General features: G+C 35.0%; 44 protein-coding genes (1 of these 44 running past the window's edge). 26 read left to right on the plus strand and 18 right to left on the minus strand.

Going from position 1 to position 57,671, the window contains the following annotated elements; all coding sequences use genetic code 11:
* Positions 1–500 precede the first annotated feature (500 nt).
* From HNP25_RS07695 to HNP25_RS07725, 7 genes are all read left to right on the plus strand, one after another.
* On the plus strand, positions 501–1,088 hold the full coding sequence (locus tag HNP25_RS07695; RefSeq protein ID WP_184132848.1) for an RNA polymerase sigma factor: 588 nt from the start codon (positions 501–503) through the stop codon (positions 1,086–1,088).
* Positions 1,089–1,234: 146 nt separating this feature from the next.
* Complete coding sequence (locus HNP25_RS07700) at positions 1,235–2,254, plus strand: FecR family protein (protein WP_184132851.1); 1,020 nt, start codon at positions 1,235–1,237, stop codon at positions 2,252–2,254.
* Between the two features lie 45 nt (positions 2,255–2,299).
* Positions 2,300–5,776, plus strand: coding sequence for a SusC/RagA family TonB-linked outer membrane protein (locus tag HNP25_RS07705; RefSeq protein WP_184132854.1), 3,477 nt, complete (start codon positions 2,300–2,302; stop codon positions 5,774–5,776).
* Positions 5,777–5,806: 30 nt separating this feature from the next.
* Positions 5,807–7,249 carry a RagB/SusD family nutrient uptake outer membrane protein gene (locus HNP25_RS07710; RefSeq protein WP_184132857.1) on the plus strand — a complete coding sequence of 481 codons (1,443 nt, stop codon included), beginning with the start codon at positions 5,807–5,809 and terminating at the stop codon, positions 7,247–7,249.
* A gap of 86 nt (positions 7,250–7,335) precedes the next feature.
* Complete coding sequence (locus HNP25_RS07715; protein ID WP_184132860.1) at positions 7,336–7,632, plus strand: hypothetical protein; 297 nt, start codon at positions 7,336–7,338, stop codon at positions 7,630–7,632.
* A 98-nt stretch (positions 7,633–7,730) separates the two neighbouring features.
* Entirely contained in the window at positions 7,731–8,150 is a 420-nt protein-coding gene (locus tag HNP25_RS07720; RefSeq protein ID WP_184132863.1) for a hypothetical protein, read from the plus strand.
* Between the two features lie 56 nt (positions 8,151–8,206).
* Positions 8,207–11,716 (plus strand): VCBS repeat-containing protein, encoded by a 3,510-nt coding sequence (locus tag HNP25_RS07725; protein WP_229202817.1) that lies wholly within the window; start codon positions 8,207–8,209, stop codon positions 11,714–11,716.
* Positions 11,717–12,258: 542 nt separating this feature from the next.
* On the opposite strand, the gene HNP25_RS07730 is transcribed toward HNP25_RS07725, so the two are convergent.
* From HNP25_RS07730 to HNP25_RS07740, 3 genes are all read right to left on the minus strand, one after another.
* Entirely contained in the window at positions 12,259–13,143 is an 885-nt protein-coding gene (locus HNP25_RS07730; protein WP_184132869.1) for a hypothetical protein, read from the minus strand.
* 8 nt (positions 13,144–13,151) lie between these two features.
* Positions 13,152–14,438: a DNA cytosine methyltransferase gene (locus HNP25_RS07735; protein ID WP_184132872.1), complete on the minus strand. Its 1,287-nt coding sequence runs from the start codon at positions 14,436–14,438 to the stop codon at positions 13,152–13,154.
* Positions 14,439–14,605: 167 nt separating this feature from the next.
* Positions 14,606–16,846, minus strand: a complete 2,241-nt coding sequence (locus tag HNP25_RS07740) for a glycoside hydrolase family 20 protein (protein ID WP_184132875.1) — start codon at positions 16,844–16,846, stop codon at positions 14,606–14,608.
* Between the two features lie 181 nt (positions 16,847–17,027).
* Here HNP25_RS07740 and HNP25_RS07745 point away from each other — a divergent pair, with 181 nt between their 5' ends.
* Positions 17,028–17,894, plus strand: a complete 867-nt coding sequence (locus HNP25_RS07745) for a DUF3822 family protein (RefSeq protein WP_184132879.1) — start codon at positions 17,028–17,030, stop codon at positions 17,892–17,894.
* A gap of 50 nt (positions 17,895–17,944) precedes the next feature.
* Positions 17,945–18,403, plus strand: a complete 459-nt coding sequence (coaD, locus tag HNP25_RS07750; protein WP_184132882.1) for a pantetheine-phosphate adenylyltransferase — start codon at positions 17,945–17,947, stop codon at positions 18,401–18,403.
* Here the strand turns inward: coaD and HNP25_RS07755 are convergent.
* The gene (locus tag HNP25_RS07755; protein ID WP_184132885.1) at positions 18,393–18,929 is read right to left on the minus strand and encodes a MarR family winged helix-turn-helix transcriptional regulator; all 537 of its coding nucleotides are present in this window, start codon (positions 18,927–18,929) and stop codon (positions 18,393–18,395) included. The genes coaD and HNP25_RS07755 overlap by 11 nt on opposite strands.
* A 276-nt stretch (positions 18,930–19,205) precedes the next feature.
* On the opposite strand from HNP25_RS07755, the gene HNP25_RS07760 reads away from it, so the two are divergent.
* The 3 genes from HNP25_RS07760 (at position 19,206) to HNP25_RS07770 (ending at position 23,397) form a co-directional block, all read left to right on the plus strand.
* Positions 19,206–20,243: an HlyD family secretion protein gene (locus HNP25_RS07760; protein WP_184132888.1), complete on the plus strand. Its 1,038-nt coding sequence runs from the start codon at positions 19,206–19,208 to the stop codon at positions 20,241–20,243.
* A gap of 154 nt (positions 20,244–20,397) precedes the next feature.
* The gene (locus HNP25_RS07765) at positions 20,398–21,981 is read left to right on the plus strand and encodes a DHA2 family efflux MFS transporter permease subunit (protein ID WP_184132891.1); all 1,584 of its coding nucleotides are present in this window, start codon (positions 20,398–20,400) and stop codon (positions 21,979–21,981) included.
* An 81-nt stretch (positions 21,982–22,062) separates the two neighbouring features.
* Complete coding sequence (locus tag HNP25_RS07770) at positions 22,063–23,397, plus strand: TolC family protein (protein WP_184132894.1); 1,335 nt, start codon at positions 22,063–22,065, stop codon at positions 23,395–23,397.
* Between the two features lie 71 nt (positions 23,398–23,468).
* Here HNP25_RS07770 and hmpA read toward each other — a convergent pair whose 3' ends face one another.
* From hmpA to ald, 3 genes are all read right to left on the minus strand, one after another.
* On the minus strand, positions 23,469–24,671 hold the full coding sequence (gene hmpA, locus HNP25_RS07775) for an NO-inducible flavohemoprotein (RefSeq protein WP_184132897.1): 1,203 nt from the start codon (positions 24,669–24,671) through the stop codon (positions 23,469–23,471).
* A gap of 109 nt (positions 24,672–24,780) precedes the next feature.
* Positions 24,781–25,230 (minus strand): RrF2 family transcriptional regulator, encoded by a 450-nt coding sequence (locus HNP25_RS07780; protein WP_184132900.1) that lies wholly within the window; start codon positions 25,228–25,230, stop codon positions 24,781–24,783.
* Between the two features lie 237 nt (positions 25,231–25,467).
* Positions 25,468–26,580, minus strand: a complete 1,113-nt coding sequence (gene ald / locus HNP25_RS07785; protein WP_184133255.1) for an alanine dehydrogenase — start codon at positions 26,578–26,580, stop codon at positions 25,468–25,470.
* A 228-nt stretch (positions 26,581–26,808) separates the two neighbouring features.
* Between ald and HNP25_RS07790 the strand changes: the two genes are divergently transcribed.
* Positions 26,809–27,282: an Lrp/AsnC family transcriptional regulator gene (locus HNP25_RS07790; protein ID WP_184132902.1), complete on the plus strand. Its 474-nt coding sequence runs from the start codon at positions 26,809–26,811 to the stop codon at positions 27,280–27,282.
* A 232-nt stretch (positions 27,283–27,514) separates the two neighbouring features.
* Here the strand turns inward: HNP25_RS07790 and HNP25_RS07795 are convergent, their stop codons facing one another.
* A complete protein-coding gene (locus tag HNP25_RS07795; protein ID WP_184132905.1) occupies positions 27,515–28,615 on the minus strand; it encodes an NAD(P)/FAD-dependent oxidoreductase in 1,101 nt (366 codons plus the stop codon).
* Positions 28,616–28,665: 50 nt separating this feature from the next.
* Here HNP25_RS07795 and HNP25_RS07800 point away from each other — a divergent pair, with 50 nt between their 5' ends.
* Together HNP25_RS07800 and HNP25_RS07805 are read left to right on the plus strand one after the other, a co-directional pair.
* Positions 28,666–29,004: a DUF952 domain-containing protein gene (locus HNP25_RS07800; RefSeq protein ID WP_184132907.1), complete on the plus strand. Its 339-nt coding sequence runs from the start codon at positions 28,666–28,668 to the stop codon at positions 29,002–29,004.
* A gap of 130 nt (positions 29,005–29,134) precedes the next feature.
* A complete protein-coding gene (locus HNP25_RS07805; RefSeq protein WP_184132909.1) occupies positions 29,135–31,579 on the plus strand; it encodes an endonuclease MutS2 in 2,445 nt (814 codons plus the stop codon).
* Positions 31,580–31,627: 48 nt separating this feature from the next.
* Here the strand turns inward: HNP25_RS07805 and HNP25_RS07810 are convergent, their stop codons facing one another.
* The 5 genes from HNP25_RS07810 to HNP25_RS07830 all read right to left on the minus strand — a co-directional run bounded on the left by HNP25_RS07810 (position 31,628) and on the right by HNP25_RS07830 (position 36,136).
* Positions 31,628–32,506 (minus strand): YicC/YloC family endoribonuclease, encoded by an 879-nt coding sequence (locus tag HNP25_RS07810; protein WP_184132911.1) that lies wholly within the window; start codon positions 32,504–32,506, stop codon positions 31,628–31,630.
* A gap of 147 nt (positions 32,507–32,653) precedes the next feature.
* Positions 32,654–33,379, minus strand: coding sequence for a 3-keto-disaccharide hydrolase (locus HNP25_RS07815; protein ID WP_184132913.1), 726 nt, complete (start codon positions 33,377–33,379; stop codon positions 32,654–32,656).
* Positions 33,380–33,460: 81 nt separating this feature from the next.
* On the minus strand, positions 33,461–34,744 hold the full coding sequence (locus HNP25_RS07820; RefSeq protein WP_184132914.1) for a metal-dependent hydrolase family protein: 1,284 nt from the start codon (positions 34,742–34,744) through the stop codon (positions 33,461–33,463).
* A gap of 105 nt (positions 34,745–34,849) precedes the next feature.
* Entirely contained in the window at positions 34,850–35,245 is a 396-nt protein-coding gene (locus HNP25_RS07825; RefSeq protein WP_184132916.1) for an OsmC family protein, read from the minus strand.
* Positions 35,246–36,136, minus strand: a complete 891-nt coding sequence (locus HNP25_RS07830) for a pirin family protein (protein ID WP_184132918.1) — start codon at positions 36,134–36,136, stop codon at positions 35,246–35,248. It lies immediately after the preceding gene.
* Between the two features lie 312 nt (positions 36,137–36,448).
* Here HNP25_RS07830 and HNP25_RS07835 point away from each other — a divergent pair, with 312 nt between their 5' ends.
* Positions 36,449–37,378 (plus strand): carbohydrate kinase family protein, encoded by a 930-nt coding sequence (locus HNP25_RS07835; protein ID WP_184132921.1) that lies wholly within the window; start codon positions 36,449–36,451, stop codon positions 37,376–37,378.
* A 432-nt stretch (positions 37,379–37,810) separates the two neighbouring features.
* On the opposite strand, the gene HNP25_RS07840 is transcribed toward HNP25_RS07835, so the two are convergent.
* The 3 genes from HNP25_RS07840 to HNP25_RS07850 all read right to left on the minus strand — a co-directional run bounded on the left by HNP25_RS07840 (position 37,811) and on the right by HNP25_RS07850 (position 39,621).
* Positions 37,811–38,554 carry a hypothetical protein gene (locus HNP25_RS07840; protein ID WP_184132924.1) on the minus strand — a complete coding sequence of 248 codons (744 nt, stop codon included), beginning with the start codon at positions 38,552–38,554 and terminating at the stop codon, positions 37,811–37,813.
* A 382-nt stretch (positions 38,555–38,936) separates the two neighbouring features.
* Positions 38,937–39,350, minus strand: a complete 414-nt coding sequence (locus tag HNP25_RS07845) for a putative toxin-antitoxin system toxin component, PIN family (protein WP_184132927.1) — start codon at positions 39,348–39,350, stop codon at positions 38,937–38,939.
* A gap of 1 nt (position 39,351) precedes the next feature.
* Positions 39,352–39,621: a hypothetical protein gene (locus HNP25_RS07850; RefSeq protein WP_184132930.1), complete on the minus strand. Its 270-nt coding sequence runs from the start codon at positions 39,619–39,621 to the stop codon at positions 39,352–39,354.
* 171 nt (positions 39,622–39,792) lie between these two features.
* Here HNP25_RS07850 and HNP25_RS07855 point away from each other — a divergent pair, with 171 nt between their 5' ends.
* The 10 genes from HNP25_RS07855 to HNP25_RS07900 all read left to right on the plus strand — a co-directional run bounded on the left by HNP25_RS07855 (position 39,793) and on the right by HNP25_RS07900 (position 55,159).
* Positions 39,793–43,287: an amidohydrolase family protein gene (locus HNP25_RS07855; protein WP_229202818.1), complete on the plus strand. Its 3,495-nt coding sequence runs from the start codon at positions 39,793–39,795 to the stop codon at positions 43,285–43,287.
* Between the two features lie 144 nt (positions 43,288–43,431).
* Positions 43,432–43,752: a hypothetical protein gene (locus HNP25_RS07860; protein ID WP_184132933.1), complete on the plus strand. Its 321-nt coding sequence runs from the start codon at positions 43,432–43,434 to the stop codon at positions 43,750–43,752.
* 102 nt (positions 43,753–43,854) lie between these two features.
* Positions 43,855–44,613, plus strand: coding sequence for a DUF4262 domain-containing protein (locus tag HNP25_RS07865; protein ID WP_184132936.1), 759 nt, complete (start codon positions 43,855–43,857; stop codon positions 44,611–44,613).
* A gap of 79 nt (positions 44,614–44,692) precedes the next feature.
* Positions 44,693–45,781, plus strand: coding sequence for a ligand-binding sensor domain-containing protein (locus HNP25_RS07870; protein ID WP_184132940.1), 1,089 nt, complete (start codon positions 44,693–44,695; stop codon positions 45,779–45,781).
* A 497-nt stretch (positions 45,782–46,278) separates the two neighbouring features.
* Positions 46,279–46,689, plus strand: coding sequence for a hypothetical protein (locus tag HNP25_RS07875; protein WP_184132942.1), 411 nt, complete (start codon positions 46,279–46,281; stop codon positions 46,687–46,689).
* Positions 46,689–47,399, plus strand: a complete 711-nt coding sequence (locus tag HNP25_RS07880) for a TIR domain-containing protein (protein ID WP_184132945.1) — start codon at positions 46,689–46,691, stop codon at positions 47,397–47,399. The genes HNP25_RS07875 and HNP25_RS07880 overlap by 1 nt, the downstream gene beginning before the upstream one ends.
* Before the next feature lie 4 nt (positions 47,400–47,403).
* Positions 47,404–51,132, plus strand: coding sequence for an nSTAND3 domain-containing NTPase (locus HNP25_RS07885; protein WP_184132948.1), 3,729 nt, complete (start codon positions 47,404–47,406; stop codon positions 51,130–51,132).
* A gap of 126 nt (positions 51,133–51,258) precedes the next feature.
* Positions 51,259–52,164 (plus strand): SMP-30/gluconolactonase/LRE family protein, encoded by a 906-nt coding sequence (locus HNP25_RS07890; RefSeq protein WP_184132951.1) that lies wholly within the window; start codon positions 51,259–51,261, stop codon positions 52,162–52,164.
* A 192-nt stretch (positions 52,165–52,356) separates the two neighbouring features.
* Positions 52,357–53,715: a 3-keto-disaccharide hydrolase gene (locus HNP25_RS07895; RefSeq protein ID WP_184132954.1), complete on the plus strand. Its 1,359-nt coding sequence runs from the start codon at positions 52,357–52,359 to the stop codon at positions 53,713–53,715.
* A gap of 109 nt (positions 53,716–53,824) precedes the next feature.
* On the plus strand, positions 53,825–55,159 hold the full coding sequence (locus HNP25_RS07900; RefSeq protein WP_184132957.1) for a Gfo/Idh/MocA family protein: 1,335 nt from the start codon (positions 53,825–53,827) through the stop codon (positions 55,157–55,159).
* A 341-nt stretch (positions 55,160–55,500) separates the two neighbouring features.
* Here HNP25_RS07900 and glmS read toward each other — a convergent pair whose 3' ends face one another.
* Positions 55,501–57,336 carry a glutamine--fructose-6-phosphate transaminase (isomerizing) gene (glmS, locus tag HNP25_RS07905; protein ID WP_184132960.1) on the minus strand — a complete coding sequence of 612 codons (1,836 nt, stop codon included), beginning with the start codon at positions 57,334–57,336 and terminating at the stop codon, positions 55,501–55,503.
* Between the two features lie 160 nt (positions 57,337–57,496).
* Positions 57,497–57,671: the final stretch of a DUF4270 family protein gene (locus HNP25_RS07910; RefSeq protein ID WP_184132962.1), read on the minus strand. The gene runs 1,391 nt beyond the window's last position; only the last 175 of its 1,566 coding nucleotides appear in the window; its start codon lies beyond the right edge, outside the window; its stop codon occupies positions 57,497–57,499.

Here is a 57,671-nt window from a genome sequence, read left to right on the forward strand (position 1 = left end):
CTAAAATCTTATGTAGTTGTATTTGCATATCTTATATGTTTTGAATACAAAAATATACATTAAAAGTCATCAGCCTAATTTAAGGATTGAGCCTATTTCTATACAATTGGCACTTCTGTTGATTAGATCTTGTGACAAATAATGCCCCTTTTTCAATTAAATCATCATAAGTTTTACGAGCTGAAATTGCTGCTAAAAATGTTTTGTCAGGCAAGGATAATTGGAAATACAATCAATAGATTTATCATTTTTGTACAATTTATTTTATTCGTTAATTAACATAGCATGAGTATTTTTTAATAAAAAAGACTTCTGCATTTATTAAATTTGTATTTGAAAATGAGAAGAGATAATTGCTTTTTTCATTTTGGAGTTTGAATATTTTTATTCAAACTAAGCTTCTACCAAGATATCTTCTTAGCTTTCCTAAACCATTTATTCCTTAAAAGGGTGTAAGTACTTTTTCTCTTTAAAATAACGAATTAATAAATAAACAGAGAATGACTAAGTTTGAAGAAGACGATGTAAAGCTGTGGATAAGGTTCAGGGAAGGCGATAATGATGCATTTACTGTCATTTATAATACTTATTTTAAACCCTTGTTTCACTACGGTTATCATATTGCTAAAGATGAAAATCTTGTAAAAGATTGTATTCATAATCTTTTTGTTGAGCTTTGGAATAGTCGCTCAAACTTATCAGATACTACTTCTATTAAATTTTATTTATTGCGTGTGATGAGAAGGAAAGTATATAGAGTACTTCAAAAGGAGGGAAATTATTCTGATTTTTTGCCTGATATGGAAACAATTGATATTGTTTTCTCGCCGGAACTTGAGCTAATTTCAAAACAAACTGAAGAAAGACAAAATAATGCTTTGCAAAATGCCATCAATCAATTATCGAATCGCCAAAAAGAAGCTATTACCTTATTGTATATAGAAGGACTATCCTATGCAGAAATTTCAGAAATTATGATGTTGAAAGTACGGAGTGTGTATAATTTAATACATACCGCTTTAGAAAGTCTTCGTAAGTATCTAAAACAGCCTGGAATATGGCTTTTTTTAAGTTTTTTAACCCACTGAATCATCTTCTCCAGATAAGCTTCATTACGAATAGTATAAATTTTTAAAAAAAAGTCAAATTTGATAGGTAAAAAGCTTTAGTAGTTTCCATTGCTCTTTTAGATATGGATAAGTTTTGAAATTATCCTGCTACAAAAATAAATGGAATGAGAGACTACAAGCATTTTTCAACAATTGATTTTATCGCCGATCAGGATTTTATTAATTGGGTAAAATATCCAACTCCAGAAAATATGACTTTCTGGGAAAGTTGGTTATCTGAAAATCCTGATAAAGCCACTATGGTAGCCATTGCTCGTGAGGTAGTAAATGGTTGGCAGCATCATACACCAAACCCAAGTCCAGAAGCAATTTCTGAAGTTTGGGGAAAAATCCAACATGATATTTCAGGCAATCAGCACCGTCCACTGATAAAATTGTTAAATATGCCATACATCCGCTATGCGGCAATATTAGTATGTGCCTTAATAGCTACGTCAGTTTATTTCTTGATTTATAGTCAATTTAACACCAGCCAATATAGTACACTCGAAGGCGAAACTCGTAAAGTAGCCTTACCAGATGGTTCGTTGGTGGTGCTAAATGCAAATTCTTCAATTGAGTTTTCTAAAGATTGGGAAAAAGACCAAGCTCGTGAAGTCTTCCTTAAAGGCGAAGCTTACTTTTCTATCATACACCAAAAAAACCATCAAAAATTTATTGTCAATACCCCAGAGCATCTTCAAGTTGAAGTATTGGGTACTGTATTTACGGTTTCTGAAAAAGTAAATGGTACAAGAGTAGTATTGAATTCTGGAAAAATTAAATTACATCTGAATGATAAGGCTCAAAGTTCATTGTTGATGCATCCCGGAGAATTAGTAGAAGTATCAAAGGATCTTAGCAATAAAGTTATGAAGCGAAAAGTGGTGGCAGAAGAATATAGTGAATGGAAAGATAGCGAGTTTTTATTCGATAATTCATCATTAGAAATTGTGGCTCGGACTATTGAAAATAACTTCAACTATAAAGTAAAGTTTGCAAATGATTCATTAAAAGAAAGAAGAATAACCCTAAGACTTCCTAAAAAGAATCTAGATTTATTATTGCTTGCCATTGGAGAGATGCACGATTTGAAAATTGAGAAACATAACAACAAAATTTTAATCAGTAACCGTCAACGTTAAAATATTATTATTTAATCTAATCATGAAATTTAATACTGAAAGCTAATGAAGAAACAATTACTTAAAGACAGGGCACTCCGCTCAAAATGGTTGTTGATTTTACTTTGTGTGGTAATATCACGAAATACTTCAGGTCAATTGCTGGCATCAAATCGTTTAGGCCAGACTCAACAAAGTAAGAAATCGACATTGTTGGTAAAAGAAGCCTTAAAAGACCTTGAAACAAAATACAAAGTAACCTTTGGCTATGCTTCTGATTTACTTGATAATGTTTATGTACCTTCTGAAAAATGGCTACAAAGCAAGGATGTAAAAATAGCTTTAAAGAATATTCTTTCTCCATTGAATCTAACTTATTTTCAAGCCTCAAAAAATGTTTATATTATTAAGGCTGTGAAAACTACTACTTCAAAAAATGAGGTATCTAATAGTTTAGATGATTCGAAAAGTGATGAATCTAAAACTGGAAATGCTGTAAACGAATCGCTAAGAGATTTTAAAGTAAATACAATTACATTTCCAGTAAAAGGAAAAATATTAGACGAAAAAGGAGAGACTGTTCCTGGCGTAAGTGTCTTATTAAAAGGCACTGGTATTGGTACAGCTACCAATGGAAACGGAGAGTTTACTTTAAATATCCCTGATGGTAATGGCACTTTAGTAATTACTCATATTGGTTATATCAAACAGGAAATAGCTGTAAGTAATCGTTCATTGATAGAAATCACTTTAGAAGTAGATACCAAATTATTAGGTGAAGTAGTGGTGGTTGGTTATGGAACACAAGAAAAGAAAGATGTAACTGGTGCGATTTCAGCTGTAAAAGGCTCTGATATTCAGAATCTTCCTTCGGGTGGAGCACAACAAGCTCTACAAGGAAGAATGGCTGGGGTAAATGTTGTTAGAAACGGTGGAGCACCCGGCAATGCAGGTTCAATTAAAATTAGAGGTTTGGGTACTGTGAATAATGCTGACCCTTTAATTGTTATTGACGGTGTTCCTGCTGGAAGTATGAATGATATCAATCCAAATGATATTGAATCAATGGATGTATTGAAAGATGCCTCTGCTTCAGCGATTTATGGGACTCGTGCTGCGAATGGCGTTATTTTAATTACAACCAAAAGAGGAAGATTCGACGAGAAAATGAAATTGACTGTGAATAGTTATTATGGAGTTTCTAATAGACTAAAAACTATTGCAGTATTGAATGCTGGAGATTACGCAAGTTTAAAACGAGAAGCTTATAAAAATGATAAAATAGATATACCTGCCATTTGGAATGATACCCAGTACCAAACACAAAAAACTAATTGGCAAAACGAAATACTTAATCAAGGAATCACAAAAAACCTTGATGTTTCATTAAGAGGCGGAGGAAAGTATTCATCATTTGTAATTTCTGGTGGACATTACGACGAACAAGGTATTATCGGAAAATCATATTACGAACGTTATTCATTCAGAATCAATTCTGACCATAAAATCAGCGATCGGTTAAAGATTGGGCAAAACTTACAATTCACTAACACACACGATAATGCTCCCAATACACTTTCTGCCCAGGATGGATTGCTATGGACTGCCATTAGGTTCCATCCTGGTTTACCAGTGAAAAATGCGGACGGTACTTATAGCAGTACAAAAGACAAAGGTGCTTTTGGGGACATCAACAATCCTATTTATACTATTGATATGCAAGATAAAGACAATGCTCGCAATCGTATTTTAGGAAGTGTGACAGGCGAATTTGAGATTTTATCAGGCTTAAAAATAAGAGCCAATTTAGCAATGGACGCTACTTTTACCGATTCAAGAAATTTTGAAGTGAAAATAGAAGACCAGTTTAGAGCAACACAGTGGAATCAGCTTACTTTGAAGAATGATAAGTATTGGGCTTTCTTACAAGAGTATTTCTTGTCTTATGACAAACGCTTTAAAGAGCATTCTATTGGTTTAGTGGGTGGTTATACATCTCAAACTTTTAATGATTTGTATTCTGCCAATGCAGGAAGAGATTTTGCCAGTGAAGACCCAGAATTACGCTATTTACGTTACGCAAGTACAATTGTTTCTCTGGGTGATGCTAATGGTGGTCGTAGTTATGATGCACTTCAATCGTATTTTGTACGTGCCAATTATTCATTCAAAGATAGATATTTATTAACAGCTACTTTTCGTTCAGATGGCTCTTCAAAATTTGCTCCTGATAAAAGATGGGGCTACTTCCCTGCTTTCTCTTTAGGTTGGAGAGTTTCGGATGAACCTTTCTTTAAAAATGTTACTTCTGTAATTAACAACTTAAAAGTAACTGGTGGTTGGGGGCAATTGGGTAATCAAAATGTAAACTCTTTACAATATTTGGCTTTGATTAACTCTACTTATCGTTATTCTTTTGGAGACCAAAATACTTCTGCTTCAGCACAAGGAAGATTGCCGAACCCAAATATCGGTTGGGAAACGGCTGAAATGACCAACTTTGGTTTGGATATGGGGCTTTTACAGAACCGTTTTTTAGCAACTATCAATTATTTTATTAAAGATACCAAAAACATGCTTTTGGCTCCGCCAGCCGTAGGCACTTTGGGTCGTGCATCTATCCCTGATCAAAATGTTGGACAATTGCGTAATCAAGGTTTAGAATTAGAACTGACTTATCAGCAAAAATTTGGTGATTTATCGCTGTCTTTAAGTGGTAATGCCACATTCATTCAAAACAAGATTACGCAGTTGCTAACGCCTGGTAGTTTCTTGGGTGGGCAAACCTATGGTAGAACTGACCAAGAAATTACACGCACTTATGAAGGAAACGCTTATGGAACTTTCTATGGTTGGAAAACTAATGGACTTTATCAAAACCAAGGAGAAATTGATGCTGATGCAGGTATTGCTAAAGATTCTCGTAAAGCTCAAGGACAAATTGTTCCAGGGGATGTTCGCTTTGTAGATTTGAATGGTGATGGAGTAATTGATAATAAAGACAGAACCATTATCGGTAATCCACAGCCAAAAGTTACTTATGGCTTTAATACTAATTTAGGCTATAAAGGCTTTGATCTTACCCTTTTCTTCTTGGGCGTTGGTGGTGTTGATATTTACAATGCCGACAGAATGCAAGGTTTGGATGCAAGCTATTCATTTAATATGTATGCAGAAAATTTAGGTAGATGGAATGGGTCTGGTACAAGTAATATTATCCCAAGAGTAAGTGCAACAAACCCTAACAAAAACTATCGTACATCTGATTTATTTGTAGAAAAAGGTGATTTCTTGAGATTGAAAAATATTACTTTGGGTTATACTGTTCCTAAAAATATTACAGATAAATTTAAACTATCAACAACAAGAGTTTATATCACTGGACAAAACGTTTTTACCATCACCAAATATTCGGGTTTAAATCCAGAGGTTGGTTTTGCTGAAGGGAATCGCACTGCTGGACAATATCCACAGCAGAATGTTGATTATGCTCAATATCCATTAGCTCGTACATTCACTGTTGGAGCTACTATTTCCTTCTAAATTTTTGTTCACTAATAATCAATTGAACTCATGAAAAAATATTATATATTAACCACATTGGTTTTCTTATTGACTTTCAGTAGCTGTCAAGATAATCTCTTAGAATCCACTCCTTACGGACAAACTGCCTCTGATAAGTTTTGGAGAAACTCAGATGATGTCATCGCCGCAACCAACGCCATTTATTCACCTTTATTAGATGAAGATGGCTTCGCTCATACTGAGTTTACATTTGATAATTCATCTGATGATATGAATCGTGCTGGCGACCATCCAGATGAAACTTCTCTTGAATTATTTACTTTCGATGCTACCAATTCACACATTGGTGCTACTTGGTCAACAAAATATGAAGTAATCTCAAGAGCAAATGCCGTTTTGATTAATGCACCAAAAGTAAACATGGATGAAGCACTTCGTCGCCGTTGTATGGGTGAAGCTTACTTTTTGCGGGGCTATGTATATTGGCGTTTGTCAGTCATCTTCGGAGAAGTTCCTGTGTTAGTAGAAGCAGATGCCCAAACAGGGAATTTCAACAAAGCAAAAAGTACTTTTGCAGAAGTACAAGCTCAGGTGGAATCTGACTTCTTGAAAGCTGCTGAATTATTGCCTGTTTCTTATGATGCAGAAAATGCTGGTAGAGTAACTCAAGGTGCTGCCAATGGCTTTCTTACAAAACTTTATGTTTATCAACAGGCTTGGGATAAAGCCATTGCCGCTGGTACAAAAGTAATCGGTAATAATGCTTATAAACTTGTGAGTAATTACGGTGAGAATTTCCGTTCGGATACAGAAAATAATTCAGAAGCACTTTTCTCTTTACAATATAAAACAGGATGGACAACTGATAACTCTCCTGCATTTTACCACACACCGGGTGCTTGGGGTGGTTGGGGCTTTCATGAACCTATCGAAGATTTAGTAAATGAGTTCGAAAGTAATGACCCACGTAGAGCATATTCAATTTTTAGTGAAGGGGATAAAATTGACCGTAAAGGAAATGGCATTACCGAATTTACCGCAAATTTAACACGTATTACTGGTCATGCTTTCAGAAAATATACAGATTTTACTACTACTGGCGATATGGATCAAGGCTTGAATACGCCACTTTTAAGATCAGCAGATGTATATTTATTGGTAGCTGAAGCTAAAATTCGTTCTGGAAAGAATGGTGATGCAGAAATCAATGCAGTTCGTAAAAGAGTAAATTTAGCTTCACTAAGTAATGCAACGATGAAAAATATCATGCATGAAAGAAGAGTAGAGTTGGCAGGTGAAAACGAGCGTCATCAAGATTTAATGCGTTGGGATAAAGCTGGTTTGCTTGATATTGTGGCACATTATAAAATAGATAGAGGTCCTTTTAAAAGACCAAGAACTTTTATAAAACCTAAACACTATTATTATCCTTTACCTCAACGTGAAATTGATTTAAGTAATGGTGTTTTAAAGCAAAATGCCAATTATTAAATTTTTATTTGTTAGTTAGATATGGCAAATCACATGGATTTGTCATATCTTTTATGAGCTTTTTTAGGATGTGACAAGCTTATATTATGATTGCAGTCGCTTATTCTGTCAGTGAAGGAGCTAATAGTATAAATGCAGTCGCCTATCCCGTCAGTGCTGGAGCTAATAGTATAAATGCAGTCGCTCGTCCCGTCAGTGCAGGAGGTAATAGTATAAATGCAGTCGCTCGTCCCGTCAGTGCAGGAGGTAATAGTATAAATGCAGTCGCTTATCCCGTCAGTGCAGGAACGAATAGTATAAATGGAGTAGCTTATCCCGTCAGTGCAGGAACGGATAGTATAAATGGAGTAGCTCATATTACAATTGCAGGAGCTTATATATAGAGTCTGTTCCCCAATCATGTAAAAATGAAATTTTAGAGAGAGAGAGCAACTGTAAAATAAATAGTCAGCTCATAATTATCATCATTTTATAAAAACAAATGAATAAGTTTATTCCTATCTTTATTTTACTCTTATGTGCTTGTAAATCAAGGACTGAAAAGAATCAAGAAAACATCATTGGTGCTTGGAAAACCGATACCGTATATCATTATACCAATGGTTTTGTACAAGTAATTCCTGTGACAGATTCTGATGAAAATATTGAATATAACTATGATAAAGCTGGGAATTTGACCATGAAAAAGGATGGAGAAAAAAGAACCATTCGTTATGAATTAATTTCTGAAGATTCTTTGGCTTATTTTGATAAAGGGAATCGTATGCTTACAGGTTTTCAGATTGTATCGCTCAATAAAAATCAATTAGTTTTAAAGAAAAATCAACCGCCTGTTTTTTCTGGAAAAAACCAAGTAATTTACGATATTCGTCATTTTTCTCATCCTAAAGCTCAGAAGTAAATTTGCTTTTAGTGAATATGCAAAATAAATTTTTACTGATCTTCATAAGTTTTCTGATGTTTACTTGTAAAAGTAAGTCGCCAGAAGATAGTCCCAACGATGCTCTTTTTGAATTAATGTCTGCTGAACAAACAGGGATTCATTTTGCCAATCAATTAAAAGAAGACGAAAAGCTTAATATTGTTACTTTTGAATACTTCTATAATGGTGGAGGTGTAGCATTGGGGGACATCAATAATGATGGTTTGGTGGATGTTTTTTTAGGGGGAAATATGGTGAATAGTCGGCTATATTTGAATCGCTCAGAAAAAGGAAAATCGGACTTAAAATTTGAGGATATTACTGAAAAAGCGGGTATAAATACAGCCGATGGTTGGGCTACTGGGATTGCGATGGTGGATATTAATGAAGATGGATTGTTGGATATTTACGTGTGTAGGGCAGGCCCACATCAAGCTGCAAAGCGAAGCAATCTATTATACATCAATCAAGGAAACAGTACTTTTAAAGAACAAGCCAAGCAATATGGTTTGGGAGATACCACTCACACCACTCAAGCCGCATTTTTTGATTATGACAAAGACGGCGACCTTGATGTGTATCTATTAACCAATGTGATTGATAGAGTTGGCCCTAATATTATTCACAACAAAATTAATGATGGTACTGCACAAAGTACTGATAGGTTGTACAGAAACAATGGAAAAAATGCTTTAGGGCAAATTACTTTTACTGATGTTTCAAAACAAGCAGGTATTCTTGCCGAAGGTTACGGTTTGGGTATTTCTGTGGTGGATGTTAATCAAGATGGCTGGTCGGATGTATATGTTTCTAATGATTATCTTTCCAACGACCACCTATATATCAATCAACACAATGGCTCTTTCGTAGATGAGATTTCAACATACTTTCGTCACCAAAGTTATTCCGCAATGGGCAACGATGCCGCCGATATTGATAATGACGGTTTGGTTGATTTTGTTACGGTGGATATGCTACCAGAAGACCCCGTAAGGCGAAAAAACATGAGTGGTTTGATGAATTACGAGCGTCACCTTTCAGAATTACGCAATGGATATTTCCCACAATTCATGCGAAATACCCTCCAACACAATAATGGAATTAATCCAGAAAAAGGCAAAAATACTTTCAGCGAAATTGGTAGAATGGCGGGTATTCATCGGACAGATTGGAGTTGGTCTGCTTTATTGGCCGATTACGACAATGATGGTTTCAGAGATTTAATGATTACAAATGGTTTTCCAAAAGATATTACCAATCGTGATTTTGTGGCTTATCGTATGGGACAATACCAAAAGGGAAGTGCTGATAATAAAGATTTACTAAAGACTTTGAATACCATTCAAGGAGCAAAGCTAAGTAATTATTTATACCAAAATAATCATGGGAATCTTACCTTTAGCAACCAGACAAAACAATGGGGTTTTAATAAAACTTCTTTTTCTAATGGAGCAGCCTACGCAGATTTAGACAATGACGGTGATTTAGATTTAGTGATTAATAACATTGACGAAAAAGCTTTTGTTTATAGAAATAGGAGTAATCAAATAGCCCAAAATCATTTTTTGAGAGTACAACTAAAAGGAGACAAGTCGAACCCTTACGGATTCGGCACAAAAGTCTCTATATTTTATGAGGGTAAACAACAGATGATAGAACACTCGCCTTATCGAGGCTACTTATCGTCTGTTGAAAATACCCTTCATTTTGGTTTAGGTAAAACTCAGAGAATTGATTCGATGTGTATTACTTGGGCAAATCAGAAAGTACAAGTATTGAAAGAAATTCAAGTAGATACTCTTTTAAAAATTAATGAAAAAGATGCTTTTATAAAAAACAAAAAGCCTGATAAAATCTCAGAAAGACTTTTTACAGAAGTTTCTCAAAAACTCAATATTCATTATCGACATACAGACGAGTTATATATTGACTTCAAAATTCAGCCTTTGTTGCCACATTTACTTTCACAAAATGGGCCGGGTATTAGCGTTGGTGATATAAATGGAGATGATAGAGAAGATTTTTTTGTAGGCGGTGCTTTTAATCATTCTGGAGTATTTTTTCTTCAAGGAAGTGATAATAAATTTACTCCAAAGACATTAGAGACAGCTACAAAATATCAAGAAGATTTAGGGACTTTATTGTTTGATGCAGACGGCGATGGGGATTTAGATTTGTATATCGTCAGTGGAAGTAACGAATTTGAGGCGAATTCAAAATATCTTCGTGACCGTCTTTATAAAAATGATGGAAAAGGGAATTTTACTTTAGATGTAAATGCTTTACCCAACATTGCTTCTAGTGGTTCAACAGTAAATGCGGCAGATTTTGACCGTGATGGAGATTTAGATTTATTTGTGGGCGGATACTTGTCTGCTGGTCAATATCCATTAGCTACCAATAGCTATATTTTAGAAAATAATGCGGGAAACTTTAGAGATATTAGCAAAAAAGTATGCCCAGATTTGACAGAACTGGGTATGGTAAAATCAGCTTTATGGACAGATTTTGACCAAGATGGTTGGGTAGATTTACTTGTACTTGGCGAATGGATGCCTATTACTTTCTTCAGAAATGAACATGGGAAATTCAAAAATGTTAGTGAGCATACAGGACTAAAATATACAAGTGCTTGGTGGAATAGTGTAGTGGCTGGTGATTTTGATAAAGATGGAGATATAGATTATGTTGCTGGAAATTTAGGATTAAATCATGAGTGGAAGACTTCTGCTGAAAAACCTCTGACGATTTTTGCCAATGATTTTGACCAAAATGGAAGCATTGACCCTGTGATGGCCCAATATGAAGGAGAAACGTTATTTCCTGTTCATCCTCGTGACGAAATGACAAGCCAAATGACTTATTTACGGAAAAAAGTACCCAGTTATGATGAATATGCCCATGCAAGTATGGCTACACTTTTTACCGAAGAAGAACTCAAAAAAGCTTATCAAGCAAAAGCCGAAACCTTCCAAAGTATTTATCTTGAAAATGTAGGGAAAGGACAGTTCAAAAGTCATTCTTTGCCAATCTTGGCTCAAACAGCTCCTGTTTTTGGCATGAATGTGCAAGATTTTGATGATGATGGCAATTTGGATGTATTATTAATCGGTAATTCATTGTCCACCGAATCAACCACTGGGCGGTACGATGCTTTCAACGGATTGTTGTTAAAAGGAAATGGGAGAGGGGCATTCTCACCAATTTCTACTGCAAAAAGTGGCTTTTATGTAGCAGGTGATGGCAAAGGAATGGCGAATCTTTTATTATCGAACAAGCAAACTTTGATACTTTCCACACAAAATAACGATGTGTTGAAAGCTCATTTACTTCATTCTTCAAATGCTACAAAGTATTTCAAACCTGCTGCTAACGACAGCTATGCCATGATATATTTGGCTGATGGAAAGCAAATTAGACACGAATTTCAATATGGATCCTCTTACTTGTCTCATTCTTCAAGAGCTTTAGCATTGCCCAAAAAATGTATAAAAATCGTTGTATTTGATTTTGTAGGGAAAAGTAAGGTTTTAAGTTGGAAATGATTTAGCATCTTAATATTCTTAACTCACCCAAACACCAATCGTTATAGAAAAAGGAGCTAAATGCGATGGTAGGATACTGTAAATAAGACTAAAGGAACAAAGAGCGTCCCAACGGCAATGCCTTGTAAGATATAAGGCAACAAAATATCACTATGAGTTGATAAAAAATCTTGAAAGTATATTTTCAGATGTTCATCAGTATTCGCTTTTTCCGACTGAAATTTTAAATCGCTAAGTTAGTCCAATGAGATGTGATAATATTATCTTGGATTATTCCCTTTACTTCGCCATTAATGAAATGTCTTTTTTGTGAAACAAGGCTAAAAGAACTAAAAAGGGAAACAAGAATAATGATTGATAGTTTTTTATTTGGGTTTAAGGTTTAACATCCGAGGCTGGTCTCCTTCCCAGACTCAGAAACAATATGCTAAATTGAGATTAGATGAAATTGGCTTGGAAAGTTCGAATGGAATATAAGTACCATGAACATTAGCCACTTTTCCTTTTTCTTCAAAACCTTTTCTTTGGCAGAGGCTAAAGTATTATTCAATTAATTTTAATAAGTTATACCTAAGAGTTTCTTTTTCGTTCTCAGTCATTCTATCATTGTGTTCTAAAAGTTTTAGAGCCAATTTTCGGATAGTATTATTAAACCACTTTTCATTTTTCTTTTTATCTACAGATAAAATAATTTCTAACCATTCTGATGATAGATAGTCTTGCCAGTCAGTAAGAAGTTTGATTTTATCTTTATTGATGTCGGTAATACTTTCAATTGTTAAGGTGTCATTTTCTACTTTCCGATATTCTTTATTCCAAGCCAATAGCGTTTTAAATCCAACCTGGGGTCTTGGGCTTCTATCAGGGAAAGGTAATTTTTCAGTAATAGTATTAATATAAAAACCTGTTGCGACTGTTACTTTTTCTTTACCTCTTTTAATAAAAATAACCCATTCATACGGTGAAACTTGTTGAATACTTGAGCCGGGTATTGTATCGTCTTTCGTTGATTTTAATTCTACGGATTCGAAATAAATATTAATACCATCAGTAATCTTTAAGTATAAATCTGGGTTTGTATAAAATGATTTTTTAGATTCACTAATTCGCTTTTTTTGTTCAAAAGTTAGTTGTTCTGGTAATAAGACATCAATGATTTTGTATTTCTTTAGACTCTCTATATCAATCAAATGCTCCTCTGTATCAATTTTTATTATTAAATGCTTTAATTTACTTTCTAAAATATCACAATGAGTTGATAAAAAATCATGAAAGTATATTTTCAGATGTTCATCAGTATTTGCTTCTTCTGACTGAAATTTTAAATCGCTAAGTCTATTAGGGGAATGATTCAATATGTTTTCAATGGTGTAGAAATAGACCATTAAAAAAGAGTTCAGTAAACTTTCTTTAGGAGTGAAAATCATTATCGTATTTAGTTTTTATTTTGAGATTTAAAATAGAAATCCCAGTTAGATTCTATTTTTTTTGCGATATGATATGCCAACAGTGGAGGAACTGCATTTCCTACTAATTTATATCCGATTGAAGGGCTTAATGCAAACTTCGTTTTTTTATCATTTAATGGGATAACAAAATTAAAATCATCTGGGAATGTCTGAATTCTTGCACACTCTCTTAAAGTAAGCCTTCTTTCTTTATATCCTTTTTCTAATTCTTCAATTTTATTTCCTCCATTTTCAATATTAAGCCTTCTGTACTCGATATTACCGTGGTGTTCTGACCGAATTGTTGGTGCAAGTTTATCTAATTCAATTTCTTTTTGTCCTTGACAATGAATACCCATGAATTTTGCTTTTGAGTAGTAGCTTTGTGATAAATCAGAAGTTTCCTCTGGTTCTTTTAAATCTAATAACACCTCTTTACTTTTTGTAAATGTTGTCATTAAATGCTCAACAGATGAGTAGTGAATTTCTCCATTTAATCTGTGGGTCGCTATTGGGTATGGATTGTATTTTTCTGAAATGTCTTTTTTTGATAATTCTTCTAAAGCTTCTTTAGTTAATGCAGACTTTTTGAAGCCAATAAAAATAATTCTTTCTCTTGATTGTGGTACTCCGTACTGTCCAGCGTGCAAAATTTTAGGTGATAGCACTAAATAACCATCACCATTAATGTTGGAAAAGTCAGATTGAATAATTTCTTTAACTTCTCCTAAGTTTGCTAATCCTTTTACATTTTCAGCAATAAAAATGTTGGGCAAAGTAATCTCAATAACTTCTTTCATCCACATATAAAGTTTTCCTCTCGTTTCTTCGGTTGGAATGTCTTTGTTGATAATGTGTCCATTATGGTCTTTATGAGAATCAAAACCTTTTCTTTTACCAGATACACTAAAATCTTGACAAGGGAAACCGCCTGTAACAATTTCTACTTTTTCTGGAAATACGTTTTTGTTCCCACTTCTATATTCTTTTACAATATCTACAATACTGGCAACTTTAAAAGTGTCAGCGATGTCATATCCTCGTTTTTTAGAAAAATAATCACTCCATGCTACTTTGGCATGTTCACTTATATCATTAGCAAATTTTGTTTCAAAAAATGTTTCTTTTAAATAATAGTAATTGGTGTCCTCTTTTTGAATCCAGTCTTTGTGAATAGCTGTATTTATTGTTGCTTTTGGAATTTTAAATCCCCCTTCAAAGCCTATATCCATTCCACCACAACCAGAAAAGAGAGATAATAAGTTTTTTTTCATTGTTTATGCTCTAAAGTATTTCACTTTCGATTTTGCAATCATTAATATTTTACTAGACAAAATTAATCCAATTGCTTCAATTGTGAAATGTTTTATAGAATTGATAATGAGGCTTTTCAAAAACAGTACTGGCTTTAAGTTAACCAGCACCAGTTTTCTATTTTTTCTTACTCCACCACAATCTCATCCACAAACAACCAAGGCTTATCGCCTGCACCAGTTGAATTGGCTGGAATTGTACCGAATGATGGTGCGATAATTTTCAGGTATTTTACACTTTTATTGAATGATACTTGTACTTGTGTAACGCCTTCTTTGGTCGGAACAGCCACTTTTTGTTGGGCAATCTGTTCATAATTTACACCATCGTTTGAACCAAAAATTTGTACTTCCGAAGGAATCCAAATCCAGCTTGAAGGTTTATGAAAGAAACGGAAAGTAGCCTTTTGAATGTCGGTGATTTTGCCGAAATCTATCGTTCCTTCAAAATCTAAACCATTCCAACCTAACCATTCTTCATCGCCAAATCTACTTTCTCCTCCAAACATTCCGTTGGTCAAGGCTTTTACGCCACCACGATTATAACGCTGGTCTGGTGCAGTTTTTAAGCTCATCAAATGCCCTGTTGCTTTATTATAAGTAATCGTTCTTGTGATTTCGTCAACCAATTTTCCTTTCATTACCGTAGCCGCTTTTACTGTGCTACTTTTACGAATAGCGATTGGCGAAGAATATTTGGCAGACTGTAAAGTCGGACTTGTGCCGTCTAAAGTATAATAAATCGGAGCGTCGCCATTATCACAACTAAGAGCCAACTGAATCGTATTGTCTGCCGAAGTGGGCATACTCGTTTTGATTTCAAAGAAATGTTTGGCATAATTTATCTGACGATAATCCATTCGATTTAAATAGCTACTCAAGCGATTTAAAAAATCATTATAATTTCTGGATTCTTTTGTTGACCAATCTACTTCCGCTAAAGCTACTGCTCTCGGAAAAGTCATGTATTCCACGTGCGAGCCAACGGGTACTTGTTCTGTCCAAAGGTTTGCTTGTCCACCCAAAATATACTTCTCTTCTTCTTTCGTCAATCCTTCTGGAATGGGTTCAAAACTGTAAATTTTCGGTAAATTAACAAAACCACCAAAAGCTAAAGGTTCGTTCGGGTCTTCGGATTGATAATAATCTAAATAACAATGCGAAGTAGGGGAAATGATGGCATGGTGTTTCATTTTTGCAGCCGTTCCACCACTTTCAATACTTCTCCAAGCCATTACAGTAGCGTTGGGAGCTAAACCACCATCCAAAATTTCATCCCAACCAATAATTTGTCTGCCTTTTTGATTAACATGTTGCTCGATACTTTTAATAAAATCACTTTGTAATTCATCAATACTTTTCAAGCCTTTTTCTTTCATTCTTTTTTGGCAGTTTGGACATTTGTGCCAAGCCGTTTTCGAGGCTTCGTCCCCGCCAATATGAATGTATTTGCTCGGAAAAATCTCCATTACTTCGTCTAAAATATCATTCACAAAAGCAATAGATTCATCTTTCGGACAAAATTCTCCTTGAAACAATAATTGTTTTCCTGTGCTATCTAAACAAGCAAATTGCGGATAAGCCACCAAAGCAGCGTTTGAATGTGCAGGAACATCAATTTCTGGAATAATCGTGATGAATCTTTCAGCAGCATATTTTACGATGTCTCGCATTTCAGCTTGTGAATAAAAACCTTCGTTAGTTGGCCATTGAGGCGATTTTGCGGTGTGTAATAAAGGATATTTTTTACTTTCAAAACGAAAAGCTTGTCCGTCGGTAAGATGCCAATGAAAACGGTTAAGTTTTAATGCTGCCAATTCATCCAAGTACTTTTTGATAAAATCTACAGGCATAAAATGTCGAGAAACATCCAACATGATACCTCTGTAGGGAAATCTCGGAGCATCCTCAATCGTCAAAGCAGGAATTTTTGTGTCTATATTTTTCGCAAACGTACTTTGTTCAATTTCAGCAGGCAATAATTGTAAAATACTTTGTACAGCATAAAATACGCCCGAAGGATTGGCAGCTTTGATACTAACTTTTGAAGGAGAAATTTTTAAAGAATAAGCTTCTGGATTTGTAAAATTTTTATCCAATTCAACCACAATACAATTTGCTTTAGTGATTTTTGTTTGAAAGCTTAGATTGATACCTGCTGATTTTTGTAACTTTTCTTTGAGAGGCTTTAAAGCATTTTTTGTTTCAGTATTGTTAGTAAGGTCGATAATTTTTGTTTCTTTGTTGATAAGAAAAAAACCATGTTCTACACTAAGATGCTTTGGTAAAGGAATAATGTTGATTTGTTGTTGTGCGAATACTTTGCCAAGCGAACAAAGACAAACGAGTAAAAGAATAATACGTTTCATTTTAAATTGGATTGAAGTATTTTAAGATTGATACTTGTGGATAATAAAAAGATAAAAGTGCAAATGTAAAAAAAATACTTATTACAGTATGTCAGCATTAAAATAAATGGCTTCTGAGGATAATCTTTAATTAATGAAGATAGAATTGTATTTTTGTAAACATTATTTTAATTAATTCCTTTTGAAAACAGACACTTTACATATTTTACCGAAAGTGAAATTCATTTCTCCATATTTTGATGCTAAGAAAATCACTCAGTATCAATTGAGTATTGCATTGTCGGAGACATCTTTTCATTACTGGGTGAAAGATTCTGCTGATAATTCACTGCTTGCTTTAGAGAGTTACGAATTGCCCGTTGAATCACATTATCATTCGATAGTAGCAAATTTAGAAATCATTTTTGCAGAACATGATTATTTGAAATCTTTGAAATGGAAAAATGTTTATATTTCAATTGATAATCATTCGTTTACATTGTTGCCTTTGGCACTATTTAGAAAAGAATACACGAGTAAGTATTTACAATTGGCAAAAGGACAAATAATTGAAGCGGAGGAAGAAGTAAGAGTAAAAACACATGCTGATTTAGGCATTATCAATATTTACAGCAGCGAACGACAATTGTTCAATTGGTTTGAAGAAGTTTATCCACTTTTAGACATAGAGTATCAACATTTTGCTAGTCAGTTGATTGATTTTGCAGTTCGTTCTAGTAAAGCACAAACGGCTTTTCTACATTTTGGAAAAGATAGTTTTACGATGGTGATTTCGATTAATGGTACGTTGAAGTTTTGTAATCGTTTTCATTATAAAACCTCTGAAGATTTAGTTTACTATGTACTTTTTGTAATGAGTGAACTAGAAATTGAGCCAGACGAGATATTTATTAGATTGTATGGAAATGTTGATGCTGAATCGGTTGATTATTTATTGCTAAATCAGTACTTGCCTAAAGTGAAAATTGGAGATATAATTCATGAAAATCTGTTAGAAAATCAAATAGCAGAACATCGTTATATTGGGATATTTAGTGTTGAGTTTTAAGTATTAACAATTCAGCATTTGTCATTAGAAAAATAATAACAAACAAGATCGTGCAGAAAAAAATCGCTTTCTTTCCTGGTTCATTTGATCCTTTCACGAAAGGACATGAAGATATTGTTGTAAGAGCATTATCATTGTTTGATGAGATTATCATCGGAATTGGACATAATAGCAGTAAAGCTCGCTATTTCCCAATTGAAAAAATGATTACTTGGATAGAAGAAACTTTTGAAGGAAAACCCGTAAAAGTTGTTGCTTATAATAATCTTACAGCGAATATAGCAGTAGAAATGGGTGCTAATTTTTTGTTAAGAGGACTTAGAAATACAACAGATTTTGAATATGAAAACTCTATTGCACAAGTAAATCGCTTTTTGGTGGATGGTTTAGAAACCGTTTTTCTAATTACTTCTCCACATTTAGCACCCATTAGTTCAACTATTATTCGTGATTTATATCGCTACGGAACCAATATTGATACTTTTTTGCCTTATAATATCAATACTTAGTAGGAGTAGGTTTTGCAAGGTTGAGATTTAGCACTGCTTTATCGCTGATACAAGTGCTATTCAATTCATAATAAGTCGTGATTTTAGATAAAAGGTTAATCAATTGCTCAAGTTGTTCACTACCGATAACGTCTGTAAAAGTCATTTCTATTTTTTGTGTACACTCTTTCCAGTCGAGCATCGTATTCACACCTTTATCACTAAGTTTTACAATTAGTGTTCTGGCATCGTTTGGATGTTTTTCTATTGTTACATAGCCTTCGTCTTGTAATTCTTTTACCAGCTTACTCATAGCTTGTTTTGTAACACCTGCTAAATGAGCTAAATTGTTGATATTAGAACCTTCTAAATCAATATGAATTAGGGCAACCATGTGTCCTACTCTAAAATTAGTATATCCTTTTGCCTGTAAAAATTCACTGGCAATCTCACGAACAAATCTTTGTGTTTTAGAAACTAATCGACCGATATGGCGGTCTTTATCTTGTTTTAAAAGATAGAGTTCTGATAATTTATCCTCATTCATGGCTTTCTAAGCAACACGATTTTTAATGTGTTGTTGGTTTTTTTATATGTCTTTATTACTGTTTGTATGTATTTGAGAAAATTAAAACTACTAAATTTTATACAAAGATAACATAAAAAAAATAATTGTCAATATGCTTGACTAATTTAGTAAACTTAGTTTACCTTTGTGCCATCAAAAGATTGCACTACTCGATTTAATGAGTATTTTACTGAATAGAATCAAATTATTCAACGACTTAATTAATCATTATTACCTTAAAAAAATATCAAAAGCATGGAAACTAAGAATCCCATCAAAACCTATCTTCCTAGAATAATACTATTTTGTGTTTTAGCGGTAGGTTTATATTTAGGTTATACCAAATATCAATATGCACAAGCACATGAAGATACAGACAACGCACAAGTAGAAACTTATTTTGTGCCAGTATTGCCAAGAATGGCAGGTTATGTAAAGGCTGTCAATGTAAAAGATTATGATGTAGTGAAAAAAGGTGAATTAATCTTAGAGATTGATTCAGACGAAGCAAAATTGGCTTTAGACGAAATGGAAGCAGATTTATTACAAGCACAGACAGACGTTGAAAATGCGAAAGCAAATATTTCAAATTTGTCGATGACGATTAAATCAAACGAAGCGAATCTGAAAGCAAATTATTTACGCAAAGAAAAAGCTAGAAAAGATGCAGATCGTGATGCAGCTTTGGTTTCTGAAAATGCCATTACTCGTAAACAAGGCGATGATAGTAAATCAGCTTATGAAGTATTATCAGCACAATATGATGCAGGTTTAGCTGATATTTCAGCAACAAAATCAAGAATGCCAATTTTACAAGCAGCTTTGCATAAATCAGAAGCTACTTTGGCAATAAAAAGAGTGAAAATTGAACAGCAGAAATTGAAACTTACTTATTCAAAAGTACATGCACCAAGTTCTGGAAGAATCGGGAAGAAAAGTGTTGAAGCTGGGCAATTTATTCAAGCTGGACAACCTTTGATGACTATCGTTCAAGATTCTACTTACTGGGTAGTAGCGAACTTCAAAGAAACACAAGTAAGCCGTTTGAAAATAGGTGGTGAAGCAGAATTAAAATTAGATGCTTATCCGAACAGAATTTTAAAAGGAAGAATCATTTCAATTTCAGAATCTACTGGAGCAAAAACATCTTTATTACCTCCTGACAACGCTTCTGGCAACTTCGTGAAAGTAACACAACGTGTCCCTGTTAAAATTGAAATCCTTGATTTAGCACAAAATAAAGATATTCTTAGAGCTGGTCTTTCATTAGAAGTAAGTGTTGATGTAAAATAATGAGTGATGGAGTGAATTGTGATTGAGTGAGTTAGTGAATTGTGAGTTAGTGAATTTAATAATAAGTCATTCAAAGTCAATCACTAAATCACTCATTCACTAACTCACAACTAACTAACTCACAACTAACAGACTCACAACTAAAAAAAGAGACATGGCTGCTAAAACAGGATTTGCAAAATATATAATCGTTATCACGACGGTTACGGCAGCAATCATGGAATTGCTCGATACCACCATCGTGAACGTGGCACTCAATCAAATGGCGGGTTCTTTGGGCTCAACGATTGAAGATGTTGCTTGGGTGATTACTTCTTATGCCATTGCCAACGTAATCATCATTCCCATGACGGGATTTTTAGGAGAGTACTTCGGTAGAAAAACCTATTATCTTACTTCAATGGTACTTTTTGGAGTAGCTTCCTATTTCTGTGGTGCTTCAGACGGATTATGGGAATTAGTTTTCTGGCGTTTTATCCAAGGAATTGGTGGAGGAGCCTTACTTTCAACTTCGCAAGCAATTTTATTTGATGCCTTCGACCCAAAAGATAGAGGAATTGCCTCTGGACTTTTTGGGATGGGAATCGTATTAGGCCCAACGTTAGGCCCAGCTTTAGGTGGTTATATTCTTGAAACGTATAATTGGTCACAAATTTTTTATGTAAATATTCCGATTTGTGCACTTGCTACGGTTTTAACATTGATTTACATTGATAGAAAAGAAGGGGAAGGCGAACGGAAACAGGAAATTAAAATTGATTATATCGGAATTTTACTCCTTATTATCGGTATCGGTGCATTGCAATTTGTATTAGAAAAAGGGGAATCGGAAGACTGGTTTGAATCAAGAATGATTGTTACCGTTAGTTTGATGGCAGCAATTGGTATCATCGGTTTTATTTGGCATGAACTTCACACCGAACATCCAGTAGTGAATTTAAGCATTTTTAAACATCGAATTTTTGCTTTTTCTACGATGTTTAATTTAGTCTCTGGTTTAGGTTTGTTTACTTCTGCTTTTGTGTATCCCGTTTTGGTACAAAGAGTAAACGGTTTTACGCCACTCGAAGCTGGGGTTTCATTAGTCGCTCCAACGATGGCAGCCGTCATTCTTTTCCCGATAATTGGTAAAAGAATGGGAGCAGGTGCTTCGCCGATTCCTTTTATGATTGCAGGAATTTGCTTTTTCATTTTCTTTGGTTTTTACAGTGGAACAGCAACGCCAGATATGGGCAAATGGGATTTTTTCCCGATGCAAATTTGTAGAACCATCGGTATTTCATTATTACAATTACCACTCATCAATCAAGCTGTAGCAGGGTTAAAGCCGAAAGAATATCCAGCGGGAATTGCACTTTCGAATATGATTCGTCAATTAGGTGGTGCTTTTGGTATTGCTTTGGCAAACAACTTCGCAACGAATCGTGCAGCGCAACATCGTTCAGATTTAATGGCGAATATGAGTACCGATAATCCACTTTTTAATGAAAGAGTAGCGAATGCCACTAAAAATATGATAGCCTCGACAGGCGATACCTTCAATGCGGCAACAATGGCTTATAAACAATTAGAAGCTGCGGTAGCTCGTCAAGCGTACTTTTTGGCATATTTAGATACTTTTAGATTGATTTCCATCTTCTTTATTTGTTTACTTCCTTTTGTGTTTTTACTAAGAACCAAGAAAGTATCACCTGAAGAAGCTGCTGCTATGGCAAAAGCCGCTGCGGAAAGCCATTAATTGGAGTGAGGAGTTTGGATTGCGGAGTGAGGAGTATTTTTTTTAATTTTTCTATCATGGACTTGATTAATTTTTCAAACAATGAAAATCAACAATAATTATATCGCTTCGTTTTTACTTTTTGCCGAAATATTGGTTGGGCAAGCAGTAAAAGCACAAGAAAAAACCGATGAGACGCTCAAGCAATTGGTACGTTCAGCCATCGAATACGCTCCCAAAATCAAGGAACAGCAGCAAATGGTTAACATTGGTGATTATCGTACCAAAGTACAAGAATCGGCATTGAAACCTCAAATTCAATCTGAAATAGGAGTAACCAGAATCGACCCAGTTGCAAAAGCTAATTTTGGCACAACCAGTTTACAATTTCAACCGAATATGAATTACAATGCCAACATCGGTGCAAATTATGTATTGTACGATTGGGGTAAACAAAATATCAATATCGAAAAATCTAAATTAGAGACTGAGCTTTCTAAAACGGGCGTTGAAGGCTTGAAGAATATTTATGCTTACCAAGTAGCCAATTTGTACTACGGAATTATTTACACGCAAAAAGCGATTGAAGTACAAAAAGAGCAACTGAAATTGGTAGAAGATAATGGTAAAATTATTGGTGACAGATTGAAACAAGGAGATGCTTTGGATTATGACCAAGTAACGATTCAGGTAAGATATAAAAATGCTGAAACCCGTTTAACAGATTTACAAAGTCAATTAGAACGTCAGTACATTTATCTTTCTTCACTCATCGGGAAAGATGCCCACGGAGTAATTCCAAACAATGCAGATTTCAATTTGGGGCTAGTGGCACTTAGTACAGAAGAAGCTTTCAATCAAGCTCAAAACAGTAATTTTGATTTAAAAACGTTGAAAGACAGAGATTTAATTGCTGAACGTGAAGTAAAAATCGCTAAAATGGGTTCTGCACCTTATATCGCAGCGAATGCTTCTTTAGGTTTACGAAATGGTTATTTACCAAGAATTAACGGAGAAATTCCTCCAATTTCTGATGATTTTAAATTCGGAAGTACAGTAGGTGTAAAATTGACAATTCCTGTGTATTCAGGGAATAGAACGGCTCATCAAACTGAAATTGCAAGACTGAATCGTGAAATGTTGAAATATTCTGCCGAAGTAACAAATCAGAACTTAAAGCGTGATTTAGATGCAGCTCAAAACGATTATAACACTGCAAAAAGTAAATTAGAGTTATCTGAACGCAATGTTTTTCAAGCACAATACGCCTTGAAATTAGCCAATGCACGTTTTAAAAATGGCGTAATTACCAATGTGGAAATTGAAGCTTCACAGACTGCTTTAAGAGAAACTCAACTTACTCAACTACAATATCAGTATCAAATGTCGATTGCTCAATTAGAACTTAATCGTTTGACGGGAATCAAATTTTGGTAAATAATTTGAGACTGACTATCTTGTTTAGTCAGTCTCAAATTCAATGAAGAAAAATCTACTTTTTACTTTATTTAAGCCAAAGCTTCACTTGGGCCAAAGAATTCATAATGTAATTGAGATGCAGGAATATTCGCTGCTTCCAATATTTTTTTGACACTTTTCATAAAACCAACAGGTCCACAGAAGTAATATTCAGCATATAAAGTTGATAATTTTTCTTTCAAAATATCAATCGTCAAAAAGCCCGAAAATTGTTCAATTCCATCAGCAACATCAGTACTCAAAGGCTCATCGTACAAGCTGATAGTTTTTAGCGTAGTTTTTTTACTAGCTAATTGCTGACTTTTTGCTTTGAAAGCGTGTACAGACGAATTTTTCGCACATTGTACAAAAAGTACTTCGTTTTCAGCAAAATGGAAAAGTTCCATATACATACTCATTAATGGCGTAATACCTACTCCGCCCGCAATTAATACGATTGGCTTTTCAGTTTTTGCCAATACAAATTCACCAGCAGGAATACCTAATTTCACGGTATCGCCAACCACTAAATGGTCATGAAGATAGTTTGAAACTACTCCATCAGGATTTCCATTTTCTCTTTTTACCGAAATTCTCAAAGTATTTTGCGTTGGGCAACCCGACAAACTATAATTTCTAGTATGCAAATGTTCAACCTCTGGCATTTGCACACTTACTGCTACGTACTGTCCGCCTTTAAAACTTGGTATTTCCGAACCATCAACAGGTTTGAAGTAAAACGAAGTAATGATGCTACTTTCAGCTTCTTTTTTAGTGATTACAAAGTCTTTTTGTCCTCTAAAACCACCTTTTTTAGCTTCGGCATTCTGGTATAATTGTTCTTCTTTTGTGATAAAAAGTGAGGCTAAATCTCCATAAGCTTCTGCCCATGCATCCATAATTTCTGGTGTTGCGGCGTCTTGCAATACTTCTTTAATAGCTGCCAATAAGTTTGCTCCAACAAGCTGATACATCGCTGGCGTAATACTCAAGCTACTATGTTTTTGGGTGATTTGTTCTACCGCTGTACTTAAAACAGCTAAATTATCAATGTTTGCAGCGTAAGCATAAACGGCATTGGCTAAGGCTCTCGACTGTGTACCATGTGACTGATGCGTCATATTAAAGACATTTTTTAGTTCTGGATGGTTTTGAAGTAAAAGCTGATAAAACACTTTGGTAATGTTTTCTCCGTGAATAGCTAATACTGGTGCTGTTGATTTTACGATTTCAATTGTTTTTTGACTTGCCATGATGGATTTGAGTTAATTTTTTAAAATTATATTAAATGAAGAATAAAAGACCTTTATATCTTTTGTATGAAAATGAGATATTAAATTAAGGTTTTAGATTCATGAAATATTAAGCTTGATTTTGTGTTGAGGTTAAAAAAGTAAGTCCAGAAGTAAGTCCAGTGGCTAGTTCTTCTAAGCTTGTACTTTCCAACAATTTCGTAATATCATTTCTGATTTTAGCGAATTGATTATGAAGAGGACAGGGGTTTTTAGCCGAGCAATTTTTAAGTCCGAGTCCACAACTGATAAAAATATTATCGCCATCAACAGCTTTCACGATAGCTGAAAGCTTTGTTGTACGCATTTTCTCAGGTTGAATTTCAAAACCACCGTTAGGGCCTTTGATAGAATCTAACAAATGGTTTTTTGAAAGTACTTGTAAAATTTTAGCTGTAAAAGCCTCTGGCGAAGCGATTTCATGAGCAATTTCTTTTATCCCAACTCTTTTATTTTCAAGAGATTGAGAGGCGATATAAATGCTCGCTTTAATGGCGTACTCACAAGTTTTTGAAAACATAATAAAAATATTTCTGCAAATATAGTAACGAAACAATAAAAGACAAAAATATCTTTTATTGTTTTTAATATTTATATTTTTTCCTAATTTTGATTTGAGTGAAAGGGTTTTAAAACACAAATCCCTTTAGTTTATTGAGGCTAAAGGGATTTTATTTATGGGTAAATTTAATATAAAAAATGCTTTAAGACTATTTCCGAAATCAAAAATATGATAGATCAAGACTCAAAACTAAAATTACAATACACTTTCAATACTCGAAAGCGTTAAGCCCCAAGCATCAGAAACACCTTTATAAACAATTTTTCCAGTTACTACATTCAAGCCTTTTTTCAATTCTTCATTATCTGTACAAGCTTTTTTCCAACCTTTATTAGCTAATTGAAGTGCATAAGGTAAAGTAGCGTTTGTCAAAGCCAAAGTAGAAGTATAAGGCACCGCACCTGGCATATTGGCTACGCAATAATGCACAACGCCATCAATGACAAAAGTAGGATTTTCGTGTGTTGTCGGCTGACAAGTTTCGATACAACCGCCTTGGTCAACAGCAACGTCAACTAAAACTGTTCCTTCACGCATTTCTTTCAACATTTCACGAGTAATCAAATGTGGTGCTTTTGCTCCCGGAATCAATACTGCTCCAATAATTAAATCAGAAACTTTAATCGCTTCACGAACATTGTACTCGTTCGACATCACGGTGTCAACATTGACAGGCATCACATCTTCCAAATAACGTAAACGTGGCAAGCTAATGTCCATAATCGTTACGTTTGCACCTAAACCCGCTGCCATTTTTGCTGCTTGTGTTCCTACAATTCCGCCACCTAAAACCAATACATTGGCTGGTTTTACGCCTGCTACTCCGCCTAATAAAATACCTCTTCCACCCATTGGTTTCTCTAAGTATTTCGCTCCTTCTTGAATCGCCATTCTACCTGCTACTTCCGACATCGGAATTAATAATGGTAAAGAACGGTCTGTTTTCTCAACAGTTTCGTAAGCCAAACAAATCGCTTTGCGTTCAATCATGGCATGTGTTAATGGCTCAGAAGAAGCAAAGTGGAAGTAAGTAAAAAGTAACTGATTTTCTTTGATTAAATTATATTCAGAAGCAATCGGCTCTTTTACCTTGCAAATCATTTCAGCAATGGCATATACTTCTTCGATAGTTGGTAAAATACTTGCACCAGCTTTTACATACTCTTCATCCGAAAAACCGCTTCCTAAACCTGCTTGTGTTTGAATATAAACTGTATGACCGTTCTTTTTGAATTCTGCAACGCCCGCAGGAGTTAATGCAACACGGTTCTCATTGTTCTTAATTTCTTTTGGTACACCGATAATCATGGGATTGTGGGGGTTAATTTCTGCTTTTCTGTTATTGGCTAAACCAATCATGCCCAATAACAGAATTGCAGAGATGTTTGTAAATGAAGTATGTACAAAGTTAATAATACAGGAAATAGTTTTATATTTGTTGAATAAATAAGGAATTAGTGGTTAGATTTAGGGTTTTTCACGAAAAAAATTCTGTATTAAGCAAATATTACCTTTCTGTAAAGTAAATTTTTCTTTATGACTTTAGACGCAACAGATTTACGCATTCTTCAATTGTTACAGGAGAATGCCCAATTGACGATAAAAGAAATCTCAAAACAGATTAATTTGTCGATGACGCCCACCCACGACCGCATCAAAAGGTTAGAACAAGAGGAAATTATCGAGAAGTATGTGACTATTTTGAACAAAAAAAAGCTGGGAAATCCGCTTGTTGTTTATTGCAGTATTACATTGGACAAGCAACAGAAAAACCATTTTGAAGAATTCGAGGAGGCAATCAAGCAATTTCCAGAGGTGATAGAGTGCAGTGTAGTTTCTGGAAGTTATGATTATTTGGTAAAAATCATTGCTAAAAATATGGAGGCATATAATGAATTTTATCAGAAAAAATTATCTGCCTTACAAAGCGTAGCCCACATCAGCAGTTCCTTCGTGATGTCGGAAGTGAAGAATACGACAGTGTTGCCGATTGGTAATTTGAAAATTTGAAGATGCTCGTTCGATTTGAAAATTTGGAAATTTGAAGATTTGAAAATAAAGGAATTGTTACTCTAAAATTCATTAAATCTATTTTCATTAAACATTACCTTCAAGTTATCAAATTGTCTTAATCATTTTCAAATCATCAAACTTTCAAATTGTTTTAATCATTTTCAAATCTTCAAATCACCAAATTTTCAATTTTTTTTAATCATTTTCAAATCTTCAAATCACCAAATCTTCAAATCACCTCCCCATGCGTCGCCCGAATAATCATTCCCAAAGCTGGCTTGAAATTTTTTAAACTCAATAAAGCAATTTCAGAAAGTACTTCGTTTCCGAATAATTGCTGAACCGTTCTGCCAACCCAAAGCCTTTGAGCAAAGGTTTTTTGCCAAGCTTTTTGATAGTTTTCTTCTAATAGCTTTCGGTTATCAAAGTACTTCAAAAGATTTTCTGATAAAATTTTTGCTCCGTGAATTGCCATTGCCATGCCGTTGCCACATAAAGGCGTAATCAAACCCGCAGCATCGCCAACCATTAAAATATGATTTTCGATAGTCGTTTTTGGAGCGAATGAAATTTCATTAATTACTTCTGGCTTGTCGTAAAGAAATTCAGATTCTGTAAATATTTTTTTGAGATGAGGGTTTTTCCAGAGAATATTTTTCTCCATTTCAGTAATTGCACCGTGTTGGCGGAGGTTTTCACGGGTTGTCAAGTAACAAAGACAATACTTGTCTTCCTCAATGGCTGAAATCCCACAATAGCCATCTTTGAAATTATGAAGGGCAATTAAATCTTTCGGAAAATCGGTTTTGATATGATACTTTATGCCAATATAAGGACTTCTTTTGCCGAAAAAACCTCGTTTTAAAGTAGCATCCAATTTCGTTCTTTTTCCATAAGAACCAATTACATAGCGAGCTTCAAAACTGTCAGTACTGGTACTTACTGTAAAATGATTATCGTGAAATTCAACATTTTCAACGCTCTTTTCTAATAAAAATTCCACGCCAGCTTTTAGAGCTAATTGATACAAAATTTCATCAAAAGTATAGCGACTAATGCCAAAACCCCCTAAGTCAAGTTGGGTTTCCAATACTTTGCCCGAAGGTGAAGTAAATTGAAAACGGGAAATTTCTTTATAATTTAGCAGACTAAAATCAACGCCCAATGACGCTAAAAACGGTCGGGTTTCGTTGGAAATGTATTCGCCACATACTCGGTGGAAAGGATAGCTTTTCCTTTCAATCAATAATACTTTTTTGCCTGCTTTTGAAAGTAAAATACTATTGACGAGTCCAGCTAAACCGCCGCCAACAATGATGATGTCGTACATAATTTTAGATTTTTTCCAATTAGCTCAGAACAATGTAGTAAATTTAACTTATGAAACCAAGACTTTATCACATCGTAAGTCCAGCGTGGTGGGCTGAATTTTCAGATTTAGAATATTATGAATCTGAAACCTTTGCCGTAGAAAAATTTATTCATCTTTCTACTTTTGGGCAAGTACAGGGTACGCTCAACAATTATTTTGTAGGCAAAGCTCATTTGTTGTTATTGCATCTTGACATTGACGCTTTGACGGCAGAAACTCGTTTTGAAGACGTTCCCCATGGCGGAACTTTTCCGCATTTATACGGTAAACTCAACAAAAGTGCCATTACAAAAGTTGAAGATTTGTACCCAAATTCAGACGGAACTTTTACTTTTCCTGCTGAATAGCTCAAAATTTAGGTATAATATTTTGGAAACCCCGTAAGTAATTTTTACTTCACGGGGTTTCTTTAGTAATTAAACCTCAGAACTTTGTGCAATGTTTAGTGGTTTTATTGAAAGAAATTATTTTAAAAGCATGTTATACCCACAAAATATAGAACAAAAATTAGGATTCGACCGCATCAGAGAACACCTGAACGAATTGTGTGTGAGTTCGCTAGGAAGAGCCTTTGTCAACAAAATCCGATTTGCAGATAATTACGATTTAATTCAAAAAATGATTCGGCAAGTAGCCGAAATGAAAGATATTTTGGCTTTTGAGCCTCAAGCTTTTCCTTCACAGAATTATCTTGACGTAAATCTTCAACTTTCAAAAGCGGCAATTGAAGGTGCTTTCTTGACGGAAGAAGAGTTTTTCGACCTTAAACTTTCGCTAAGAACCATTCAAGAATGTTTGCGTTTTTTCGATAATAAAGAACCAGAAGCTTACCCGCAATTGAGAGAATTAGTTGGAACGGCTTTTTCGGCTGATTTGAATCTTCGTCAAATCTTGGATTCTTTAGATAAAGTAATCGACGACCGTGGTAAATTGAAAGACAATGCCAGTCCCGAATTACAAAGTATTCGTCGTAGAATTCAAAGTCAAGAAATTGATTTACGTAAAAAATTAGAAAGTATTCTGAAAAATGCTCGTTCAAATGGCTGGATTTCAGATGATTTTTCTTTGACTTTACGTGGCGGAAGAATGGTGATTCCCATCGCTGCTGAACACAAGCGTAAAATTAAAGGTTTCGTTCATGATGAATCTGATACTGGAAAAACAGTATTCATGGAACCTACCGAAGTACTGGAAGCCAACAACGAAATACGTGAATTAGAATCAGCGGAAAGACGGGAAATCATCAGAATTTTGATGGAACTCACGACAAGAGTTCGTCCACACGTTCCCGTTTTAAGAAAAGCTTATACTTTTCTGGGCATCATAGATTTTATCAGAGCCAAAGCTCGCTTGGCAATTGAAATCAATGGAGTAGCGCCTTTGAGCTTGAACAGCCAAATCGTAGATTGGAAAAATGCGGTTCATCCTTTACTCTTTCTTTCTTTCAAAAAACAAGGAAAAAAAGTACAGCCACTGACGATAAAATTGGATTCAGAACAAAGAATTTTATTGATTTCTGGGCCAAATGCAGGAGGGAAGTCGGTAACATTAAAGACTTTGGGCTTGGTGCAATATATGTATCAATGCGGTTTGTTAGTGCCAATGTCGGAGTATTCTACGATTGGAATTTTCAGAAGTGTGTTTATTGACATTGGCGATGAGCAAAGTTTGGAAAACGATTTAAGTACTTATTCATCACACCTAACGAACATGAAGTACTTTTTGATTAATTCTGATAGAAAAACTTTGTTTTTGATTGATGAATTTGGAACAGGTACAGAACCAACTTTAGGTGGAGCAATTGCTGAAAGTATTCTGGAAGATTTGAACCGTTCGGGGGCTTATGGTGCAATCAATACGCACTATACAAACCTCAAAACTTTTGCCGATAAAACAAAAGGATTGGTCAACGGAGCGATGCGTTATGATGCCGAACACCTTGAGCCTTTGTATGAATTGGAAATCGGAAAGCCGGGAAGTTCTTTTGCGATAGAAATTGCCTATAAAATTGGTTTACCCAAAGCGATTATTGATAAATCGAAGCAAAAAATTGGTAATCAGCAAGTAAGTTTTGAAAAGCTCATCAAAGAATTAGAAATTGAAAAGAAAGTATTTGCCGATAAAAACGTTGAAAATGCCCAAAAACAACGCAAACTTGACCAATTGTTAGAGCAATACAATTCGCTGAAATCGTATTTAGATACAGAAAAGAAAACGATTTTAAATACTGCCAAAATCCAAGCGAAAGAATTAATCAAAAATACGAATCAGAAAATCGAAGCAACGATTAAGGAAATTCGTGAGCAAGGAGCGGAGAAATTGGCAACCAAAGAAATCCGACAAGATTTGGTGGATTTTCAAGAAAGCTTAGTGCTTGAAAAAGTAAATCAAAATACCAAAAAACCAACGCCAAAAGAGGAGAAAGAAAAAGAAGAGCGTGAAGAAATTGAAGTAATTTTAGGTGAAATTTCGGTGGGTTCTTTGGTCAGAATCAAAGGTCAGGAAGCTTTAGGAGAAGTATTGAGTTTACGTGGGAAAGATGCTGAAATTGCCATTGGCGATTTGAAAACGACAGTAAAAATCAATCGTTTAGAAAAAATTTCTCGCAAAGAATACAAACAGAAAATTTCATCAAGTACTAAAATTGTGGGCGTTGATATGAATGATAAAATGATGAATTTTTCATTCAATCTTGATTTACGAGGAAAACGTGGCGAAGAAGCATTGGTTGAAGTAGATAAATTTATGAATGATGCCATCATGGTTGGTTATGATGAACTCAGGATTGTACACGGAAAAGGTGATGGAATTTTGAGGAATCTCATTCGTCAGCATCTCAGAGGTTATAAACAAGTAGCCACTACACAAGACGAACACGCCGATAGAGGAGGAGCAGGGGTTACTTTGGTGAGTATGAGATAATTAATAATGTAGATTTGACAAATTTGAATTTGTCAAATCTACATTTACCTATAAAACATTAGAAGTCTGTTCTTTGATTTTTTCAAGTTCATCTTTCATATTGATGACCATTCTTTGAATCACAACATCATTTGCTTTTGAACCAATTGTATTGATTTCACGTCCAATTTCTTGGCAAAGGAAGTTTAGTTTTTTACCATTTCCTTCTTTTAGTACTTCTTTGAAATAAACCAAATGCGTTCCTAAACGTACTTTCTCCTCAGAAATATCGTACTTCTCAATATAATAAATTAATTCTTGCTCAAAACGATTTTTATCAAAATCATCTGCTTCCAACAAATCTGTAACTGATTTTCTTAGGCGTTCACGAACGGTTGGAATTCGTAATTTGTCTTGCTCTTCTACTTCTTTCAGGAGCTCGCCAATTTTATCAATGTATTCGATAAATTTATTTTTTACGATTTCTCCTTCACGCAAACGGAATTTTGTACATTCTGCAATGGCTTGATTCACAGCTGATAAAATCGTTTTCCATTCTTCTTCTGCTTGTTCTTCTGAAACAGTTTCAGTATTGTAAGCATTTGGTAAGGTCAGCGCTATTTTGAATAATTCTGTAATGTCTGCTAAGCCATAAACGTTGGCAGATTCTTGCAAATCTTTCATGTAAGCATCAACTAATGGACGATTAATACTTGTTCCAGAGCTGGCTACGTCAGTGTAATTAATTGAAAGGTTAAATTCAATTTTACCACGTTCTAAGGATTGAGTAAGTAAATTTCTGATTTCTATTTCTCTGAAAGACAGACTCTTGGGTATTCTGCAATAAATGTCTGTAAACTTAGAGTTTAGCGTTTTTACTTCAGCAGTAACGGTTAAAGATTTTGCTTCTATCACCGATTTGCCAAAACCTGTCATTGATTTTAACATTATAAAATAATTTAGAAAACGTGGATGTCTTTGTATGAATTGGGGTGCAATATACAGAAAATATAAGTGTTTTAAAGTAAAAAACTGTAAGTGACATGCTTTGATGTACTTACAGTTTTTTTGCTTTTTAGCTATCTAAACCTAAGACTATAATTCTTTGATTTTGATATTTCTAAACCAAACTTTGTTTCCGTGATCTTGGAAAACGATGTGTCCTTTTGTGAAAGTACCCCAGTTTTCCATGCCTTTGAATTTACTTGCAGCTACTAATTTTTTATACTCTTCGCTACCAATTTTATATTCAATGACCATTCTGCCATTTACGAATAATTTTACATGACCGCTTTTTTGTTCAATCATTACTTTATTCCACTCGCCAACTGGTTTTACGTTTTCTGGTTCGTACTTGATTAAATCGTATAAATTACCAGCTCTATGCTTGTCGATTTTACCATCTGCATGACCATCGTTATCTAATACTTGAAATTCTGGACCCGTAAACCAAGAATATGGATGTTTTGTAGCATCGTCTTCTTGTGCATTGAAGATAATTCCAGAGTTACCACCTTCAGAAATTTTCCAGTCGCAAGCTAAAATAAAGTTTTCGTAAATTCCATCGGTAGTCAATTCTCCACCACCTTTAGTATTCCAACCATCCATTTGGCTGTTGTCTAGCATAATGGCATCATCAGAGATTTTCCAAGCTGGCCCAAGGTCTTTTTTATTGAAATTTCTCCAACCATTCAATGTTTTACCATCAAAAAGGAGTTTCCAGCCTTGCTTTTTTTCTTTGGCTGTCAAGGTGTTAGGCTTCTGAGCAGTTGCTGATAATGAAGCACACACCAAAGTAATGATAACAAATAGATTTTTCATGTTCATTAATTGAAATAATAGTATTGTTTAATTGGCGTCTAAATTAAACATTTTAGTCAATTATTCAATCTTTGTTTATGCTTATAGGCTTTTATAAACAACACCATCTTTCATCACAAACGATACTTTTCTCATTACTTTAATGTCTTGTAATGGGTTCCCATCCGTAGCAATAATGTCTGCAATTTTGCCAGTTTCAATAGAACCTGTTTCTTTTTGAGTACCCAAAATAATAGCTGGAGTCATCGTTGCTGCTTTGATTGCTTCCATCGCTGGCATTCCAGCTTCTACCATGTATTGAAATTCATAAGCATTATAACCATGAATAGAAACACCAGAATCTGTACCAAAAGCAATTTTAACACCTGCTTTGTACGCTTTAGCAAAAGTAGCCTGAATTAATGGTCCAATTTCTAATGCTTTCGGAGCTACTAATGGATGAAAGTAACCAGGGATTTTAGCAGAATCGCCAACAGTTTTACCTGCGATAATGGTTGGAACATAATAAGTACCGTTCTTTTTCATCAATTCAATTACTTCGTCGTCCATATAAGTACCGTGTTCGATGGTTGTTACACCTGCTTTCACGGCTCTTTTCATTCCTTCTGCTCCGTGTGCATGGGCTGCCACATGAAATCCATAATCTTTTGCGGTTTCAACAATTGCTCTGATTTCTTCTTCGGTAAATTGTGGTGCTTTTCCGCTTTTTGCCAAACTTAATACGCCACCAGTAGCCGTAATTTTAATACAGTCAGAACCTTCTTTATAACGTTGACGCACTGCTTGGCGACATTCATCTACGCCATTTACTACTCCTGTTAAATATCTTGGTTCTAGCGATAATTTATCTGCTAAAGCATTTGAAGGGTCGCCATGTCCGCCTGTAGTAGCAATGATTCTACCCACAGTATAAACTCTAGGTCCAATCGTAGTACCTCTATTGATGGCATTTCTCAAGGCAAGATTTACGCCTGAACCTCCCAAATCTCTTACTGTAGTAAAGCCTGCCATCAAGGTTGTTTTAGCATATTTTGCTGCATCGAAAGCAATGTCTGCATCATTTTGCTGATAGCGTTTTATCGCTCCACCTTTGCTGGTTTCTTCTTCCAAATGTACGTGCATATCCGTAAGACCCGGCATTACAGTTTGGTTTTTCAGATTGATAACTTTATCTGTTCCAGTCGGAGCAGTAAAGCCTTTTTGTACAGCAATAATCTTTTTGCCTTCAACAACGATGGTTACTTGGCTTTGTGCTTCATTTTGAATACCGTCGATAAGTGTTCCACAATGGACAAGGGTTTTCTGTGCCAAAGAAGCAGTACTTATCAGACAGAGTCCTGCTAGTGTAAGGAGTTGTTTTTTCATTTGTTGATATTATTAATAAAGGTACTGGATTGGATGATGCTATAAAAATAGAAAAATAGCACAGAATACCATGCTATTTTAGTTAGAAATATCAATTTTTTTGAACTATGATGTTAATTCGGTGCTGATTTCTATCGGATTAGTCAATATTTTATGAACGGGGCAACTATTAGCGATGACGAGTAACCTCGCTTTTTGTTCTTCATCTAAATTGCCAATCAATTCAATTTTTCTATTGAAGAAAGATTTATTAGCTGTAGCATCTCTTTCAAAAGTTACTGCTACTTTCACTTCTGCTAAATCCCAAGCTTTTCTGTCGGCATACATTCTTAATGTTGCAGAAGTACAGGCTGCTAGTGCCGCTGCCAACAGTTCTTTCGGGTTAAATCCTAAATCTTTCCCGCCTACTTCAATAGGTTCATCGGTAATCAATGTATTTGTAGTAGTCTGAATAGTAGTTTTGTAAAGTTCTTTGCCGATTTGTGCGTGTACTTTTTCCATTTATTTATTTTTTAAAGGATGAGCTTGTGGAAGTGGAACGAAGGTAGTTTCGCCCGGAACTTTAGGGAAGCTTTGTTCAATCCATCTGGTTTTGGCATCTTCAATTAATTCTTTCGTTGAGGCGACAAAGTTCCAGTAAATATATCTTTCTTCTGGAAATGGCTCACCTCCAAAAATATACACAGTAGTGTTTTCAGCCATTTCAAAACTGCATAACTTACTATCGTTCGCTATTAAAATATGTTTGGGTTCATAGCGATGTACTTCGCTGCTGATACTTCCTTCTAAAATATATAAGGCACTTTCCCCGAATAAATCATCCCCAATATTGATTGTCGTAGCCTTTGTCGTTTTTATCTCTAAAAAATACAAAGGACTATAAACAGGCACTGCCGATTTTTTACCAAAAGCTTCTCCAGCAATTAATTTAAAAGAAACGCCATTGTTTTCCCATGTAGGAATTTCTTCCTCTGTAATATGAGCAAAATTGGGAGACATTTCTTCAAGTTCTTTGGGCAAAGCCACCCAAATTTGTAAACCATGCAAGTTTTTATCAGAATGACGCAAATACTCTGGCGTTCTTTCAGAATGAACAATGCCATTTCCAGCAGTCATCCAGTTTACTTGATTGGGCTTTATTTCTATGGCTGTTCCTAGACTGTCTTTGTGCATTACACTTCCTTCAAAAAGATAAGTCAACGTAGAAAGTCCGATGTGTGGATGTGGCCCAACGTCTAAATTCTCATGATCACTTAATTTTGCTGGCCCCATGTGATCGATGAAACAAAATGGCCCCACCATTCTTTTTTCTCTAAAAGGTAATAATCGCCCCACCATGAAATTCCCAATATTACTTGGTCTTTCTTCGATGATTAATTTAATGTTTGACATTATTCTTTCGTTTTTAGGTTTTTCTTTTTCGAGTATTTTGACGTATCAAAGATGCAAGTTTTCTGGAATACCTTGATTGATTTGTTTGGTAATTTTCATGGGAGTATATAAATAGTTCAACCTTAATTTGAATGATAAGCTATAACACTAAAATTAGTTTTTTACCTTGATGCCATCATTAATGTTTTATGACCATCACTTATAATTTTTTACAGAATAATCCTTAATTTGCAAAAACAATCTGTTGGAAATACTTGATTGCTAATTGCTTTCAAGCCTTTCACATTCCGAGAACAATCCATTTTTATAAACATGAAAAAATACGCACTACTTTCGGTTGGCGAACTATTGGCTGACTTTATTGGAACTGAAATACAAGAAAGTATTCTTGAAACCTCCACTTTTGAACGTTTTCAGGGAGGAAGTCCCGCCAATATGGCTGCAAATATGGCTCGTTTGGGCATGAATACCGCCTTGGTTTCTTGCATTGGTAACGACAATATCGGTATTTATTTAAAAAGAGAAGTAGCCAAAACAGGTATTGATGTTAGTCACGTTGCCGTAGATGATTTTCAACCAACCAGTATTGTAGTGGTTTCACGTACCAAAGGCACGCCCGATTTTATTGCTTATCGCACCGCCGACCGTATGCTTCAACCACAACATATTCCAGATAGTTTATTGGCAGAATCAGCCATTTTTCATACCACTTGTTTCGCTTTGAGTCAAGACCCAGCCCAGAGTACTATCGTAGATGCCGCCAAACGTGCTAATGCTTTGAATTGTCGTGTAAGTTTAGACGCTAACTATGCTATTCAGATTTGGCCAGACAGAAAACAAGCTTGGGAAACTATTTCAGCTTACTGTTCACACGATGCTTTGGTGAAACTGAGTGAAGATGATGCCGAAAGAATCTATGGACATAAAGTTTCCGAAGCACAAATCCTGCAAGATTTTCATGCGATGGGAGCAGACCTCATTTGTCTAACCAAAGGTGGTGATGGTTCTATCATTTCTACTGAAAAGGGAGCAAAACAAATCACATTAGGCGTAAAACCCCTCGAAGTAATTGATGCTACAGGAGCAGGAGACGCTTATTGGGCAGGATTTCTAACGGCTTATACAGAAGGTGCTTCGCCAGAAACCTGTGCGAATGCAGGTGCTAACTTAGCAGCCTTAAAATTAGTAACCAAAGGCCCTTTGCCTGCAAAAGTGGATAAGGGGATTTTGTATGCTTTATAGCGATTAATAATAGGTTATCAATTTATCTACTACAAAAGATTAAACTACTAAATACCTCACCCCCAACCCCTCTCCTGTTGAGAGGGGAGCTTTGGGAACTAAAAAAGCCCCCTCTTTGCAGGAGAGGGGGTTGGGGGTGAGGTTTCGTAGTAAAGAAGATTTGACTATACTTTCATTTTCAATAGCCATTAAAAACTGATTACGGATGCTCTAATACTAAATGCGTAAGCCTATATTCTAAATGCGGATGCTCTAATACTAAATGCGTAAGCCTATATTCTAAATGCGGATGCTCTAACACTAAATGCGTAAGCCTATATTCTAAATGCGGATGCTCTAATACTAAATGCGTAAGCCTATATTCTAAATGCGGATGCTCTAATACTAAATGCGTAAGCCTATATTCTAAATGCGAATGCTCTAATACTCATTTTACAGCTTGGCATATTTAAAGAGGATACCCTTCACCATCCCATACTCCATGCTACTAGCACCGAAAACCGCTTTGATATAATTTTTCACGTCCAAAGCCGTATCTACCAAGCCTGTTTCTGGGGAGTATAAACACTTATTTCTAGCTGCTCGGCTAATCGTCCAAGCCGTATTGGCGACCATCACATTGCTGTTGGCATTTTGTAAATCCGTTAAATAAGCTTGCAAAGTACTTACTTTCAAGGCATCTTCATTAGGATTATATACTGCATGCGAGCGAATCAATTCTATCAACGTATAAAAATGCTCGACCATATACTCATAACTCTGTTGCGAACTAGAAATGCTTTTAGGTTGAGGTGTTTCTCCTTCAACAGCAATACTTGCACTCTTCTCACTAGACGAAGCCCTTTTCCCTTGAATCTTTCGATTAATGGTTTTAACCTCCGCCACGGCACTAGCTGGCACACCCGAAACAGAAAAAGCGTTGAGAATTTTAGTAGCCAAAGGCTTGAGCTGTGCAAATAAATCACGACGAGTATCAGTGGCTTGGATATACACCGTTTCGTTAGTGATACTTTGCTGTAATAAAGTGCTTGCGGTATTGAGTTGACTTTGCAGATTGGGGACTTTCAGGGCATCTTTTGTAGGATTGTAGCCAGCACCAAAGCCAAGGCAAAAATTAATCAGGTTTTTGAAATTAGCAATGTTCGTAGCATTACCAGAATCTTGTGAGGTGTTCATGATATATATTGTTTAAGTTAAAAAATACAACCTATAGAAATTGCATTTAACCGCCCCAAGGCAAAAGCGATTAATAAGTAATTGAACGTATTGAGTGGTAGGCTAAAGCATTATACAATAGGTACTTGTAATATGCTTATACTTTAAAATTAATGAATTGATTTTAGAAAATGGTGGAGTGGAAGGAAAAATATTTTGTAAAAATTAAAAATAATTTGTGTTCCAATCCTGAAAGGATTAAACATGAATAGCCAAAAGTAAAATGAGGAAGATATATGACTCTGAATGGGGTAGAACATCAGTGTTGCTATGTTACCTTTTCTATAAATGTATCATTCCTTCGGAATTGTGATTTTTATTGCATTTTATGAGCAATGAGACATTAAATTTCAGAAAGTACTTCTTTAAATTCTAAAGTTTTGATTCTTGTAATGGAGGGAAAAGGTATTTTCTTTAAGATGTTAAAATGTTTATCTTCAGAAACAAGATAATGTGCATTAGCAGCTACGGCACAATCAAAAAACTTATTATCATCAGGGTCCTGTTCAATCGCATTCCATTCATAATAACGTATAATTTGAACAACATTCTTGCCCATCATTATTTGATTTAAGGTGTTTTCAGCATCTTCCACAGAAAAGTATCGTTCGATAATTTCTGCATATTCATCTAAAATATCACTGGTAACGCATAATTCATATTTCCCTTGTACAAAAGCCTGCCAAACCCAGTGATAAGGAGATTTTTGAGAAATACTTGCTACTAACACATTGGTATCTAAAACAATTCTGAGCATATTAACTTGCTTTACGGTTGTGTCCCTTCAACATATTCTCAAAATCTTTATCAGTAAGTCCTTTTTCGGCAACGGTTTGGTCTAAATGTTTTTGCATCTTTCGATGATTAAAATCAACCAATAATTGTTTTAATTCATCTAAATCTTGCTCATTGTATTGTTCTTTTACTACTTGTAAAACCAATAACTGAGCTTGGGTCAAGGGAGTTTTTAAAGAATTTCTCATTGCATATTCATTTTTACAAATATAACGAATTTGGAATGTTTTCATATCTCTGGAATTACCAATCTCCCAATTATGATTAGTTTTGAAAACTTTTTAAAAAGTTTTCAAAACTAAAATCATCATCCAAAGGCTTCCTATTAAAAACCCTCACAAAAGTAATATCCTAAAGAATAATCACTATTTTAGTGATTCCATTCATCAAATAAAACCATAAAAATGAAAATCACTTTTCCTCAAACTAATCCTAAAAATCTATTGATGGGCTTGTTTGTTGGCACTTTTGCAATTGTCAGCATGGCAAATTCCTTCAAGCATTCTGTGTCAAGGCATCTATTTTCGGGCGATTCCCTTAAAAAAGATACAACGAAATTTGTTCGTTACAAAGATTTACCGCTCAAGGCTACTCGTAAGTTCAAACTCAATACCGACGAAGGTACTTGGCTTTCATTAGATGTGAGTCCTGATGCTAAAAACATCGTTTTTGATTTGATGGGCGATTTATACAGTATTCCTTTTACTGGAGGAAAAGCGACCAATATCACCAAAGGTTTGGCTTATGATACGCATCCACGTTATAGTCCAGACGGAAAAAAGTTAATTTTTATTTCAGACCGTAGCGGTTCTGATAATGTTTGGATGATTGATTTCGAGAAAAAAGACACCATCCAAGTAACGAAAGACCGTGACCAAAACTATGAAGCTGCCGAATGGACTCCCGACGGCAATTATATCATTTTCGCCAAAGGTCGCATGAATGTACAAATGTGGATGGTGCACAAAGATGGTGGCGGAGGCGTTCAATTAATTGACCAACCTGCTACGTTAAAAACCATCGACCCAGCCGTTAGTCCTGATGGAAGATACATCTACTTCTCGCAGCGTTCGGGTGCATGGAATTATAATGCCATGATGCCACAATACCAAATTGGCGTTTACGACCGTGACAATGCCAAACGCACTACCATTACTTCAAGATACGGTTCGGCATTTTCGCCTACTTTGTCGGGCGATGGCAAATGGTTGGTGTATGGTTCTCGCTTTGAAGAAAAAACAGGTTTGGTATTAAGAAATCTGGAAAGTGGCGATGAAAAATGGTTGGCTTACCCAGTACAAAGAGACGAACAGGAGTCAATCGCAACGATGGGCGTTTTGCCTTCAATGTCTTTTACGCCTGATAATCAAGCGTTGATTGCTTCTTATGGTGGAAAGATTTATAAAATTGCTATCAATGGCGGAAGCCCTGTACAGATTCCATTTAGTGTTGATATGGATTTGGAAATGGGCCCAAGATTAGAATTTAAGTACCCAATTTCAGATACTACTCAAACTTTAATTTCACAAATTCGTGATGCCGTTCCTTCGCCAAATGGCAAGCAATTAGCTTTCACTTCTTTGAACCGTTTGTATGTAACAGATTATCCGAACGGAACGCCACGCAGAATTACGAATCATGAATTTACCGAAGCAAATCCTATTTGGTCGAACGATGGAACGCAAATCGCTTTTATCACTTGGACAGCCGAGGGCGGTCATCTCTATAAAGTAAATACCAACGGAACGCCAAACGTACAGAAACTTACGTCAGTGCCAGCTTTGTATTCGCAACCAGTCTTTACACAGAAGGACGATAAAATCGTTTTCATTCGTAGCAAAATGCGTACTTTCAAAGAATCCGTTGGTCCAGTTGCCAATAGTTCAGAAGATGAAATTTGTTGGATTGATGCCAAAGGCGGAGCAATCACTGTCATCGACAAAGCACAAGGCAGAAGTACGCCTCACTTCGTGAAAAATTCTGATAGAATCTATTTAAGCGGTGGCGATGGTTCTTTGCAGTCGATTAAATGGGATGGAACAGATGAAAAAGTTCATGCAAAAATTACGGGAATCACCACTTATGGCATGAGTATCGAAGGTGAAGATTATGTGCATAATTGTATGTTGGGAGAAAAAATGGCGGAGGCAATGGAAGTAAACAGAGCGTCAAATGCGTCACAAGTATTGATGTCGCCCGATGGAGATAAAGCTTTGGCACAAGTCAATAATGATATTTATGTAATGACGATTCCTAAAACAGGGAAAACCGTTAATATTTCTGTGTCAGACCCAAGTTCAGCACAGTTTCCTGCACAGAAATTAACAGAAATAGGAGGAGAGTTTCCAGCTTGGTCGAGCGATGCGAAGAAAATACATTGGTCATTAGGTCGCTTTCATTTTGTGTATGATTTAGATAAATCAAAAGCTTTTGAAGACAGTGTAAAAACCGCTAAAAAAGCACAAGAAAAAGTAAAGGCAGATTCTTTGAATAAAGTAAAAACTGATACTTTGAAAATTAAAGTAGCGATAAAAGCCAATGCAGATTCAGCCACGAAAAAAGTAGCAGTTAAAAAAGCTGAAACTACTTACAAGCCAGAAGAAACCGAGATTAAACTATACTTCACCAAAGATATTCCGACAGGAAATGTATTGTTGAAAGGCGGAAGAATCATCACGATGAATGGCAATGAAGTGATAGAAAACGGAGATATTTTGATAGAAAATAACCGAATAAAAGCGGTAGGGAAAAGTGGAAGTCTGAAAGGCGTTGGCAATGCCAAAGTAATCGACGTAAAAGGTAAAACCATCACACCGGGTTTTGTAGATACGCATTCGCACATGTGGCCACAATGGGGCATTCAGAAAAACCAAGTATGGATTTATGCCACCAATTTAGCTTATGGCGTAACGACCACTCGTGACCCACAAACAGCCACTACCGACGTACTTACTTACAGCGATATGGTGGATGCAGGCAAAATGGCTGGGCCAAGAATCTATTCAACGGGGCCGGGTGTTGGTTTCTGGTCTTACAATATCAAAGATTCAACAGGGGCAATTAATGCTTTGAAGCAATACAGCAAATATTACAATACTAAGTACATCAAAATGTATTTGACGGGCAATAGACAAACTCGCCAATGGATTATCAAAGCGGCAAAAGACCAAAAACTAATGCCAACTACCGAAGGCGGTTTGAACTACAAATTGAACATGACCAATATGTTAGATGGCTATCCCGGACACGAACACGCTATTCCCGTTTATCCATTGTACAACGATGTAGTGAAGTCAATCGCTTACTCTAAAATGGCAGTAACGCCTACTTTCTTGGTAGCTTATGGTGGGCCTTTTGCTGAGATTTTCTACTTTGAAACAGAGAATCCCTATCATGACAAAAAGATGCAATACTTTATGCCTTATGAAGAATTAGCCGCAAAAACTCGTAGAGTAACAGGTTGGTTCTTGCCAGAAGAACACGTTTTCCAGAAACACGCCAAGTCGATGAAATCAATGGTAGAAAATGGTTCATTGGCAGGAATTGGTAGTCACGGAGAATTTCAAGGCTTGGGTTATCATTGGGAATTATGGTCGATGCAAAGCGGAGGCATGAAAAACCTTGATGCCTTAAAAGTATCAACCATTCTTGGAGCAACCGCTTTAGGTTTAGATAAAGATTTGGGAAGTATCGAAAAAGGAAAATTAGCTGATTTATTAATCATGGATAAAAATCCTTTAGAGAATATTCGTAATTCAAATACCTTAAAAATGGTGATGAAAAACGGCAGAATTTATGATGCGAATACCTTAAACGAAGTATATCCAAGCCAAAACAAACTGATTAGAAGCGAATGGGAATTTGAAAAACCTGCTGAGAATACGGGAGTTAAGGAGTAGTAAATTAATAATTTTTCTCAATCCATGAGTTTTCCTTCCGTGTTCTGTGGCACACAGAACACTTGCATTACTTGTGTTCTGTGTGCCACAGACCACGGGGGAAGTAAAAATATTTGTGATAACTTATAAGAACAATGCAATATAATGAATAAATGGAAAACTGCTTTTTGGGTTTGTTTGACAACTTTAATAATTATTTTAATAGTTGGATTTTACACGATTCTTGATCAATCTGCAAGTTTGACATATATGCGTGATGGCTATAAGGATACTGAAAACGACCTTGACAACTTGACAAAACTTATTAATGAAACAGACCTTACGAAAGCACAAATCAAAGAATCTTTAAAAAGACATGAACACTTTGGGAATATGAACTTTCAAAGTGATACGATTTCCCTTTACAGAGTAAACTTGATTTTCAATAATAATAATAAACTTAGTAGAATAGCAAAACAGTGGTAAAAAGCCGAGTCCTCACTATTCCAAGCCATTTTTTACTTGAAAAAATAAATAAAATACAAATTCTCGTCAAGAGTAAATTGCTCGTGAAAACCGTATAAATTGATGATAACAGACAAAGCACATAATTGTAGAAATGATGAGCTGACAAAATCTCACATTGAAAATTTCGGCGTTTCGATTATTACGATTCCAGCGACAGACTATTTACCATCTTTTGCTTACACAATCGGACTTTGGCAAAAGCACCATCATCCAGAAATAATCTGTTTTGGACTACGAATAGAAACTCTTCATATCGTCCTTAATGATGTTGCAGAATTGGTGAAAAATGCTCAAATAATCAAGATAGCTAAGGCATATCACAATATTTTTGCCAATAGTAAAGCTGAATTTTTGAAAGTAGATAATAGAAATTTAAGTGATTACTTCGGAATGGCGATTGACTATTACAAGTCAAATGATTTCCCTGTCTTACAGTTAGTCTGGACAGACAGGAATAATAAATTTCCTTGGGAAACTGATTTTGAAGAAGAATTTATACACAAACAACCCTTACTTGATAGAAATGTCGACTTTAAATTTAGAGAAGCCAAAAATTTAGGAATATTTACAACCCGACATTACTTAGAACTCAATAAGCCTATTCTAAGTGTGATTCATGAGACAAATGGAGATTGGCAATTTTTAACAGGAGACGAAGTAGTACTCGAAGATATGAGGCTGGTAGCTTTGGAAGAAATTGTCATCAAAGACAGAACCTTAAATGAAGTATTTGACCTTGAATATGGTCAAGAAGCCACGAGAACCTTTATCGGAGGACATTGGACAAGAAATATGTTAGAGGAAAATGATGATGAGTGAAGTGTTGGTTACTTTGCCCGTGTCCTCACGAGCAATTTAGCATTTTATCAAAACTCTAAAACAGTAAAAAACCATAATTATGCCACTGAACAAAATATTGCTTTTTAGCTTTTTGATAATTGTTACTGCTTGCCACGGACAAGAAAAGAACAGTACGCTCAATGCCTCAACTGCTTCAAAGCCAAGCCCAAGAGTAATCAAAAACTTTAAATCAGCGGCTTTAGCTCCTGATTTTGACACTACTTTAGTGAGTCAATACATCCGAAGTATTTTTGAGGACTCTAAAGGAAATTTATGGTTTGGCACTCTTGGCGATGGAGTAGTGAGGTACGACAAAACAACTTTAACCTATTTTTCTAATTCTGATGGTTTTGAAAGCAAGTCTGTTTTTTCCATTAATGAAGACAAAAAGGGCAATATGTGGTTTGGCACTGACCAAGGAGTATATAAGTATGATTCTAAATTGGCAGTTGGTAAAAGGTTTAGAAATTATACTCAAAAAGATGGGCTAAATCATATCGACATCAGTCGAAAAAGTATTCTTGTTGATAAATCGGGGACGGTTTGGGTAGGTACACATGGCGGAGTTTATCAGTATAATCCAATAGCTGATAGTTTGGGTAAGCAATCCTTTTTTTTATTTCCTTTGCTTCCGCCTATCAATGTTGCAGGCATTATGGAAGACAAGGCTGGAAATATTTGGTTTGCTTCATCTAATAAAGGGGTGTTTCGTTATGATGGCAAAACGATTGTCAATTTCAACGAAAAAGAAGGGTTGGGCGAGAACTATGCAGGAGGCATCGCACAAGACCAATCGGGCAATATGTGGTTTACCATGAAAAACGGTATCTGTAAATTTGACGGCAAAACTTTTACCGAATACACGCCCAAAGATGGTTTAGGCGGTACAGTGTTTTGGGGAATAATCATAGAAGATTCGGGTATTATATGGATTACAGCACGTGGCAGCACTACCAGATTTGACCCATCTATTCCATTGCCAAATCCCAAAGCATTCAAGGTATTTACCCCTACCGACGGGATAAATTGTTGTGTACAAAGTATGTTTCAGGATAAATCAGGGAATATGTGGTGGGGTGCAGGAAGCGGACTTTATAGGTTCAACGGCACTCAATTTTATCAAGTAAAGCAGAAAGGCCCTTGGTGAAATTGATAAAATGAAAGATAAAACAGTAATAAAGTAAAAATCAATGAGCATCTTGTTAAATAGAATGGTCATCTAGTAAAAAGTAATAGTCATCTTGTTAGATGAAATGGTCATCTAGTAAAAAGTAATTGGCATCTTGTTAAATGAAATGGTCATCTAGTAAAAAGTAATCGGCATCTTGTTCGATGGAATAGACATAAGGCAAAAAGTAGTTAGCATCTTGTTAGATAGAATGGTCATAAAGTAAAATCTAATAAGAATAAGACAAAATTATTTGCTTTATTTGAATTGTTAAATTTAAAATTAGTAGAGGCGTTTGGTGAGAGAAAATAAATTATTACATTAGAGAATAGGAATATATACTATACCAGAGAGTACCTAACCCTGTAAGTGGACGTTGCGAGTTTTTATCAGCAAAGCAATTTGAGATTTAACGGGCTGGATTCAGGTAATCAAAAAACATATTGAATTTCATACAAGAATTGAATCAAAATTAAATGGAACATTTACAAATAATACTACCAACTGTTTTACTTTTAATTGGCTTTTTATTGAAGTTACTAATAGGAAGAAAATATGATTTACCTGCTACTATTCAAGCTATTTGCGAACTACCAGTTGATATTGTACTGCTATCTCTTTCATTCGTGGTAGCATTTACTATTGCTAAAGTTGACAACCAAATAACTGGATTGTTTTACTGTTTTATTGGATTTGCAGTCACTATTTTGAATGTCTTGTTATGGAGAATGTCAATAGATCAGTTTCTAAAGGGAACCAAGTTGTGGATTCTTTTTCTTGTATTCAATCTTATTTTATCAGGATTTGCAATAAACAAGTCAGTAAGCTTGATAATGGAAACAGAAGTAATAATTAACAATTCTGAAACTAATTCAAATCAAAAATAATGAACGAAATTTCAAACATATCGGTGCTTTTGATTGCATTAGTAAGTGGAATCATTGCCACAATTGCATTTCTATTTTTTAATAGACTTAAAAAATCTAAATATGACTCCGAGCAGAACAAAGCTGTATTGGAGAGTATTAGAAATTCAATTGAAAAACAAATCTATAATCTGAACGACAGACTTATACTAAATGAAGAACGATGGAGAGATGTAAACCATTTACTTTTAAGAAATGAATACATAGGAAATAATACACCTATAACTAATAGTAGGCAAACGTATTATTCTGACTTTTTAAAAGCTAACGGTATTACACAAAACGATTTGTTGATTGACAACAGACTTGTTTTTATACTTACACCATTTCACGACAACTATTCTGAAGATTACAAGGTAATCAGAGAAGCTTGTACACAAAGTGGTTTTAATGCTTATAGGGGAGATGAAAATTATATCAAAGGAGATATTTTTCCAGAAATGCTGAAGCTTATTGTTAAAGCCAATCTAATAATAGTGAACGTTAATGGACGAAATCCAAACGTTCTTTATGAATTAGGTATTGCACAAGCTTTAGATAAACCTGTAATTTTAATATCCAGTGAACCTGATAAGCTTCCTATTGATATCAAATCAAAACGTTTCTTAGTTTATCGTAATTACACAGAACTTCAAGAAATGATTCGTAAAGAATTACAAAATTTATTGTAAATAAATGAGCAGACTTCAGGCAATAGAAAAGGGACTTTCTTCTATCAATCAAGCTGCATTTCAGAACTTGTGCGATAGTTTTCTTGCTTTGCGAAATACAAACTATTCTGCGTTTTCAAGAACAGGAAGTCAATCAGGCAAACAAAAAACAGTAAAAGGAACTCCTGATACATTTTTACTTCTACCAAATGGTAAATACATATTTGTTGAATATTCAACAAATATTTCAGCAGGCGTTTCAAAATTGCAAGACGATATAAAGAAATGTATCGATGAGAAGAAAACGGGTATTACGCTAAAACAAATTTCTGAAATTATTCTTTGCCTAAACTTCAATTTATCGACAACAGAAATTCAATCTTTGAAAGACCTTTTAGCTGATACACGAATATTATTAACAATTTACACACTTGACGCATTAGCAATAGAGTTACACCTAAATCACAGAGACCTTACTCATGAGTATTTAGGATTACCATTAGACACAGGACAAATTGTTTCAATAAATAAGTTTATTGAAGAATACAGCAGAGTATCGAAAGGTATTTCAACACCTTTAAGCAATACGTTTTTACATAGGGAAAAAGAACTTCAAGAGTTAAAACAAAGCATTATTCTAAATGATTTTATCATTTTAACTGGTACACCAGGCATTGGTAAAACAAAGTTGGCTCTTGAAGGAATTAAAAGTTTTCTGTCTGAAAACTTGTCTTATGGTGCTTATTGTGTTTCATACAAACATCACACTTTACTTGACGACTTATATCAATATTTTGATGCAGACAAAGATTATATTCTATTTGTTGATGACGCTAACAGAATAGACGCTTTCAACCAAATTATAGGATTTTACAAAGCATCAAGAAAAGGAGAACTGAAAGTAATAATCACTGTTAGAGATTATGCCTTTCAAGATATTGGAATACTTTGTCAAGAGTTTTCACCACAACGAATTGACTTAGCTAAATTTACAGATGAACAAATTATTGAGATAATTAGAGCCAGTCCGTTTGACATTCTCAATCCGACTTATCATAAAGAAATCGTTCGAATTGCAGACGGAAATCCACGTATTGCAATTATGACAGCTTTACTTGCTAAAGCAGAACAAAATATTCGTGCATTGCAGGATGTATCCGATTTATTTGAAAACTATTTCACGACTTTTGTTGCTGATAATGGAGAATTTGCAAACAACTTCAATATAAAATGTCTTGGACTGATTTCTTTCTTTTACACTATTCCATATAAAAATAGAGAAATCACAAGTTCAATTCTTGATAATTTCGGTCTTAATTATTCTACATTCATTGATGCAATTGATAAATTGGACAAACTTGAATTGGTAGAAATCCAATTTGAACACGTAAAAATTCCTGAGCAAAATCTTTCAACTTTTTTCTTCTATAAAGCATTTATCAAAGACAATTTATTGTCTTTTGAAACCTTGTTGAATAAATATTTTGAAAACAATTCAAGTAGGTTTAAAGATAGTGTCATTCCTGCGAATAACACGTTTGGCTATTCAAAAGTAATGGACAAACTAAAACCATATTTACAAGGATACTGGAAGTCAAATAAATTTGACGAAGAAAAAGCATATAAATTTCTAACTACCTTTTGGTTTTACTTACCAGATGAAACCTTGGAATTTGTTTACAATCTTACTCAAGCTTTACCCGAAACACAAAGAGATACTTACAATGTAACTTATGAAAATAATGCCTTTTCTTACAGCAAAAATGATGTAATAGAGTTAATCGGAGAGTTTTTTCGTTTCCAACACAAATTGAAAGATGCCCTTCAATTAGCATTTGAATATACGAAGAAAGCTCCTGATCATTTACCTGAATTGATTCATAAAATTCGAGAGTATATGACTTTTGATGTGGATGACGAACAAATCAATTTCTCAAGACAGACAATTCTTTTTCAAATATTAATAGACGGTTTGAATGTAAAAGACAATTTGCTTTCAACAGCTTTTTACGAGTTAGCAAAAACCTTTTTAGGTTTTCGTTTTCATCATACAAAAGGCGGACGGAAGATGTCTATTTATTGGTATCAGTATCCTGTTCCAAACACACCAACAATTCAATTATTTCGAAAAAACATTTGGGACGCCATTCAGGAAAACTTTCAAATAAGCATAGATAAATCATTTGAATTATTGCAGAGTTATTCTCATATACAACCTGATGTTTCAAAAGAGGTAATGCAATACGATGTGCCGATACTAGTATATATTATTCAAAAGCAACTTACGCCAAATTCATTTGAACATTGTAAATATGTTCAAGACCAAGTAAGATGGTGCAAAAGAAATTCTGTTTCTCACCCTTCTTTTTCCGAACTACTGAAAAAATATAGAAACAAAACATACGAAACATTCCTAAAAATTGATTGGGACAGATTCAGGGATAAAGAAATGTATGAATTTGATAATTACAGAGAATACGAAAAACTAAAAGAAGCTGAAATAAGAAGTTCATTTGTTTTTAATGAAAAAGAGCAAGTAAAAGAGTTTTACAACATGTTTGTATATTTAAAAAAAATCACAAAAAACGAATGGAACTACACTACAACACTTGACCACGTAATTGACGAAAATTGTACAAAAAACTTTCAAATTGGTTGTGAATTGTTGCAACTTGTAATTGAAAATAACAATGCAATAAATTACGTCCCAAGAGTTGTTTTTAGAAATCATTTGAAAGAAAGTCAGAACGCTAAAACAATTTGGAATATAATTGAGCATAAGGATTTTATCCATAAACCATTATGGGAACTTTCGTTCTACGATTATCTAGATGATTCTCTTTTGAGTTCAAAGTATGTTCAATCCTTAGTGAACACGGTTAGTAGTATGAACGATTCATATACTATTCACTTTGACCGATTGAAAAGGTTTTTGGCGATTGAACCAGACTTATTTCAAATCATTTTGAAAACTATAGTTGAAAAAAATGAAAAAGACGGAACGAGATTACAGGTATGGATGGACTTTTTCAGTGAACATTTTGACCAATTAGGGGATGATATTGTACTCATAAAAAAAGCATACATACAGCAAGACAAAATTCACAATCACTTTGACTTTGAAGGCAAAGGAATGTTGAATATCCTAAAAAAAGACTCTAGCTTTCTAATTGAATATATAAACAGTTTGTATGACGCAAAACAATTAGGTATTTCAGGCGACGATAAAAGTCTTGAATTTGTTTGGCAAGTTGAAGGAATAGAAAACGTTTTGATAAAAGTTTTTGACTTAATTATTGAGAAAGAACCATATTTCGGAATTGGAGACCATTTCTGTAATGCGTTTTTCAGAAATCTACAAGGTGAACAAAAAGAAAAAGCAAGTCAGTTTCTTCTTAATTACATAAGATCTATTTATACTAATTCTGACAAAATGAATACTGTAGTTGACATCGTAAGACACTCTATGCGGGAATTGTTTGATGATATTCTTTTATGTTATTTAACTCTAACACAAGATAAAGATGGTTTTGCTAAAATTTGGTGGCGTGGAAACGGTGGTTCTGTACATTCTGGTGATGTCAATTTCGGAGACCTTGAAGCAGCAGATTGGAGAAACATTCTTTCTATTGTTGAGAGGTCGGACATAGGAATAAATCTAATTCCTATTAAACGATACATAAACGAGCAAATTGAAAATTCATTAAAATACGCAGACTGGGAAAGACAAAGACGATTTTTAGAAAGGTATTAAAATATTGCTATTTCAAAACTTTTAGACTTCAAACCCTCCACAATATCCCCAAACCCCACAAATCTCCCCAGAAAGCAAGGTACAAAATTGTAACTTGCTTTTTTCGTTTAAACAATCCTAATAAATATGATAAAGTTTAGCCATGTACTTGCCGTACTCTTGTTGTCGAATCAATTATTGTTGGCACAGTCGAGTGATGATATTGCTGCCTTGAATCTTGTTCAAAAAGGTGCTTCCTTAGTGCAAGTATCTAAGCAATTTACTTTTACCGAAGGTCCAGCGGTGGATAAAAAAGGTAATATTTTCTTTACCGACCAGCCTAATGATAAAATTTGGAAATACAGTGCGAATGGAAAACTGAGCCTTTTTATGGATAAAACGGGTCGTTCAAATGGATTGTATGTTGATAAAAAAGGAAGAATAATTGCCTGTGCAGACGAAAAAAATGAGCTTTGGGCAATTGATAAAGGGAAAGTGTCGGTTTTGTTAGATAATATCAAAGGGCTAAAAGCAAATGGTCCAAATGATTTATGGATTGACCCTAAAGGTGGCATTTACTTCACCGACCCTTATTATCAGCGTGATTATTGGACAAGAAAAAAGCCCGAAATCGATAAACAAAATGTGTATTACCTAGCCAAAGGAGCAAAAGAAGTAATCTTGGTTGATGGTGACCTCAAACAGCCTAACGGTATCGTGGGTAATCCTGATGGCAAGTACTTATTTGTAGCTGATATTCGTGATAGTAAAACGTACAGATACGAAATTCAAGGGGATGGAACTTTGGCAAATCGTCAACTTTTTGCACCGATGGGTTCAGATGGAATGACTTTGGATAATCAAGGAAATTTATATCTGACGGGCAAAGGAGTGACGATTTATAACAAAGAAGGCAAAAAATTAGGCAATATTCCTGTGCCTTCAAACTGGGTCGGAAATATTTGTTTTGGCGGAAAAGACCGCAAAACTTTATTCATTACCGCTTCTGAATCCATTTATACTTTGCAGATGCAAGTAAAAGGTGTGGAGTAATTTGGAGTGCTGAATGAGGAGTTTCCCCTTCTGAGGCTGGTCGGGAGACCAGCCACGGATTCGGAGACTGGTCTCCTGACCAGTCTCGAAAGTTGAGACAAGCCCTACAGACCCTCCAAGATTCTTTTACAAAATCCAGTATAAAAATTATCTTACATTCTTTTGTCAATAAATCTAATTTATAATAAAACGATGAAACAAAAGTTTTTAAGTATTTTCTTCATTATCAGTATTTTATCTTTTTCAACTTTCGCTCAGAAAGAAAAATGGACAAACTTATTTGATGGAAAAACCCTAAAAGGATTCAAACAATTAGGCGGAAAAGCTAAGTATAGCGTAAGAAATGGTGAAATTGTAGGAACTACAGTAAAGGATACTCCTAATTCATTTTTAGCTACTGAAAAAGATTACGGTGATTTTATCTTGGAACTTGAGCTAAATGTGGCTGATGGGATGAATTCTGGTATTCAATTTAGGAGTCTTTCAAGTCCTGATTACCAAAACGGTAGAGTTCATGGCTATCAAGCAGAAGTAGATCCTTCAGACCGTGCTTGGTCGGGTGGAATTTATGACGAAGCTCGTCGTGACTGGTTGTATATTCCCAACATCAATCCAGAAGCTAAAAAGGCTTTTAAATTACATGGACAATGGAACAAGTATCGCATCGAAGCGATTGGAAATGTCATTCGTACTTGGGTAAACGATGTCCCTGTTTCAAATTTAGTAGATGATGTGACAGCCAAAGGATTTATTGCTTTGCAAGTACATTCTATCTATGCAGATATGAAAGAAGGCATGGAAATTCGTTGGAGAAATATTAAAATCCAAACTGAAAATCTAACTCCTCGTCCGACAGACAATACGCCAGTAATTAATTTAACCTTGAATACTTTATCTGAACAAGAAAAAGCACAAGGCGTAAAATTGTTATTCAACGGAAAAGATTTTACAGGTTGGAGAGGCGTTCATCAAGATGCAATGCCAACAATTCATTGGAAAGTGGTGGATGGAACCATTAATGTGAGTCCGTCTGATGGTTCTGAAACTGGTAACGATATTGTAAGTACCGAACAATACGGGGCATTTGAATTAACATTTGAGTTTAAATTGACAGAAGGTGCAAACTCTGGCGTTAAGTACTTTGTAAATGAAGCCTTTGATTCGAATGGAAAATCAGGGATTGGTTTAGAGTACCAAGTACTTGATGATGAAAAACATCCAGATGCAAAAATGGGTTCTATAGGTAACCGTACCATGAGCAGTTTATATGATTTAATTCCTTCTTATAAATTAGACAAACGTTTCCAACGCAAAATTGGCGAATGGAATCAAGCAAGAGTAATTGTGTATCCAAACAATATCGTTCAGCATTGGTTGAATGGCTTTAAGGTAGTTGAATACGAGCGTAACAGTAATATTTTCAAAGCTTTAGTAGCAAGAAGTAAATACGAAAAATACAATGGTTTCGGAGCGGGCGAAAAAGGAAATATCTTAATCCAAGACCACGGGAATAATGTTTCGTTTAAGAATTTGAAGATTAAAACGTTATAATTTTTAGTGATTAGTAAATAGTGATTGGTGAATAGATTTTTAATTCTTTTAAAACATAAACTAATCACCAATCACTATTTACTAATCACTAAATAAAAACAAATAAACTATGGAAAGAAGAGAATTTATTCAAAAAACAACCTTTGCTTCGCTTGGAGCATTAACATTTAGTGCAAAATCTTACGCTAAAATTATCGGTGCAAACGACCGAGTAAGAGTAGGTTGTGTAGGTTTTTCTGACCGTCACAGAGCTTCTCATGTAGGACCTTTCAAGGCCTTACAAAAAGAAATGAACTTTGAGATGACGGCTCTTTCTGATTTGTGGAATCGTCGTAGAGAAGAAGGAAAAGCATTTTTAGATAAGCAATTAGGAAGTGATGTAAAAGTTTTTAGAAATAACGAAGAGCTTTACGATTCTAAAATGGTAGATGCTGTATTTATTTCAACAGCAGATTTCCAACATGCTTTGCATACTGTTGAAGCTGTAAAAGCTGGTTGCGATACTTATACAGAGAAACCATTGGCTGAAACCATGGAAGATGCTCGTGCAGTATTGAAAGCGGTAAAAAATTCAAAACAAATCGTTCAAATTGGTTCACAACGTAGAAGTGGTGAAAACTATTTTGCGGCAGAGGATTTTATCAAATCAGGTAAATTTGGTCCAATCGTAATGGTAGAGTTGATGTGGAACGTAAACCAACCAGAACGTTGGAGAAGACCAGAATTGGTGAAAAACTTAAAAGAAACTGATGTAGATTGGAAACGTTATTTGATGAATCGTCCTTACGAAGCATTCGATCCACGTAAATACTTAGAATATCGTTTGTTCTGGCCATATTCTTCTGGAATTCCGGGACAATGGATGTCTCACCAAATTGATACTGTTCACTGGTTTACAGGTTTGCCACACCCAAGAAGCGTAGTTGCTAATGGAGGAATTTATCAGTGGAAAGATGGTCGTTCAAATGCCGATACATTAACAGTAGTATTTGATTATGGCCCATTAGACGACCCTAAATCTGGTTTCCAAGTACAGTTTACTTCTCGTTTCTCGAACTCAGCAGGCGAAACAAAAGAATTGTATTACTCAAATGGCGGTATGATTAATTTGGATACCAACGAGATTTCTTCGACAGGAGGTTTAACAGAAGGTCATGCTAAAACAATGGGCTTGAAAGCTAATTTGTTAGCACCAATGAAGCTCGAAGGTCAAAAAGTAGCTTCAGATGCAAACACTGGTGGCGACCCGTTGACGTTTGCCCACATTAAAAACTGGATGGAATGTGTACGTTCACGTAAACAAAGCCATGCACCAATTGAAGCTGGTTACTCGCACTCAATTGCAACAATCATGTCGAACGCTGCTTACAGAACAGGCTTGAAAGTTACTTTTGATGAGAAAACACAAGAAGTATTAGCAGGAGGAAAAGTATTCAAATACTAGTTATATTTGACTTATCGCAAATTATCCTGAGTTTAAAGTCATGAACATGAGTCATCCCAAATTTTAAAATCACAAAAAAGCGGTCAAAAAACTAATTTCGACCGCTTTTTTATGATTGATGGGCAACGAATTCCTACTGTTTGAGCGAAGCGAGTTTAGGAATTCTTGAATTTCTTTTGTTACTTTTCTTGTTTCAAGACAAGAAAAGTAAGGATTGTACAATAATAAAGATAAAAACCTCTCAAATCGTCCTAAACCTCACTATTCTAAGAAAAAATTCGGGATGACTCATGTTTGTACCCAAATGATTTACATCTTATATCTTAAAGTCTTTATTTTAATTACTCTACAGTAACAGACTTTGCTAAGTTTCTTGGTTGGTCAACATTGCAACCTCTTAAAACAGCAATATGATAAGAAAGTAACTGCAATGGGATTGTTGCTACTAATGGAATCAAAGCTTCGTGCATCGCAGGAATTTCAATCGTATAATCAGCCATCGTAGGAATCAATTTATCGCCTTCGGTTACGATAGCAATTACTTTTCCTTTTCTGGCTTTTACTTCCTGAATATTAGATACTACTTTTTCATAAGAACTATCTTTGGTAGCAATAAAAACCACAGGCATTTCTTCGTCTATTAAGGCAATCGGGCCATGTTTCATTTCAGCCGCAGGATAGCCTTCTGCATGAATATATGAAATTTCTTTTAATTTAAGTGCACCTTCTAAAGCAACAGGGAAGTTATAACCACGACCTAAATAAATGAAGTTTCTTGAGTCTTTGAATTGTGCTGCAATCTCTTTAATCTTTTCGTCAGTTTTCAGAACAGTTTCAATTTTAGAAGGAATTCTTTCTAATTCAAACAGTAATCTTCTGAATGTATCTTCATGCAAAGTTCCTTTTTTGCGGGCAACAGCAATTGCCATCATTGCCAAAACAGTTACTTGTGCTGTAAAGGCTTTGGTAGAAGCCACACCAATTTCAGGGCCAGCATGAGTATATGCTCCAGCATGAGTAGCTCTCGGAATAGAAGAACCAACCACATTACAAACCCCAATAATTGTTGCTCCTTTTGATTTTGCCAATTCGATAGCCGCTAAAGTATCAGCAGTTTCACCAGATTGCGAAATGGCAATCACAAAATCACCTTCTTTGATGATAGGATTACGATAACGGAATTCTGAAGCGTATTCTACTTCAACGTTGATTCGTGCAAGTTCTTCAAAAATATATTCTGCCACCAAACCAGCATGCCATGAAGTACCACAAGCTACTATGACAATTCGTTTTGTTTTCGCTAATTTATCAACATAATCACGTAATCCGCCTAATACTAAAAGTCCGCTATCGGCATTCACACGACCACGCATACAATCAGCTACTGAACGAGGTTGCTCATAGATTTCTTTAAGCATAAAGTGTTCGTAACCACCTTTTTCTATTGCTTCAAGTTCTAATTCTACCGTTTGGATATAAGGAGATTGAAGAATATTGTCGATATTTTTAACGGTCAATTCTCCGTCACGCACTACTGCTAATTCATAATCGTTCAAATAAATTACTTCATTCGTATATTCGATAATTGGCGTAGCATCTGACGCAAAAAAGAATTCATCATCACCAACACCAATTACAAGTGGCGAACCTTTACGAGCCGCAATTAATTGAGAAGGGTTAGTGGCATCCATAATTACAATGGCATAAGCACCAACTACTTCTTTCATTGCCAAACGAACGGCTTCTTCTAATAAACAACCAGTATTTACTTGAATGTCTTCAATGAAATGAATAAGTACTTCGGAATCTGTATCTGAATAAAAAACATGCCCTTTCTTGATTAGGTTTTTCTTAATAGAAGAATAGTTTTCTATGATACCATTATGAATGATGGCTAAATTTTGAGAAGCTGAATAATGTGGATGTGCATTTACATCGTTTGGTTCACCATGCGTAGCCCAACGAGTGTGCCCAATGCCTATAGTACTTGTTAGATTTTCGTTTATAAGAGTCGCTTCTAGGTCAACAACCTTTCCTTTCTTTTTATAAATGTTTAGTCCATCGTTCAACAAAGCAATCCCCGAACTATCATATCCACGGTATTCTAAACGTTTTAGTCCTTTGATAATTAAAGGATAGGCTTCACGATGCCCAATATAAGCCACAATGCCACACATATATTTATAGTTTATTTGGTTAGCACTATTTCTTTTAGATTAGTTTATAAATTAATAATTAAATCACAGAAGAAATAGTCAGTAATATATTGCCACAAAAATAGAGCGGAGAATCCATATTATGGTTCTCCGCTCCAGAATTATTTCGAGAAATTATATATTATCTAGCTACGTAAGTATAATATACTTTAAGTTTGATATTACTATGATCAAAAATGGCACGAGTAATGTCAGGATTAATTACACTTTTACCAAGTGCTGGTCCTCTTGTACCAGTACTAGAGTTGGTAGAAAATAATGTTGGTGTTATAATCCAACCATTATTTTTGCCTCTA

Source organism: Arcicella rosea (assembly GCF_014204325.1).
Lineage (GTDB): Bacteria > Bacteroidota > Bacteroidia > Cytophagales > Spirosomataceae > Arcicella > Arcicella rosea_A.

Excerpts from the sequence above, each read along its gene's own strand:
- HNP25_RS07845 (WP_184132927.1), bottom strand. The coding sequence starts at position 39,350 with ATGCTCAGAATTGTTTTAGATACCAATGTGTTAGTAGCAAGTATTTCT.
- HNP25_RS07855 (WP_229202818.1), top strand. The coding sequence starts at position 39,793 with ATGAAAATCACTTTTCCTCAAACTAATCCTAAAAATCTATTGATGGGC.
- HNP25_RS07755 (WP_184132885.1), bottom strand. The coding sequence starts at position 18,929 with ATGAATGAGGATAAATTATCAGAACTCTATCTTTTAAAACAAGATAAA.
- HNP25_RS07830 (WP_184132918.1), bottom strand. The coding sequence starts at position 36,136 with ATGTCAAACATTAAATTAATCATCGAAGAAAGACCAAGTAATATTGGG.
- HNP25_RS07795 (WP_184132905.1), bottom strand. The coding sequence starts at position 28,615 with ATGTACGACATCATCATTGTTGGCGGCGGTTTAGCTGGACTCGTCAAT.
- HNP25_RS07710 (WP_184132857.1), top strand. The coding sequence starts at position 5,807 with ATGAAAAAATATTATATATTAACCACATTGGTTTTCTTATTGACTTTC.
- HNP25_RS07725 (WP_229202817.1), top strand. The coding sequence starts at position 8,207 with ATGTTTACTTGTAAAAGTAAGTCGCCAGAAGATAGTCCCAACGATGCT.
- HNP25_RS07700 (WP_184132851.1), top strand. The coding sequence starts at position 1,235 with ATGAGAGACTACAAGCATTTTTCAACAATTGATTTTATCGCCGATCAG.
- HNP25_RS07780 (WP_184132900.1), bottom strand. The coding sequence starts at position 25,230 with ATGTTTTCAAAAACTTGTGAGTACGCCATTAAAGCGAGCATTTATATC.
- HNP25_RS07770 (WP_184132894.1), top strand. The coding sequence starts at position 22,063 with ATGAAAATCAACAATAATTATATCGCTTCGTTTTTACTTTTTGCCGAA.
- HNP25_RS07705 (WP_184132854.1), top strand. The coding sequence starts at position 2,300 with ATGAAGAAACAATTACTTAAAGACAGGGCACTCCGCTCAAAATGGTTG.
- HNP25_RS07735 (WP_184132872.1), bottom strand. The coding sequence starts at position 14,438 with ATGAAAAAAAACTTATTATCTCTCTTTTCTGGTTGTGGTGGAATGGAT.
- HNP25_RS07890 (WP_184132951.1), top strand. The coding sequence starts at position 51,259 with ATGATAAAGTTTAGCCATGTACTTGCCGTACTCTTGTTGTCGAATCAA.
- HNP25_RS07895 (WP_184132954.1), top strand. The coding sequence starts at position 52,357 with ATGAAACAAAAGTTTTTAAGTATTTTCTTCATTATCAGTATTTTATCT.
- HNP25_RS07880 (WP_184132945.1), top strand. The coding sequence starts at position 46,689 with ATGAACGAAATTTCAAACATATCGGTGCTTTTGATTGCATTAGTAAGT.
- HNP25_RS07865 (WP_184132936.1), top strand. The coding sequence starts at position 43,855 with ATGATAACAGACAAAGCACATAATTGTAGAAATGATGAGCTGACAAAA.
- HNP25_RS07815 (WP_184132913.1), bottom strand. The coding sequence starts at position 33,379 with ATGAAAAATCTATTTGTTATCATTACTTTGGTGTGTGCTTCATTATCA.
- HNP25_RS07730 (WP_184132869.1), bottom strand. The coding sequence starts at position 13,143 with ATGATTTTCACTCCTAAAGAAAGTTTACTGAACTCTTTTTTAATGGTC.
- HNP25_RS07720 (WP_184132863.1), top strand. The coding sequence starts at position 7,731 with ATGAATAAGTTTATTCCTATCTTTATTTTACTCTTATGTGCTTGTAAA.
- HNP25_RS07835 (WP_184132921.1), top strand. The coding sequence starts at position 36,449 with ATGAAAAAATACGCACTACTTTCGGTTGGCGAACTATTGGCTGACTTT.
- HNP25_RS07740 (WP_184132875.1), bottom strand. The coding sequence starts at position 16,846 with ATGAAACGTATTATTCTTTTACTCGTTTGTCTTTGTTCGCTTGGCAAA.
- HNP25_RS07760 (WP_184132888.1), top strand. The coding sequence starts at position 19,206 with ATGGAAACTAAGAATCCCATCAAAACCTATCTTCCTAGAATAATACTA.
- HNP25_RS07820 (WP_184132914.1), bottom strand. The coding sequence starts at position 34,744 with ATGAAAAAACAACTCCTTACACTAGCAGGACTCTGTCTGATAAGTACT.
- HNP25_RS07875 (WP_184132942.1), top strand. The coding sequence starts at position 46,279 with ATGGAACATTTACAAATAATACTACCAACTGTTTTACTTTTAATTGGC.
- HNP25_RS07790 (WP_184132902.1), top strand. The coding sequence starts at position 26,809 with ATGACTTTAGACGCAACAGATTTACGCATTCTTCAATTGTTACAGGAG.
- HNP25_RS07840 (WP_184132924.1), bottom strand. The coding sequence starts at position 38,554 with ATGAACACCTCACAAGATTCTGGTAATGCTACGAACATTGCTAATTTC.
- HNP25_RS07805 (WP_184132909.1), top strand. The coding sequence starts at position 29,135 with ATGTTATACCCACAAAATATAGAACAAAAATTAGGATTCGACCGCATC.
- glmS (WP_184132960.1), bottom strand. The coding sequence starts at position 57,336 with ATGTGTGGCATTGTGGCTTATATTGGGCATCGTGAAGCCTATCCTTTA.
- HNP25_RS07810 (WP_184132911.1), bottom strand. The coding sequence starts at position 32,506 with ATGTTAAAATCAATGACAGGTTTTGGCAAATCGGTGATAGAAGCAAAA.
- HNP25_RS07695 (WP_184132848.1), top strand. The coding sequence starts at position 501 with ATGACTAAGTTTGAAGAAGACGATGTAAAGCTGTGGATAAGGTTCAGG.
- HNP25_RS07870 (WP_184132940.1), top strand. The coding sequence starts at position 44,693 with ATGCCACTGAACAAAATATTGCTTTTTAGCTTTTTGATAATTGTTACT.
- HNP25_RS07900 (WP_184132957.1), top strand. The coding sequence starts at position 53,825 with ATGGAAAGAAGAGAATTTATTCAAAAAACAACCTTTGCTTCGCTTGGA.
- HNP25_RS07825 (WP_184132916.1), bottom strand. The coding sequence starts at position 35,245 with ATGGAAAAAGTACACGCACAAATCGGCAAAGAACTTTACAAAACTACT.
- HNP25_RS07885 (WP_184132948.1), top strand. The coding sequence starts at position 47,404 with ATGAGCAGACTTCAGGCAATAGAAAAGGGACTTTCTTCTATCAATCAA.
- HNP25_RS07715 (WP_184132860.1), top strand. The coding sequence starts at position 7,336 with ATGATTGCAGTCGCTTATTCTGTCAGTGAAGGAGCTAATAGTATAAAT.
- hmpA (WP_184132897.1), bottom strand. The coding sequence starts at position 24,671 with ATGGCAAGTCAAAAAACAATTGAAATCGTAAAATCAACAGCACCAGTA.
- HNP25_RS07850 (WP_184132930.1), bottom strand. The coding sequence starts at position 39,621 with ATGAAAACATTCCAAATTCGTTATATTTGTAAAAATGAATATGCAATG.
- HNP25_RS07860 (WP_184132933.1), top strand. The coding sequence starts at position 43,432 with ATGAATAAATGGAAAACTGCTTTTTGGGTTTGTTTGACAACTTTAATA.
- ald (WP_184133255.1), bottom strand. The coding sequence starts at position 26,580 with ATGATTATCGGTGTACCAAAAGAAATTAAGAACAATGAGAACCGTGTT.
- HNP25_RS07800 (WP_184132907.1), top strand. The coding sequence starts at position 28,666 with ATGAAACCAAGACTTTATCACATCGTAAGTCCAGCGTGGTGGGCTGAA.
- HNP25_RS07765 (WP_184132891.1), top strand. The coding sequence starts at position 20,398 with ATGGCTGCTAAAACAGGATTTGCAAAATATATAATCGTTATCACGACG.